The sequence below is a fragment of the Streptomyces piniterrae genome, assembly GCF_005048155.1.
GTDB classification, from domain to species: Bacteria; Actinomycetota; Actinomycetes; order Streptomycetales; family Streptomycetaceae; genus Streptomyces; species Streptomyces piniterrae.
Genome location: NZ_SUMB01000012.1, coordinates 226,575 through 281,491, shown reverse-complemented (window position 1 = coordinate 281,491; position 54,917 = coordinate 226,575). Strand labels below are relative to the sequence as shown.

54 protein-coding genes and 11 pseudogenes are annotated in these 54,917 nt (G+C 67.1%); 33 read left to right on the top strand and 32 right to left on the bottom strand.

The window, feature by feature from the left end:
• Positions 1–44: 44 nt before the first annotated feature.
• Together FCH28_RS30440 and FCH28_RS30435 are read left to right on the top strand one after the other, a co-directional pair.
• The gene (locus FCH28_RS30440; RefSeq protein WP_136743385.1) at positions 45–545 is read left to right on the top strand and encodes a DUF1203 domain-containing protein; all 501 of its coding nucleotides are present in this window, start codon (positions 45–47) and stop codon (positions 543–545) included.
• A gap of 103 nt (positions 546–648) precedes the next feature.
• Complete coding sequence (locus tag FCH28_RS30435; protein WP_246103377.1) at positions 649–1,089, top strand: hypothetical protein; 441 nt, start codon at positions 649–651, stop codon at positions 1,087–1,089.
• Between the two features lie 14 nt (positions 1,090–1,103).
• Here FCH28_RS30435 and FCH28_RS30430 read toward each other — a convergent pair.
• Positions 1,104–1,504, bottom strand: a pseudogene (locus tag FCH28_RS30430) (transposase); the annotation flags it as partial.
• 373 nt (positions 1,505–1,877) lie between these two features.
• Here FCH28_RS30430 and FCH28_RS30420 point away from each other — a divergent pair.
• The 3 genes from FCH28_RS30420 (at position 1,878) to FCH28_RS30410 (ending at position 3,326) form a co-directional block, all read left to right on the top strand.
• Entirely contained in the window at positions 1,878–2,360 is a 483-nt protein-coding gene (locus FCH28_RS30420; protein ID WP_136743383.1) for a hypothetical protein, read from the top strand.
• A gap of 186 nt (positions 2,361–2,546) precedes the next feature.
• Complete coding sequence (locus tag FCH28_RS30415; RefSeq protein WP_136743382.1) at positions 2,547–2,930, top strand: hypothetical protein; 384 nt, start codon at positions 2,547–2,549, stop codon at positions 2,928–2,930.
• 132 nt (positions 2,931–3,062) lie between these two features.
• Positions 3,063–3,326, top strand: a complete 264-nt coding sequence (locus FCH28_RS30410; protein ID WP_136743381.1) for a hypothetical protein — start codon at positions 3,063–3,065, stop codon at positions 3,324–3,326.
• 306 nt (positions 3,327–3,632) lie between these two features.
• On the opposite strand, the pseudogene FCH28_RS39500 reads toward FCH28_RS30410, so the two are convergent.
• Together FCH28_RS39500 and FCH28_RS30405 are read right to left on the bottom strand one after the other, a co-directional pair.
• A pseudogene (locus FCH28_RS39500) lies at positions 3,633–3,827 on the bottom strand (IS5/IS1182 family transposase); the annotation flags it as partial.
• A gap of 88 nt (positions 3,828–3,915) precedes the next feature.
• Complete coding sequence (locus FCH28_RS30405; protein ID WP_187363959.1) at positions 3,916–4,056, bottom strand: hypothetical protein; 141 nt, start codon at positions 4,054–4,056, stop codon at positions 3,916–3,918.
• A 387-nt stretch (positions 4,057–4,443) separates the two neighbouring features.
• Between FCH28_RS30405 and FCH28_RS30400 the strand changes: the two genes are divergently transcribed.
• The 6 genes and pseudogenes from FCH28_RS30400 (at position 4,444) to FCH28_RS30375 (ending at position 8,405) form a co-directional block, all read left to right on the top strand.
• The gene (locus FCH28_RS30400; protein ID WP_187363958.1) at positions 4,444–4,965 is read left to right on the top strand and encodes a helix-turn-helix domain-containing protein; all 522 of its coding nucleotides are present in this window, start codon (positions 4,444–4,446) and stop codon (positions 4,963–4,965) included.
• 148 nt (positions 4,966–5,113) lie between these two features.
• Positions 5,114–5,614 carry an ImmA/IrrE family metallo-endopeptidase gene (locus tag FCH28_RS30395; RefSeq protein ID WP_246103373.1) on the top strand — a complete coding sequence of 167 codons (501 nt, stop codon included), beginning with the start codon at positions 5,114–5,116 and terminating at the stop codon, positions 5,612–5,614.
• Positions 5,615–5,664: 50 nt separating this feature from the next.
• Positions 5,665–6,816, top strand: a complete 1,152-nt coding sequence (locus FCH28_RS30390) for an MAB_1171c family putative transporter (protein ID WP_246103371.1) — start codon at positions 5,665–5,667, stop codon at positions 6,814–6,816.
• On the top strand, positions 6,813–7,625 hold the full coding sequence (locus FCH28_RS30385) for a class I SAM-dependent methyltransferase (protein WP_246103369.1): 813 nt from the start codon (positions 6,813–6,815) through the stop codon (positions 7,623–7,625). Before FCH28_RS30390 ends, FCH28_RS30385 begins: the two co-directional genes overlap by 4 nt.
• 329 nt (positions 7,626–7,954) lie before the next feature.
• A pseudogene (locus tag FCH28_RS30380) lies at positions 7,955–8,155 on the top strand (ISL3 family transposase); the annotation flags it as partial.
• Positions 8,156–8,174: 19 nt separating this feature from the next.
• Entirely contained in the window at positions 8,175–8,405 is a 231-nt protein-coding gene (locus FCH28_RS30375) for a cytochrome P450 (protein ID WP_246103368.1), read from the top strand.
• Positions 8,406–8,991: 586 nt separating this feature from the next.
• Here FCH28_RS30375 and FCH28_RS30370 read toward each other — a convergent pair.
• Both FCH28_RS30370 and FCH28_RS30365 read right to left on the bottom strand, forming a co-directional pair.
• Positions 8,992–9,486: a DUF3237 domain-containing protein gene (locus FCH28_RS30370; protein WP_136743378.1), complete on the bottom strand. Its 495-nt coding sequence runs from the start codon at positions 9,484–9,486 to the stop codon at positions 8,992–8,994.
• Between the two features lie 6 nt (positions 9,487–9,492).
• On the bottom strand, positions 9,493–9,981 hold the full coding sequence (locus FCH28_RS30365; RefSeq protein WP_222852464.1) for an ester cyclase: 489 nt from the start codon (positions 9,979–9,981) through the stop codon (positions 9,493–9,495).
• Between the two features lie 90 nt (positions 9,982–10,071).
• On the opposite strand from FCH28_RS30365, the gene FCH28_RS30360 reads away from it, so the two are divergent.
• Positions 10,072–10,743: a TetR family transcriptional regulator C-terminal domain-containing protein gene (locus FCH28_RS30360; RefSeq protein WP_246103366.1), complete on the top strand. Its 672-nt coding sequence runs from the start codon at positions 10,072–10,074 to the stop codon at positions 10,741–10,743.
• Positions 10,744–10,842: 99 nt separating this feature from the next.
• On the opposite strand, the pseudogene FCH28_RS39495 reads toward FCH28_RS30360, so the two are convergent.
• The 6 genes and pseudogenes from FCH28_RS39495 to FCH28_RS38735 all read right to left on the bottom strand — a co-directional run.
• Positions 10,843–11,023 (bottom strand): annotated as a pseudogene (locus tag FCH28_RS39495) (DNA helicase); the annotation flags it as partial.
• A 22-nt stretch (positions 11,024–11,045) separates the two neighbouring features.
• Positions 11,046–11,234, bottom strand: a complete 189-nt coding sequence (locus FCH28_RS30350; RefSeq protein WP_136743377.1) for a hypothetical protein — start codon at positions 11,232–11,234, stop codon at positions 11,046–11,048.
• A gap of 265 nt (positions 11,235–11,499) precedes the next feature.
• Positions 11,500–11,691 carry a sigma factor-like helix-turn-helix DNA-binding protein gene (locus FCH28_RS40150; RefSeq protein WP_425472031.1) on the bottom strand — a complete coding sequence of 64 codons (192 nt, stop codon included), beginning with the start codon at positions 11,689–11,691 and terminating at the stop codon, positions 11,500–11,502.
• Positions 11,692–11,782: 91 nt separating this feature from the next.
• Positions 11,783–12,007, bottom strand: a complete 225-nt coding sequence (locus FCH28_RS30340; protein ID WP_136743375.1) for an RNA polymerase sigma factor — start codon at positions 12,005–12,007, stop codon at positions 11,783–11,785.
• A gap of 124 nt (positions 12,008–12,131) precedes the next feature.
• Positions 12,132–12,728 (bottom strand): chloramphenicol phosphotransferase CPT family protein, encoded by a 597-nt coding sequence (locus FCH28_RS30335; RefSeq protein WP_136743374.1) that lies wholly within the window; start codon positions 12,726–12,728, stop codon positions 12,132–12,134.
• A 63-nt stretch (positions 12,729–12,791) separates the two neighbouring features.
• Positions 12,792–12,917 (bottom strand): annotated as a pseudogene (locus tag FCH28_RS38735) (IS21-like element helper ATPase IstB); the annotation flags it as partial.
• A gap of 68 nt (positions 12,918–12,985) precedes the next feature.
• On the opposite strand from FCH28_RS38735, the gene FCH28_RS30325 reads away from it, so the two are divergent.
• Positions 12,986–13,372 carry a hypothetical protein gene (locus FCH28_RS30325; protein WP_136743373.1) on the top strand — a complete coding sequence of 129 codons (387 nt, stop codon included), beginning with the start codon at positions 12,986–12,988 and terminating at the stop codon, positions 13,370–13,372.
• On the opposite strand, the gene FCH28_RS39490 is transcribed toward FCH28_RS30325, so the two are convergent.
• Entirely contained in the window at positions 13,335–13,757 is a 423-nt protein-coding gene (locus FCH28_RS39490; protein WP_246103364.1) for a hypothetical protein, read from the bottom strand. The two genes, FCH28_RS30325 and FCH28_RS39490, sit on opposite strands and share 38 nt — an antisense overlap.
• A gap of 617 nt (positions 13,758–14,374) precedes the next feature.
• On the opposite strand from FCH28_RS39490, the gene FCH28_RS30315 reads away from it, so the two are divergent.
• A complete protein-coding gene (locus FCH28_RS30315; protein WP_136743372.1) occupies positions 14,375–14,569 on the top strand; it encodes a hypothetical protein in 195 nt (64 codons plus the stop codon).
• Between the two features lie 290 nt (positions 14,570–14,859).
• Here the strand turns inward: FCH28_RS30315 and FCH28_RS30310 are convergent, their stop codons facing one another.
• Positions 14,860–15,477 carry a maleylpyruvate isomerase N-terminal domain-containing protein gene (locus FCH28_RS30310; protein WP_222852463.1) on the bottom strand — a complete coding sequence of 206 codons (618 nt, stop codon included), beginning with the start codon at positions 15,475–15,477 and terminating at the stop codon, positions 14,860–14,862.
• Positions 15,478–15,515: 38 nt separating this feature from the next.
• Positions 15,516–16,400: an NAD(P)-dependent oxidoreductase gene (locus FCH28_RS30305; RefSeq protein WP_136743371.1), complete on the bottom strand. Its 885-nt coding sequence runs from the start codon at positions 16,398–16,400 to the stop codon at positions 15,516–15,518.
• 148 nt (positions 16,401–16,548) lie between these two features.
• Here FCH28_RS30305 and FCH28_RS30300 point away from each other — a divergent pair, with 148 nt between their 5' ends.
• Positions 16,549–17,550 carry a GlxA family transcriptional regulator gene (locus tag FCH28_RS30300; RefSeq protein ID WP_425472034.1) on the top strand — a complete coding sequence of 334 codons (1,002 nt, stop codon included), beginning with the start codon at positions 16,549–16,551 and terminating at the stop codon, positions 17,548–17,550.
• A 531-nt stretch (positions 17,551–18,081) separates the two neighbouring features.
• Here the strand turns inward: FCH28_RS30300 and FCH28_RS30295 are convergent.
• Positions 18,082–19,290: a PP2C family protein-serine/threonine phosphatase gene (locus FCH28_RS30295; protein ID WP_136743369.1), complete on the bottom strand. Its 1,209-nt coding sequence runs from the start codon at positions 19,288–19,290 to the stop codon at positions 18,082–18,084.
• Between the two features lie 461 nt (positions 19,291–19,751).
• On the opposite strand from FCH28_RS30295, the pseudogene FCH28_RS30290 reads away from it, so the two are divergent.
• Positions 19,752–20,209 (top strand): annotated as a pseudogene (locus tag FCH28_RS30290) (transposase family protein); the annotation flags it as partial.
• Positions 20,210–20,218: 9 nt separating this feature from the next.
• On the opposite strand, the gene FCH28_RS30285 reads toward FCH28_RS30290, so the two are convergent.
• Positions 20,219–21,727 (bottom strand): DUF4246 domain-containing protein, encoded by a 1,509-nt coding sequence (locus FCH28_RS30285; protein WP_136743368.1) that lies wholly within the window; start codon positions 21,725–21,727, stop codon positions 20,219–20,221.
• A 1,205-nt stretch (positions 21,728–22,932) separates the two neighbouring features.
• On the opposite strand from FCH28_RS30285, the gene FCH28_RS30280 reads away from it, so the two are divergent.
• The gene (locus tag FCH28_RS30280; RefSeq protein WP_136743367.1) at positions 22,933–24,162 is read left to right on the top strand and encodes a M6 family metalloprotease domain-containing protein; all 1,230 of its coding nucleotides are present in this window, start codon (positions 22,933–22,935) and stop codon (positions 24,160–24,162) included.
• Between the two features lie 657 nt (positions 24,163–24,819).
• Here FCH28_RS30280 and FCH28_RS30275 read toward each other — a convergent pair.
• Together FCH28_RS30275 and FCH28_RS39955 are read right to left on the bottom strand one after the other, a co-directional pair.
• Positions 24,820–25,071 (bottom strand): hypothetical protein, encoded by a 252-nt coding sequence (locus FCH28_RS30275; RefSeq protein ID WP_136743366.1) that lies wholly within the window; start codon positions 25,069–25,071, stop codon positions 24,820–24,822.
• Between the two features lie 190 nt (positions 25,072–25,261).
• Complete coding sequence (locus tag FCH28_RS39955; RefSeq protein ID WP_425472033.1) at positions 25,262–25,738, bottom strand: TetR family transcriptional regulator C-terminal domain-containing protein; 477 nt, start codon at positions 25,736–25,738, stop codon at positions 25,262–25,264.
• Between the two features lie 65 nt (positions 25,739–25,803).
• On the opposite strand from FCH28_RS39955, the pseudogene FCH28_RS30265 reads away from it, so the two are divergent.
• Positions 25,804–26,232, top strand: a pseudogene (locus FCH28_RS30265) (transposase); the annotation flags it as partial.
• 130 nt (positions 26,233–26,362) lie between these two features.
• On the opposite strand, the gene FCH28_RS30260 reads toward FCH28_RS30265, so the two are convergent.
• Positions 26,363–26,671 (bottom strand): hypothetical protein, encoded by a 309-nt coding sequence (locus FCH28_RS30260; RefSeq protein WP_136743364.1) that lies wholly within the window; start codon positions 26,669–26,671, stop codon positions 26,363–26,365.
• A 632-nt stretch (positions 26,672–27,303) separates the two neighbouring features.
• On the opposite strand from FCH28_RS30260, the gene FCH28_RS30255 reads away from it, so the two are divergent.
• Positions 27,304–27,684, top strand: coding sequence for a hypothetical protein (locus FCH28_RS30255; protein ID WP_136743363.1), 381 nt, complete (start codon positions 27,304–27,306; stop codon positions 27,682–27,684).
• A 67-nt stretch (positions 27,685–27,751) separates the two neighbouring features.
• Here FCH28_RS30255 and FCH28_RS30250 read toward each other — a convergent pair whose 3' ends face one another.
• The 3 genes and pseudogenes from FCH28_RS30250 to FCH28_RS30240 form a co-directional block, all read right to left on the bottom strand.
• Positions 27,752–28,177: a hypothetical protein gene (locus FCH28_RS30250; RefSeq protein WP_136743362.1), complete on the bottom strand. Its 426-nt coding sequence runs from the start codon at positions 28,175–28,177 to the stop codon at positions 27,752–27,754.
• Between the two features lie 335 nt (positions 28,178–28,512).
• Positions 28,513–29,672 (bottom strand): annotated as a pseudogene (locus FCH28_RS30245) (transposase).
• A gap of 379 nt (positions 29,673–30,051) precedes the next feature.
• A complete protein-coding gene (locus FCH28_RS30240; protein WP_136743361.1) occupies positions 30,052–30,810 on the bottom strand; it encodes a MerR family transcriptional regulator in 759 nt (252 codons plus the stop codon).
• A gap of 541 nt (positions 30,811–31,351) precedes the next feature.
• Here FCH28_RS30240 and FCH28_RS39475 point away from each other — a divergent pair.
• Positions 31,352–32,031, top strand: a pseudogene (locus FCH28_RS39475) (hypothetical protein); the annotation flags it as partial.
• Between the two features lie 80 nt (positions 32,032–32,111).
• Positions 32,112–32,345 carry a hypothetical protein gene (locus FCH28_RS30230; protein ID WP_136743360.1) on the top strand — a complete coding sequence of 78 codons (234 nt, stop codon included), beginning with the start codon at positions 32,112–32,114 and terminating at the stop codon, positions 32,343–32,345.
• 97 nt (positions 32,346–32,442) lie between these two features.
• Here the strand turns inward: FCH28_RS30230 and FCH28_RS30225 are convergent, their stop codons facing one another.
• The gene (locus FCH28_RS30225) at positions 32,443–32,976 is read right to left on the bottom strand and encodes a GNAT family N-acetyltransferase (RefSeq protein WP_136743359.1); all 534 of its coding nucleotides are present in this window, start codon (positions 32,974–32,976) and stop codon (positions 32,443–32,445) included.
• Positions 32,977–33,877: 901 nt separating this feature from the next.
• On the opposite strand from FCH28_RS30225, the gene FCH28_RS40145 reads away from it, so the two are divergent.
• Genes FCH28_RS40145 through FCH28_RS38720 form a run of 3 tightly spaced genes read left to right on the top strand, consistent with a single transcriptional unit; the run spans position 33,878 to position 35,094 of the window.
• Positions 33,878–34,408 carry an MFS transporter gene (locus FCH28_RS40145; RefSeq protein WP_222852462.1) on the top strand — a complete coding sequence of 177 codons (531 nt, stop codon included), beginning with the start codon at positions 33,878–33,880 and terminating at the stop codon, positions 34,406–34,408.
• Positions 34,312–34,785, top strand: a complete 474-nt coding sequence (locus tag FCH28_RS38725; RefSeq protein WP_222852467.1) for an MFS transporter — start codon at positions 34,312–34,314, stop codon at positions 34,783–34,785. Before FCH28_RS40145 ends, FCH28_RS38725 begins: the two co-directional genes overlap by 97 nt.
• A gap of 6 nt (positions 34,786–34,791) precedes the next feature.
• Positions 34,792–35,094 (top strand): hypothetical protein, encoded by a 303-nt coding sequence (locus FCH28_RS38720; protein WP_222852461.1) that lies wholly within the window; start codon positions 34,792–34,794, stop codon positions 35,092–35,094.
• Positions 35,095–35,101: 7 nt separating this feature from the next.
• Here the strand turns inward: FCH28_RS38720 and FCH28_RS39465 are convergent.
• Positions 35,102–35,311 (bottom strand): annotated as a pseudogene (locus FCH28_RS39465) (AraC family transcriptional regulator); the annotation flags it as partial.
• Between the two features lie 286 nt (positions 35,312–35,597).
• Entirely contained in the window at positions 35,598–35,867 is a 270-nt protein-coding gene (locus tag FCH28_RS30210; protein ID WP_136743358.1) for a hypothetical protein, read from the bottom strand.
• Positions 35,868–36,467: 600 nt separating this feature from the next.
• Here FCH28_RS30210 and FCH28_RS30205 point away from each other — a divergent pair.
• From FCH28_RS30205 to FCH28_RS30195, 3 genes are all read left to right on the top strand, one after another.
• Complete coding sequence (locus tag FCH28_RS30205) at positions 36,468–38,795, top strand: Orn/Lys/Arg family decarboxylase (RefSeq protein WP_136743357.1); 2,328 nt, start codon at positions 36,468–36,470, stop codon at positions 38,793–38,795.
• Between the two features lie 591 nt (positions 38,796–39,386).
• The gene (locus FCH28_RS30200) at positions 39,387–40,469 is read left to right on the top strand and encodes a Rieske 2Fe-2S domain-containing protein (protein ID WP_169314291.1); all 1,083 of its coding nucleotides are present in this window, start codon (positions 39,387–39,389) and stop codon (positions 40,467–40,469) included.
• A complete protein-coding gene (locus FCH28_RS30195) occupies positions 40,450–41,397 on the top strand; it encodes an SDR family NAD(P)-dependent oxidoreductase (RefSeq protein ID WP_136743355.1) in 948 nt (315 codons plus the stop codon). The genes FCH28_RS30200 and FCH28_RS30195 overlap by 20 nt, the downstream gene beginning before the upstream one ends.
• Here the strand turns inward: FCH28_RS30195 and FCH28_RS30190 are convergent.
• Entirely contained in the window at positions 41,299–42,333 is a 1,035-nt protein-coding gene (locus tag FCH28_RS30190; protein WP_136743354.1) for a class I SAM-dependent methyltransferase, read from the bottom strand. The genes FCH28_RS30195 and FCH28_RS30190 overlap by 99 nt on opposite strands.
• Positions 42,334–42,721: 388 nt before the next feature.
• Between FCH28_RS30190 and FCH28_RS30180 the strand changes: the two genes are divergently transcribed.
• Positions 42,722–43,180 carry a hypothetical protein gene (locus FCH28_RS30180; RefSeq protein ID WP_136743353.1) on the top strand — a complete coding sequence of 153 codons (459 nt, stop codon included), beginning with the start codon at positions 42,722–42,724 and terminating at the stop codon, positions 43,178–43,180.
• Between the two features lie 125 nt (positions 43,181–43,305).
• Here the strand turns inward: FCH28_RS30180 and FCH28_RS30175 are convergent, their stop codons facing one another.
• Positions 43,306–43,761: a type II toxin-antitoxin system Phd/YefM family antitoxin gene (locus FCH28_RS30175; protein ID WP_246103359.1), complete on the bottom strand. Its 456-nt coding sequence runs from the start codon at positions 43,759–43,761 to the stop codon at positions 43,306–43,308.
• 212 nt (positions 43,762–43,973) lie between these two features.
• Between FCH28_RS30175 and FCH28_RS39460 the strand changes: the two are divergent.
• A pseudogene (locus FCH28_RS39460) lies at positions 43,974–44,261 on the top strand (aminoglycoside phosphotransferase family protein); the annotation flags it as partial.
• Positions 44,262–44,357: 96 nt separating this feature from the next.
• On the opposite strand, the gene FCH28_RS30165 reads toward FCH28_RS39460, so the two are convergent.
• Positions 44,358–48,137, bottom strand: coding sequence for an nSTAND1 domain-containing NTPase (locus FCH28_RS30165; protein WP_136743352.1), 3,780 nt, complete (start codon positions 48,135–48,137; stop codon positions 44,358–44,360).
• A gap of 136 nt (positions 48,138–48,273) precedes the next feature.
• Between FCH28_RS30165 and FCH28_RS30160 the strand changes: the two genes are divergently transcribed.
• From FCH28_RS30160 to FCH28_RS30150, 3 genes are all read left to right on the top strand, one after another.
• Entirely contained in the window at positions 48,274–48,741 is a 468-nt protein-coding gene (locus tag FCH28_RS30160) for an RICIN domain-containing protein (RefSeq protein WP_169314290.1), read from the top strand.
• 222 nt (positions 48,742–48,963) lie between these two features.
• The gene (locus tag FCH28_RS30155) at positions 48,964–49,152 is read left to right on the top strand and encodes a hypothetical protein (protein ID WP_136743350.1); all 189 of its coding nucleotides are present in this window, start codon (positions 48,964–48,966) and stop codon (positions 49,150–49,152) included.
• Between the two features lie 201 nt (positions 49,153–49,353).
• Positions 49,354–51,117 (top strand): purine-cytosine permease family protein, encoded by a 1,764-nt coding sequence (locus tag FCH28_RS30150; protein WP_246103357.1) that lies wholly within the window; start codon positions 49,354–49,356, stop codon positions 51,115–51,117.
• 189 nt (positions 51,118–51,306) lie between these two features.
• Here FCH28_RS30150 and FCH28_RS30145 read toward each other — a convergent pair whose 3' ends face one another.
• The 3 genes from FCH28_RS30145 to FCH28_RS30135 all read right to left on the bottom strand — a co-directional run bounded on the left by FCH28_RS30145 (position 51,307) and on the right by FCH28_RS30135 (position 53,770).
• The gene (locus FCH28_RS30145; RefSeq protein WP_136743349.1) at positions 51,307–51,753 is read right to left on the bottom strand and encodes an RICIN domain-containing protein; all 447 of its coding nucleotides are present in this window, start codon (positions 51,751–51,753) and stop codon (positions 51,307–51,309) included.
• 871 nt (positions 51,754–52,624) lie between these two features.
• Positions 52,625–53,191, bottom strand: a complete 567-nt coding sequence (locus tag FCH28_RS30140; RefSeq protein ID WP_136743348.1) for a hypothetical protein — start codon at positions 53,189–53,191, stop codon at positions 52,625–52,627.
• 87 nt (positions 53,192–53,278) lie between these two features.
• On the bottom strand, positions 53,279–53,770 hold the full coding sequence (locus FCH28_RS30135) for a hypothetical protein (protein ID WP_136743347.1): 492 nt from the start codon (positions 53,768–53,770) through the stop codon (positions 53,279–53,281).
• Positions 53,771–53,993: 223 nt separating this feature from the next.
• Between FCH28_RS30135 and FCH28_RS30130 the strand changes: the two genes are divergently transcribed.
• On the top strand, positions 53,994–54,551 hold the full coding sequence (locus FCH28_RS30130; RefSeq protein WP_136743346.1) for a Uma2 family endonuclease: 558 nt from the start codon (positions 53,994–53,996) through the stop codon (positions 54,549–54,551).
• A 14-nt stretch (positions 54,552–54,565) separates the two neighbouring features.
• On the opposite strand, the gene FCH28_RS38345 is transcribed toward FCH28_RS30130, so the two are convergent.
• On the bottom strand, positions 54,566–54,727 hold the full coding sequence (locus tag FCH28_RS38345; RefSeq protein ID WP_169314289.1) for a hypothetical protein: 162 nt from the start codon (positions 54,725–54,727) through the stop codon (positions 54,566–54,568).
• Between the last annotated feature and the right edge of the window lie 190 nt (positions 54,728–54,917).

Here is a 54,917-nt window from a genome sequence, read left to right as displayed (position 1 = left end):
GATTCCCGCCAGCGCAGGGGCAAGCAGCTGCGGATGCTGGATCCATGACCTTGAACTATGAGGCCCGGGCTATCGATTCAGCCGTCCTGGAACAGCTGCGCGAGCGGGACGACGCCGGCCTCGTCCGACAGCCCGTCGCCGATCCGGAGGGCGGTGCCCCACTGCGCTGCTGTCTGCGGCGCAGCACTGCCGGCGAGCGGATCATCCTCGTCTCGTATGCGCCACTGCGTCGCTGGGCGGCGGAGACAGGCGTTGAGCCCGGCCCGTACGACGAGTGCGGCCCTGTTTTCCTCCACGCCGAGGCGTGCAGCGGGCCTACTTCCGGTCCCGGCTATCCGGCCGGACTGCACGGCGCTCGCCGGGTGCTACGCGCCTACAGCACCCAGGGAAGCATCCTTGGTGGGTCGCTCATCGAAATCCCCAGGGAGCAGGTCACTGACGTGGACGATGCGCTGCGCGACATCTTCGCCGACCCGGCGGTGGCGCTGGTACACGTCCGCGCGGTGGAATTCGGCTGCTTCATGGTCGAGATCCGCCGACGCTAGACAGGACGGAGGATCCGAATCCGGTACAGGCAGGTCGAATCAGTGACACAAGAGCGCCGTCACGCCAACAACTGCGAACATCCTCGTTAGAGAGCGTTTTGTCGTGGCAAGGGTGTTTGGAAAACCGATCGAGGATGATGGCGGGGTGTTGGTCAAAGTAGAGGCAGTGCAGCCCGCCCCGTCGAAGCCCATCACTGTCCGGGTGCAATCAGCAGTGGGCTCCGCTGTGGTGCTCTGGCAGGGGGCCCTTGAGGCAGTGGGGCGAGAACACTACGTCGAGTGGACCGTAGATGAGGGCATAGCCTGGGAGGTGAACACCTGGCCAAGTGCCTCTGGCACCTCTGAGCTGCGGGAAGACGGCGACCACATCGTCTTTCGTGGACAACTGAGCCTCACCGAAGGCGGAGGGGCTGTCCTGGAACTGGGGGGCGCGCTGATCCTGTTGGGTCTTGCCGACCCACCGCTGCCGGAAGGTGTCGAGGGGGCATGGGTTGAGGTCTGTGTGGCACGGGACCACGTCACTGTCTGGCCCTACGAGGTCTGACTGGCGGCCGACGATCAGGTGTCGCGCCAGTGGGGGTGGATCCGTGGGTGAGTCTGCGGCTTATGAGGTCGATCATCGCAATGTGGATTACGGCTTCGGAGCGGCGGGGGTGAGTCGCGTAGTCGCGAGCGAGCCGGCGGTGGTGCGCGAGCCAGCCGAAGGTCCGCTCCACCACCCAGCGTCGGGGGATCACCTCGAAGCCTTTGATGCCGGGGTCTTTGCGGACGACTTCGACGTCGATGCCGAGGTGGACGCCGTGGTCGATGGCTTTCGTGCGGTAGCCGGCGTCGGCCCATGCTTTGGTCACGGAAGGGCTTGCGGTGGCGATCTGGGAGAGCAGGTGGATGCCGCCTGTGTTGTCGGAGACGCTGGCGGCCGTCACCCAGACGGCCAGCAGGAGACCGAGGGCGTCGACGCGTTTCAGGGGCTCTGGCGGGGTCAGCGCCGGGAGCCTGCGTCATCGAACCTTGATCTTTGCCAGCGAACCTTGATGATCCTTAGGTTGTGTCACCAAAGTTTGAGTGGCATGACGCGCTGGGTCGTCAGGGGTGGCAGTGGGGGAGCTCGCACATCGGGTACGAGTCGTGGCTGGAGCGGGACCGGCTGATTCTCCTCGACGCTGCCCCGCAGGCGACAGGGATCTCATCGCAGCCGTTCTGGCTGCCCTGGCGCGACAGCCGCCGCAGGCGCCGCCACACCCCCGCCCACTCCTACGCTCGCGGACGGTCGAGCTCGCGGCCGAAGCCACCCACCGGCCGCAAGCACAAGACCACCGAGAGGATTCGCTGATGAACCGTTCCAAGGCGAGCAGGAAGAAAATCGCCAAGCCGGCCGCCGCGCTCATAGCCCTCGGCGGATTCTTTGCACTGACGCTGTGGCTCGGTGACGAGTTGTGGGATCTGGCCGCGTACTGGCCGGCGACCGGCATCGGATTCGGCGCCACCGTCGGCGTGCTCCTCCCCATCACGTTCACGGCCGCCAAACACTCCTTCCGCCAGGTCAACTCGCCCAGGAGCAAGCACTCGACCAAATGGACCGCGGCCGGCATCGTATACGCGGCCGTGACCGTGGTGAACGCGATGGCCGTCTCCCGCGCGATCCCCGGAAGAAGCTCCTCAAACCCCTGCCACAACGAGTGGCAACCATGCTGGGTGAACCACCTCTATCCGGGAGCCTTCCTGGTGACAATCGGCAGCCTGGCCGCGACAGCGACCATCATGACCTGGCTGCCGAGCCGGACGTCCAAGCTGCGTACCCGGTTCCGCCGGTAGCCGCCGAGGTCGGCGGAGTGGGAACGGGATATGTCCGGAACCACCAGGCGATCGCACAGTCGCCCCTGCGAATCTCAAGATCCCCGACTATCGCCAATTCGCTCGAAGAAAGGGCTGAATGTGATCTTCGGTACGGTGGGTAACTTTGAGACGGAGGACCTCCGGTACCACGCCTCCGATCCCACCGTGAAGGATCGAATGGTGCGCAACCAGCTGAATAATGTTGGGGCGATGGCGAACATGAGGGGATGGAAGACGACTGCTGGACTCGTCCAGCACTTCCTGGACGGCAATGGTGAGCCAGTCGAGGTCGAGCCTCAGCAGATGATGAAGGATATCCAGCAGTTCCAAAGAGACCTAGACAAGACGATGTCTCATGGCGTCAGAAGGCGACCAAACGGCCCCTTCACCACCGAATGGCAGTCGACCGCACTGAACCCTGAAGATGGGGACAAGAGCATGGACTTGCATTACGGGCTGAGTCACTTCCAATGTCGAACAGTCGGCGAGAAGCGCGTACCACGTGGAAGTTCAGAAGCGGTACGACTGGAGAATCCCCAACGCACATAGACGAACTCAGGAGGTATTTGGCGGGCCGTTCAAGATGTCATTGGGCCAGGCAGATCTCGCCCACCTCAACACCACTGGCTTGGGTCGGGACTTCGATGCGAAGGGGAGTTCAGGGCAGATGAGGACAACGGTATGAAGCCTCTGTACACTGGCCGTCACACTGGCAAGCCACGGGATCTTAGCCGCTCGAAAGAGTCTGCATCTCATCCGCGGAAAGAACGCCTCGCAGCCATCAACGGTCGCACGGCAAAGAAAATAGCCTTCTGGGTGGGAATTTTCGCCTGCCTTGCAGTTTCGCTCGCCGTTATCGTCGGCCTCGTCCAAGGCTATTACGAGATGGGCCATCCGCCCGACGGCTGGTGTCAGGACAATTCCGCCAAATGCGTGAAGCCCTGACCAGGGTCAGCCTGGTCGGTCCGGTAGGTGTGGGTCGCGTGTTTGCGCCCAAGCTGTGTGAGTCGGCCAGGACGAGCTGACCTTCCTTCCCGTCCTGAGACAGCGGCGCGTACGGCTGCATGTTGACGCAGTCGTTGATGCGAGCGTGTCTGGCCAGCCTCTGGTAGAAGATCGGAGATGCCTCGACAGCAACCACCCCGGCAGCCGGGCCGACAAGCTCTGACGCCAGCAGGCTGTAGTACCCGATGTCGGACCCCGACAACGATGAAGACATCGCCCAATTGAGCCATTACTTAAGACCATGTCCTATGTGGTGAGCCAGGTCAGGCGCTTACAGCTGCGCAAGGCTACGGCAAGTCCCGAAAAAGGCTTGGCAGTTGGGGGAAGAGTTCGTATCGGGCTGAGTCTGCGGTAGCCGGACGGCCAGGACAGCGTGCGCTCGATCACCCAACGGTGGCCTCCCAGACGCTGGCCGGACTCGATGCCACTGCGGGCGACCCGGCGTGTGTTCCGTGAGAGGTAGAACAGGGCTACCTTCGGGCTGTCAAGGAACAGCGCCGGTCGATGTCCGCACCGGAGTGTTGGAGGGTCAGCCAGCTTTCCGGTGCCAGGCGGCCAGAACGGGCTTCACCGAACTACTTGCCTGCTCCTGCCCGGCGCGATCGGCCCACAGGTGTGCGTCGTGCTCGGTGAGCTTGACCGTGCCTCCTTCGGCGGTGGCGGACGACATCGTGCTCCAGGGAGATTTCGATGGGTCTGCCCCAGCGCACCAGTCCGGGCACCAACGGCACAACGGGCTGCGGTGCGGTGCGGTAGCGGCCCACCGGTGACGAACAGGCGCATGCAGCCCGCGGGCGAGTGGCATTCCGACGACAAGCGGCAGGAGCGGGCCAGGTTCTTCCGGCAGTTGTCGAGTCGAAGCGAGCGGACGGAGAGCCCGGTCAGGGCCTTTATTGCTGCCCCCTTCCGATGCCGCGCCAGCCGCGCCAGCATGGGTCACCGCTCTCCTCGTGAGCCCCGCGGGCCCCGCAGGTCCCACACAGCAACACAGGTATCTTCAGAGCCAGTTGCAACGAGTTGCACCTTGGAGCAACATGGCGCACCAAGGAGGTGGGCTATGGAGAAACAGCATGCAAGCGACATGTCCGCGCGGTCCCTGGACGACCACGTCCACGCAACGAAAGCGGACATCGCGGCGCGGCTACGCCACATCCGCCGGCACCACCCCGAGGGGCCTCTCAGTCTGGCCAAACTCGCCGACCTCGCCGGGGTCTCCAAACGCACCCTTGGGTCGGTCGAGTCTGCCGAGGGCGCCAACGTCACCATCGAGACCCGGGTGAAGGTTGCGCACAGCCTAGGCATCCAGCGCTGCGCCTACTTTCTCGACGGGCAGGTTTTTGAGCAGGTCAACAAGGAGCTGGAACTCATCCAGGAGCTGCGGCGGGGCAGGGCTCATGGTCTGGCCATGCGGGCGTCGCATGCAGCCCCCGTTGCCACGACCACCGACCAGGTCTCACGGCTCCTCACCGGGATCATCGACGCTGCTGCCCAGGCTCGCGACTCGCTGCGTGGCACACCGCAGACCGCCGATGAGGAGAAGCACGTTTCCGGCCCCCAACCCCCTACCAGCACCGAGTGACCGACACCGCATCCTCCACCACGCTGCACCCGGACACGGGGACGGGCCGCTGCCCGGAGCAGACCAGCAAACGCCCAAGAGGGGGGCTATGCGCCGCGTACACAACGTCGGCTTCTTTCGGTGTCCGATCGAGGAGCAAGGTGACACCATGACCACACGGCAGGTTCGCAAACGGTGCCAGGCAGTCGTCAGCGAGCTCGAGCTTCCCAGCCCCTTCTCCGTCGACGCCCTCGTCCACGAGCTGTCGGTGCGGCGGGGCCGGCCAATCCAGATCCGCACTTTGCCGATCGGCTCCGCCATCAATGCCTGCGGGCTGTGGATCGCCACCGATGCCAGCGACAACATCTATATCGAGGAGAACGCCACCAAGTTCCATCAAGAACACATCATTCTCCATGAGATCGGTCATATCCTGTGCGATCACGGCATCACTGACCAGGAGACCCAAAGCGCGCTCACCACGCTGCTGCCCAGCATCAGCCCCCACATGATCAGTCGGCTCCTGGGCCGCACCAACTACACCACTGAGCAAGAGCAGGAAGCCGAACTCGTCGCCAGCCTGATCCACGCCGCCGCGCAGAGGCTCATCCCCTCGCCGTCGAAAGGTGTGCGTGGCGAACTCAAAGCCGCTCTCGGGATCCGCGAGTAGGAGCCATGGATACGCACTCCCTTTATGCACTGGGTTCTCGCGTTGAACTCATGGGCGCTCTAGCGCTGTGGCTGGTGATCGTCCTCCGCTTACCCACGGCCCGCCGCTCTCACCAGCAGAAGATGCTGCTGATCGCCGTAATCGGGATTGCCGGGTCGATCACGGTCTATCTCGACCCTGTCACCGCAGCCCTGAATCGGTCCTTCACGTTCGCCCAGAGCTGTGGCCTGTTCATGAACGCGTGGGGCGTCCTCAGTTCTGCCCTCATCCTCGACTTCGTCCTGGCGGCCATGTCCCGGCGCCGCCCTTGGCTCATTTACGGCCCGATGATCGTCACGATCGCCGCCCTCATCGCGCTGAACTACACCGTCGCACCGCACGCCGGCTGCGTCACCTCTGAGGTTGTCCCCTGGTACAGCCCCTTCTGGTGGCTGCTCGTCGCAGCCCACCTCGTCGGCACGATTCCCTGCGCTGTGTTGTGTCTGCGCTACGGTCGCCAGGCCCGCGACGACCGCCCCCTGCGCACCGGCCTCCTGCTGCTCGCCGCCGGCTTTACGTCCTCCTCCGTGTTCTGGGTCGTCGTCCTGGTCTTTCTCCTCGCCCGCCCCGCCTGGCTGGGCGCACTGTTCCCACTCAACATCGGCCTCACGGGCTGGCTGATGACCGCCGGCCTCTGCCTGCCCCTGGCCCTCACCGCCCGCCGGGCGGCCCGCGAAGCAAACGCCCTGTGGCACTTGCACCCTCTATGGCGCGACCTCACCAAGGCCGTCCCGCACGTCACCCTGGACAAAGAGCGCAGCCGGATCCGCGCAGTACTCGGCACCCCGCACTCGATCCACCTCCGGCTCTACCGCCAGGTCATCGAGATCCGCGACGTCCTGCTCATCCTGCAGGACTACGTGACGTCCGAGGCGATAGAACACGCCCGACACCACGTCACCGCCCACTCCCTACCCGAGGAACAGATCGAGCCGACAATCACCGCGTGCTGGCTGAACGCAGCCCTCAGGGCCAAGACGTCTGCATGTGTACCCCAACCGAATCCGCTCGCCCCGGCAAACCCCAGGGACAACGGCCTCCACAGCGAGACCGACTTCCTGCTCGCCGTCCTCCGGGCCCGCGCACTCCCCGTCGTACGCTCCTTCGACCTGCCGCCAAAACCATCCGCTCCGCTGGTCCCACGAGATAGGCGCACCCCGTGACACAACAGCCTGCCACCACCCCGTACAACACCGGCCTGTTAAGCAATGACGCCCATCACGAACGTGACCGCTTGGCGTCCATCCAACGCAACGTCGACGCCTTCACCACCGGCATCCTCGATGGCCTTCCCATCCAAGGCTCCTGGAACTGCCTGGAACTGGGCGCGGGCGCCGGCTCCATCGCCCACTGGCTCGCCGAACGCTGCCCCGCCGGTCGGGTGGTGGCCGTCGACCTCGACACCCGCCACCTCGATGCGGGCCGAACCACGAATCTGGAGATCCAGGAAGCCGACATCACGCGCGAGGACTACGCGCCCGGCAACTTCGACCTCATCCACGCCCGCTACCTGTTCTGCCACCTGGCAGAGCGCGACGAGGTGATCGCCCAGGCCACCCGTTGGCTCTCCCCCGGTGGGTGGCTGGTCATCGAAGAGCCCTACCACCTGCCGGCCGACACCTCACCCTTCCCCCTGGTCCGGCGCATCCTCGACGCCTATCAGCGCACGTACCACAAGCACGGCGCCGACATGACCTGGGCTCGCGGCCTGCCCGCTCTCCTCGCCCGCAACGCGCTGACCGAGGTCACCTTCGCCGCAAACCCCGGCTGCATGGGCGGACTCGGAAAGGACCGCTGGCTTCCGCTCATCACCCAGGCGGCTCCCGCCCTCCTCGCCGACGGTCTCATTACTGAAGGTGACCTGACCGAGTTCGCCACCCTTCTGAAGGACCCTGCATTCATCGACATCCCACAATTCACCATCTCCGCATGGGGCCGCCGCTCCGGGAAGATCCCGAACGTGCCGGCCTGAGCAAAAAACCGATGACCGATGGGCCCTGGCCTTCTGCTTGCGGCACAAGCAGGCTGTGGCACGTCGCAGCCAGGCCAGCTGCTTGCCGCCAACGTGTTGAGCTTGGGGTGCTGTCGCCGCGATGCCGTCGCACACTGCCGCAGTTGGGAATGTCCTGGTGGCAGCGTCCGATCCCAGTGTCCACCTCAGCGGGGAATCACGATCACATCTTTGAGCCGCTCCTCAAAGGGGCTCTTCGCAGTTGAGGGTGTAGTCCGGGGTGTTGGCGGGGAGGCGTCGAGGTCTTCCAGAATGGAAGTTCCTACACTGCCCATCCGAAAGACCTCGACATGCTCCACGCTGTCTTCGCCGCACCCTGTCTGACCGCGTTCTGCCGTCTCGATGCACTCGGTCTGGAAGCCGTCGGGCAACGCCTTGAGCCGGATCAGGCGGTGATCGAGTGCCGAGTCGCCGAGCCGGATCCGTGGTGCCGGAAGTGCGGGTCGGAGGACGTGGTGCGCGACACAGTCGCGCATCGCCGGTACCAGCATCCCGGCCGGTGACACCCTGATGTTGTGCCTGGCCTCGGCCCATCGCGACCCGCAACGCTACCCCGAGCCGGACCGCTTCAACATCCACCGCACGGACAAGGCCCACCTGACGCTGGGATTCGGAGTCCATTACTGCCCTCCGCTGGCGGCCGAGCTTCCGCAGTCACGCGCTCAAGGAACTGCCGATCACAGCTGGCTAGCTCCCTCAAGCGCCCATCTCGTGCGACCGTCCCCCGCAACGACCACATGAACCTGGCGCCCGAGTCATTAGCTCTCCAGTTGTAGTTCGCTATTTTGCTGGTCAGAAGCCTGATTCCGAGGGTAGTGAACCGACGAGGCATCACATGATTGGAGTTCGTGACCGGCACCTCTGGTCGCCGATCGGCAGGGCCAGGACATCCTTGCGGTTTGTGTTGTGGGGTGGCGTATCGCGCCACCCCACAACATGGACTTGATCCGCTGTGGAGCGGCTGCACCGAACTGATGAGGCTGGGACCGGCCGGCCCGAGGAAAGCGGGCTGCTGCGGTGGGCGGCAGCGGTGACCAGATCCCCATCGGCGGCGTGCGGTGAGGGACGTACTAGTGCTCTGACCGGGATGTTCACCGGCTCGGAAGGGCAAAAGGCGATCGGGAAGATTGAAGCCACCGCTGCATGCGGTTTCCTGGAGCTGGGCGCTGGGGTCACGATCGCGCGGGAGCGTGTGCATTCATCGAAAATGGGCGACCCTACGTCGAGACGGGTGCATTTGCGTTGCGCCAGGTCAGGTAGGCGTGTTGGGCCGGGGCCTGCGTGGGATGGCCGGCCGATGTCGCACTCCTGCTGTCACAGAGGCCGTTCACACAACTTGTGAGACCTTGTACGCGATTCCGCCTTCGATCAGATATCCCGAGCCCACGCAGACGACGTCGTTCAGCCATGCGTATCGCTTTGCCCCCGTTTCGAAGAGGGGATTCGTCCGGAAGTAATAGCGGGCGGGGTCGACTTGGTGTCTCGTGGCGGGATCGGCCATGTCGGCCCGCAGTTCGGGCGGGGTGACCCAGCGGCCGCCATAGGTCATGTGCAGCAGGTCGCCGTCGTGCGTCCGCAATGTCAGCCGGACGTCAAGCGTCATCACACCGTCGGGTCGGAACAACGTCCAGTCCCCACCCCCGGGCAGCACCTCTCCTCGTAGCCTTGCTCCCTCGAACGTCCCTCCTGCGGAGCCGAAGAGGACCCGTCGGCCCAATGGGCCGGCGCCGATGTCCAATCGCGCGTTCAAGTCGACGGCCATGTCGAAGAGATGCACCGTCTTGATCTCGTCGATCTCTTTCAACCGAGCGTCTGCTGCCATGTCCCCTCACCTGTGAATTGGTTCGATCTCAGCAGTGGAGGCCGCGACCGCGGCTGCTCCGAACAGCTTTCTCCTGACCGCGTCCGTCGAGACACCTGACTGAGCACAGAGCTCCGACAGATCGAAGAAGAATCGCTCGCCGGCGATCAGGCCGTCCTTGAAGGCGAACTGAATGAACACCGGCAACTCGGCTCGCCTGCCGTTGGGGTGCACGCCGAAGCGGTCGCCCGTCATCGTCATTTTCACCGTCCCCCAGCAGACCAGTGCGTCGCCGTCGGCAGCGTGGCCTTCGAGAGCGACCTGGTAGTCAGGGAAGGAGGCGAAGAACCCGGTCAGCGCCCCTTCGTTCGCGGCCCGGCCTTGAGCCCTCGTCCCGAAAGCCGGAGCGTCCAGGACCATGTCCCGGTGGAAGAGCTCCATAGCCGCGGGCACGTCCTGCCGGCTCTTCGCGCTGGCCAACGCCTGCGCCAGCTCAAACATTCGACGGCTGTCCAAGTCGCACACACCTCCTGGTTGTTCGCCTCAGGAAGTAAACGTACGATCGGTCGTACGTTATGTGCAAGGGGAATCCGGCAGGATGGGGCAATGAGCAAAAGGGAGCAGCGGGACGTTGTCCGTTCCACCGACGAGGCCGACGAGTCCGACGAGGCCGATGCGCTGACGTCGGACCGGCGCGTGCTGCGTGGTGCGCGGTCCAGGCGGACGATCGTCCGCCATGCCGTGGACGTGGCATCTCTGGAAGGACTGGACGGGCTCAGCATCGGCCGGCTGGCCACCGACCTCGGGATCAGCAAGAGCGGCGTGCAGACTCTCTTCGGGGTGAAGGAGAACCTGCAGGTCGCGGCGGTCAACTGCGCACGTGACGTGTTCGAGGACGCGGTTGTTCGCCCCGCACGGACCGCGCCCCGCGGCGCGGCGCGGGTACGCGCGCTGATCGAACGGTGGATCGAGTACGCGTCGGTGCCGCTGTTCCCAGGTGGTTGCTTCTGGGCGGCGAACCTGGCCGGCTTCGACAGTCGCCCCGGGCCCGTACGTGACGTGCTGTTCCGTTGCCAACACAGCTGGCGTGACCTCATCGCCGTCGAGCTGCGCCATGCCGTCGGCACCGGAGAGATCGCTCAACTCGACGCCGACCTCGCTGCCTTCCAGCTCGATGCGGTACTCATCGCCGCCAACACCGCGTTGCGGCTCGGCGACGAAGGGGTGGTGGACAAGGTGCGGCTCGTGACCGAGGGGTTCCTCGTCCCTCCGGACTGATCCGCCGCGGGCACGTCCCGGGGCCCCACGTCGCCGCCACGCCCGGATCGCTCGGGCGCAGTCTGCCAGTGCTGTGACAGCAAATCCGTCAGGCCGTCTTGCGGCGAGGATGGCGTCGGTGCCGTGAGTGTCGACGAGGTCGACCAGGAGCTGCAGGTCGCGTCCTGCCGGGTCGTGGGAGGCGTAGTCCTGGAGGTCACCCCAGGTGGTGAACAGGACGAGTTTCGGGGCGGCTGGTGCGGCGGCCTTCCTCGAGGTCGCGGGCCGCCAAGACCAGGCTCGCAGGCTTCCCGGATGAGGGGTCAACGCAGGGCGGCGCGGCGCTCCACCTCGCGGAAGAAGGCATGAGTGCGGCGCTCCCCGAGCAGGCGGCGGTACAGGCGCTGCACGGGACCAAGGGCGGCGGGGCGCGCCGCGCCGCAGACTGCGATCCGCGTCCCGCTGCCGTCCGGCGTGGCGGCCATTCCCATCGTCACCAGCCGGGATTGCATCAGGCACCACCCAGGGCTCAGCCGTACATCGAACGGTCCCGCGCAGGCCGAGTACGTCCACGGCCTGCGCCGCTGTGCGCTCGCTGTCGCCGGGCGGGACTTTGAACTCCCGGACGAAGGAGATCAGATGGGGCAGCTCGCCTTCCAGGTCGGCGATGACCGCCCATACCTGGTCGAAGGGCAGAGCGACCCGTGCCTCGGCGTACAGGGGGGGCGCGCAGTCCAGCGGCCAACACGCGCAGTCACGCGACCGTATCGGGTGCGTTCACCGTGTCCACGCCTTCCGGAAGGAGGAACGGGCCCTGTTCAAACGTGACTTCACGACACCCTCGGGCACGCCGAGCAGCTCGGCCGTCGACCGCTCGTCCATGCCTTCCAGTTCTCGCAGTACCAGTACGTGCGGTGCTGGACGGGCAGTCGGGCAGTCGGGCAGTCGGGCAGTCGGGCAGTCGGGCAAGCAAATCCCGAACTTCTGTCGTCAATTCATTGCCGACGCCAGGCAGCAGGTCCCGCAGCCGGTCGATCTCCTCGGGGTCGGCGGGCGTCTCTCATGCGGTACGCCGCGCCACCCGGACAGCCTCCCGCACGCTGACCGCACGCACCCACCCATAGAACGCCTGCGGATCCCGCAGTCCGCGCAGCCCCCGGAACACCGCGAGAAGGGATTCCTGCGCCGCGTCCGCGGTATCGGCCGGAGCAATCGGGCTGCACAGCCGCGTGACGTACGGCGCCACCAGCCTCAGCAGATTGACTGCGTAAGTGAGAGCGAGCATCGCTTATCGGCAAGTTTGGGCAGCACTTGTTGCTCACTGGGCAGGAAAATATTGCTGAGAACTGACACCGCTGGGTGGGGCCGTCTCCGCATCTTCATCTGGTCCGCCCGCCAATCTGAGGCACCTATCCGAAGAGCCTGTTCCCTGCTGTCGGCTGTTCCTGGCCGCCCTTCAGGTAACGTCCGCGGAGGCGGGCGAAGGCGGTAGGGCGCGGACGGTTTGGGAGGAACTCCTTGATCCGCTGGGCGCATTCGCGTGGGCTCGCCGCACTGGTGTCGCACTCCAGGTCGTAGTCGCCGTGACTGTGAACCAGGTCGTACTGGTGCGCAGCGAGACCAGGCGGACGGTCGCCCCGGGCCGCCTCGCGGCGAGCCAGTTCGTCCAACGGGCAGTGGACGCCGACGAACAGTACGTCCTCGGGCCGTAGCACCGTCAGGCAGTCGAGTAGCCGCCACGGTTCGCTGAGAACATGGTCGACAACAATGTCGTTGCCCACCTCGGCCATGGCCGCAATCGAGCGGTGGAAGCCCATCCTGGTCCGCCGCAGCGCGGCGTCGAGCTCCTCCGCCCCGAGCTCCCGCTTGCTGCGCATCGCGTTGAAGCCATCCACCGCCAGGTGGAAGAAGACGCCGTCGTCCAGGATGTCCACGAGCTCCCGCGCGATGCTCGACTTCCCTGAACTGGAGGTGCCATTGAGGAAGATGATCCGACCGGATGTCATATCGGCATAGTTACACGGCACCACCCTGGCGGTGCGTTCAGAGGGGCAGGGCGGGTGGTGGTGTCAGCCGGCGGTGTCCTGTTCAGCGGCTCGTGCCCGGGTGGTGGCGAGTCGGTAGGATTCGGTGCCGGTTTGGATGATGTTGCCGCCGAAGGTGCGCCGATCGACGATGGCCGCGCAAAGACGGGGGCCCTGCCCCCTGGGCGCCGAGCGCCTCTCAGCCTGATGCCGGCGAACTGCGCAGTGAGGGGCGCGAGATGGGCAAGCTGGTGAAGCCGATATACGACCACCAGATTGACTTCGACGACGAGACCGGCCGTGTCGGCGAGGAGCGGCTCGCGACGGCTTGCGGCAGCTCGGGACGGCTTGCGGCGGCCTTCTACATCGGTGAATGCGACGACACGTGCGACTGCGGGGACTGCGAGAACACCGAGGTGGGCTGGCACATCACCCTTGGGCCCTTCATGGCGAACGTCGGCCCCCGCACCATCGGCCCCTACACGACACTCCCCGAAGCGATAGCCGAAGCCGACGAGCTGTACGAGGAGTTAGTCCCTGACCGATCGGCGCTACGGACGCCACGTCGACCACAACCTCCCCGGACCGTCAGCATCCCCCGAGGCGGGCAACCCCGACGCCCGTAGGCAGGCGCTTCGGCGGCGTCAGGTCGACGACAGCCCACACACTCGGCCCGTCACCGACCTGGTCGCTGGTATCCGTGCCGCAGCTGACGACACTCCGGTGAGCCGCGATGGCACGCACCGCAGACTCCTCGGCCGGCGGACGGCCGGACTGGTGGCTCAGGAGCACCACGAGAGCATGCTGGTCACGGGGAGACATATGCAGGCTGATCCGGTGGCCGGTGTCGTCCACAACCTGGTCGACGAGCAGCGTGACGACCTCGGTCACCGCAGCCTCATCGACGGCGTACCCCCAGTCCCGCAGCTGCGCGAGAACGCGACGGCCAGCCTTCCCGGCGGTCCACCGCCCGTTCTCCAACAGCCAGTTGACGCCCCTTCTGTTGGCCATCGTCAGACGGCCTCGATGGAGCGGAGGAACGGCCGGCTCAGGCGGGAATGGAGACGGCGGAGACTTCGGTGGTGGCGGGGTTCTCGGCGGGTAGCTCGGGGGGACCTTCGGGCCGCCGGCTTCCGTAGCAGGTTGCTGCTTCGACGTCACGGATCCTCCCCGGGCTTGGACTTTGCTCCAGAACCGTACCGCCGTCGACAGGGGATCATCCAGAACGCAACATCTCAGGGAACCGCACCCACCGAGCTCGATTCCCGAAGGAACGTTCCTGCAAATCGAGCTGAACACCAAACGGGATCAAGGCCCCGCGCAAGTAATGACGTCACATTTTTTGCTCAACCCCCATGAACCACCGCATAACTGACGGCGTGCTTGTTCGACCCCAACAGTTTTTTCGCCTCAGCCTGTACTCAAACTCTGAGGGGTTTCACAGCCACCCCTTGGCAACATTGAGGTCACGAGATGCAGACGCAGAGCCGCGCATCCAGCCGGCGCCAGCACCGACTGCCCACCTCGTAAAGAGGGGAGCCCGGTCAGGTCCGACGCCGGTTCGCAGGCCACGTCGGAAGGGCTCCCCTCGCTGACCCCGCGTCATCAGCAGATGCCAGGAGCCATTCATGCAGGATAAAGGCAACGTCAGCGAGACCGAAACCACCGAGTCAGAACTGGTCGAGACCAGCAAGCGGCGACGCATAGGCCGCTGGCTCAAGCGCCGCCGCAGCGTCGTCGCCAACGGCATCCTCCGAGGAGCGGCATACGGCATCGGAGCCGGCGGAATCGGCCTCATCGTCTGGTGGATCGAAAACCACTAGACCCCTCAACTGTGCCCGGCACCCTCCCCTCCGGTGCCGGGCACAGTCGTGTCAGTCGCGACGCCGACCCCGGCCGCCCCGACGCGGTCTCCGCCGGCCTGGACGCCACCCGTCACCCGTCACCCGGGCTCCGCCTCCTATGAGGACTCCCAGCGCACTCGCGGGCAGCACCTGACGCCCGCCGGGACCAGTTGGCGCTCGACATTCGCCGCAACCACGAGGCGTACAAGGGAAGATCGCAGAAGGGCGGAGCCGGGGCTTCGCCATGTCAGCAGCCTGAGCGGGTCCGCTCATGACCCGCCGGACGGTCCCTGGCTCACGGTGCCGTCCCACTGCCAGTCCACACGCCTGGGCAGCCCGGGGAGCGTGCTGCGGCCCGTACACCACAACAGGGTGTCGGACGGTCTGTGCTCGGGCGGAGCATCGGGGAAGAGGCGGGTGAGGACGGCCGCGCTGGCGCCATCAGGTGGGGTCCAGGAGCAGCCGAGGGCGCGGGTGATGTCGTAGGTGTGGACGAGCAGTTCGGTGATTCCCATGGCTGCGAAGCCGTTGGCGTCGGAGTGACCCCAGGGGTGCCACGCCCTGACTTCCGCAGGCGTGTCGCGGACGGTGGAGGTCAGGAGGGTAGCGGCGATGCGGAGGCCCTCCAGGCACCCTTGAACGGGGGCTTGCGGGTCGAGGGAGGCGAAGAGGGTGATGTAGCGGTCGTCGGGCCGGGCGATGAGCAGGCCGGTGTAGCCGATCAGGCCGAGGGCGAGATGGTCGAGGGTTTGGCGGCAGGTCCATTCCAGGTCGTGGGCCAGGCGTGACCAGTCCTGGTCGGATGCCTCGAGGAGGGCGGCGAGGCAGTCTTCGGTGGCGGCCGGGATCAGATCGGTCCAGAGCGCGGTGGGAGAAGAAGGCACCACGGTCGGCGCGGGATGAGTAGGGGCTGTGGGCGCTGTGGTCACCTGTGGTCCGCCGGGTTCTTCAGGACCTCGATGACACTCGCGTAGCTGTCGGAGCCGTGGCCCGCTGCCTTGGCCCGTTCCATTGCGGACTTCAGGAGTTCGGGCAGGGCGTTGTCGATGCCTCGGCGCTCCGCTGCGTGAATGAGATGGCCGATGGCCGCGATCTGTACGTCGACGGTGGCGTCGTCGCCTGGGTAGCGGCCGGCGTCCACCTGGGGTGCATACGTCGTCAGGAAACCGGCCACGGCAGTCAGCCAGCGGATCGCGATGGGGGTGAAGGCCGTAGCCTCTGTCTTCTCCGCACCGACCAGTGCGGTGCCGTGCAGCCAGCCGGTCATGGTGGACCACATCAGGCCGAGCAGAGCGGCATCGTAAAGAGAGGCCAGCCCAGGGGCGGTGCCCAGGTACAGAGGGTCGCCCAAGGCTGCCAGGGCCGGTCGGTACGCTTCGAAGACGGCGTGCGAGCCGCTGTACAGGAACATCATTTCGCGGCTGCCGACGCCCGGCGGGGTGGTCATGATGGCGCCGTCAAGGTAGTCGGCGCCGTGCGATCGGGCCCACTCGACGGCCTCGTGCGCCTGCTCCGGGGAGCCGGAAGTAAGATTCACCAGGACCTTGCCCGCGAGGCAGTCGGCGATGGGGTCAAGCACCGTGTGCAGCACCTCGTAGTCCCATACGCAGGCAATGGTGAGCCGGCTCGCCGCGATGGCCTCCTCGGGTGTTGCGGCCAGGCGGGCGCCGCGGTCGACCAGCGACCGAGCTTTGCCCGCCGAGCGGTTCCACACCGTGATCGGGTGGCCGGCCTCCAGTAACGCGGCGGCCAACGCCGAGCCCATTGAGCCCAGTCCGATAACAGTTACCGCTGTGCGATCAGAATTCATGCCACAACTCTCTGTACGTCCGCCCGTCGCGGTTGATCACGTCAGGACCACGCTCGCAGCACACGGCGGACGGAAACAGTGACGGGAATGACGGCTACCACCAAATTCCTGCCATACCCTTTGCGGTATGAGCGCTGGTTCTGTCGCCGTGGTCGTGGACGAGGAGTTCGAGGTCCCCTCATGGGAGCTCTACGAGTTGAGCATCCCCTGCACCGTCTTCGGGAAGCCGCAGCCTGATCTGGCCGACCCCTGGTACGACCTGCGGCTGTGCGCTGTGGGGAAGCCGCAGCACGCCGGCCAGGGTGACGTTCCGGCCGAGAACGGGCTGTCGCTGCGGACCCGTTACGGACTCGACGACCTCGTGGGCGCCGACACAGTCATCGTCCCCTCGGTGCCCGACCCTTGCGTGGACGAGGGCAGACCGCTGCCGAAGGAGTTGGTCACGGCTCTGCGCCGTGCCTACGACGGCGGCGCCCGCATGGTCTCCCTGTGCACCGGTGCCTTCGCACTCGCCGAGGCGGGGCTGCTCGACGGACGTCGCGCCACAGCGCATTGGATGCACACCGCTCAACTGGCCGCACGCTACCCGAAGGTGCAAGTCGACGACTCCGTGCTGTACGTGGACGACGGCGATGTCTTCACCAGCGCCGGGCTGACCGCCGGACTCGACCTCTGCCTCCATCTCGTACGCCGCGACCTCGGCGCACACGTTGCCAACCAGCTGGCCCGCCGGATGGTGGTGCCCGCCCATCGCCCGGGTGGACAGGCGCAGTTCATCGACCTGTCCGTACCCACCACCGATGACAGCAGCCTGGGGCCCGTACTGGACTGGGCCAGGGCCCACCTGGACCAACCGCTTTCGGTGGAGGTCCTGGCACGGCGGGCGGCGATGAGCCCACGAACGTTCTACCGACGGCTCCAGGAAGCGACCGGGACGACTCCACTGCAGTGGCTCCTCAACCAGCGTTTGGGACGGGCGCAAAGCCTGCTCGAATCGACGACCCTGCCGATCGACAAGATCGGAGAGATGAGCGGCCTGGGCACGGCCAACAACCTCCGCCACCACTTCCTCAAGCAGATCGGGGTCTCCCCGAGCGACTACCGACGGGCCTTCCCCGCGAAAGGGGCTGCCGTCAACCGCGGGGCGTAACCGCCCAGTCCGACCCGCCTGACAACCCGCAGCTCACTTCTCGGCGCACCCCGTCGGAGAGGCTCTGGACGGTTTCCGGGCCCGATTTGGGACCATGCTCATGTGAACGGGAATCCGGTCTTCGACGGGGCCGAGCCGGTGGTCATCACGCTCTTCGGCAACAGAAGCGCGTCCTCCGCCCTGACCCCACGATGTGACACAACGACCCGCCGTACAGCCGGTCCTGACCTCGCCGTACAGCCTGTTCTGCGCTCACTGACCGCCCATGGCCACTGATCCGCCGAGGGCCAGCCTGGTCTTCCCGCCCTTCCGGCGTCGTGCCCGGCGCGGTCCCTTGCCACGGCGGCGGGTCGCCGACTTCCGACGGGAGGCGTACCCGTCGGTGCCGTCGCCGTCACCGGCACTGTCACCGGCACCCGCACCCGCACCCGCGTCAAAGCCGGTGGCTACGCCGGGGCCGAGGTCCGGGTCGGCCGGGCCGGGCCCGGGCCCGCCGCCCTGCTCGGTAAGCGGACCTGCCGCAATAGCCCTTCACCGGTGCTGCGGGTGCCATTCGAAGAGCAGGATGGTGGCGTCGTCCCGCAGGTTGTTGTGCTGGTAGTCGAGGATGGCGTGGCTGAGCAGCCGCAGCACCTCGGCCGGGCCCTGGCCGGCGGCGGAGGCGCGGATGATGAAGTCCGTGAACCGGTCGAGGCCGAACTCGACGCCGTTCTCGTCGCGCGCGTCGACCACACCGTCGGTGTAGAGCAGGACGCGGTCGCCCGGTTCGAGTGTGGCCTCGTGGACCTGCCGGGCGGGCGTGGCGAGTTCGAGGTGCAGGCCGATCGGCGGCTGCGGAGGGCTGTCCAGCGCCCCGTCGAGCACCCGCTCGGCACGGATCAGCAGCGGTGGCGGGTGACCGCAGTTGATCCAGCGCAACTCCCCGGTGTTGGCGTCGAGCCGACACACCACGCCGGTGGCGAAGTGGTCGGGCAGCCACTGGGCGAGCGCGCGGTCGACGTTGCCGACGAGGTCGGGCAGGTCGGCGCCGCTGCGGCGGGCGTTCCGCGCGCCGGCCATGGCCACTGAGGTGGTCAGCCCGGAGGCCAGATCGTGGCCCATGGCGTCGAGGATCATGGTGTGCAGCACGTGCTTGACCACCGCGTGGTCGAAGGCGTCGCCGCCGACGTCGTACGCCGGCTCCAGCACCGCGGTCGAGACGCACTGCTTGCTGCCGATGGTGCGGGGCGGCAGGAAAGCCCGCAGCATCTCGGCGGGCAGCTGCATGGTCGCGGTGCGGGTGCGAGCGGCGATCCAGTCGCTGTAGGCGCGCTTGGAGGTGACGACCATCGCGAGCAGATCGGCCAGCATCCGGCTGCGGCGCATCCGCGGCCCGTCCAGCGTGGCGGTCCGCACCTTCAGGACCCCCAGCCGCTCCGCACCGTCGATCAGCGGCACCCAGACGACCAAGCCGTCGCCGTCGTCCGTCACCCGCGGGGAGACCGTGCGGTACGCCCAGCCGGCCTGCGAGGCGTCCACCGGCAGCGGTTCCAGGGACTCATCGAGCGGGACGAGCAGCCATTGCTGCAGGTCGACGAGGTAGATCAGCGCCGTTTTCAGGCCGAGGGCCGAGGCACACCGGTTCGCCAGTGTGGACAATTCCACCGGGAGGACGATCTGTGCCTCGGTGATCAGCTCTTCCAGCAGACTCTCGTCGACGGCGGCGTCGGGATCGGCGGGCGCCTGCGATGGGTCCGGCACGGGATCACCCCTTCCGCACCCAGTCTCACACCGATCCCGGCGCCTCTCACCTCAGCTGCGCGCGCCGAGCCAGGCCACGACCGCGTGACGACCAGGGTGCCTCGTTCGGCGCTGCGGCGGACCGCCTCGCGGTCCCCGTGACGAGCTGCACACCGGCGGTGATCAGCACCGCCTGCGACACCGGTGGTGATCAGCGCCGCCTGCACTGCCAGCCGGTTCCGGTCGGGCGCCGGAACGGTGAACAGCAACCGGTCCCGCCCGCGGCGGCGCCAGCCACGTCCGGCCTTCCGGCTCCTCGGCGCGGACCCACGAAGGAAGCAGGACGGCGCAGACTCCGCCGGCCTCGCCGCCTGCCTCGGACGTCGCGCACCGGCGCGGACCACAGGGCCGGCCTTCGACGGCTACCGCCGCGACCACTCGCTGCGTCGCCCCGAGATCGCCGAGGCCTGCAAGCTCCGTGAGTCGATGGCACCCTCATCCCCGCCGACTTCATCAGGGCGGACAAGCCGGACTCCCAGAAACACAAGAAGCACGGCATGAGCGTCCAGGTCATCGCACGGCCGAACGAACCCCCCACTCTCGTTCTCGCGTGCGGCACCGGGGCACACCCACGACCTGACCGCAGCACGAGCCCACGGCGTCGTCCAGGCGCGCCTGACCCGGCGGATCCCCGTCCTCGCGGACCGGGCCTGTCGGGGAGCCGACGCCACCGTTCGCACCCCCTACTACCACCAGCGCGAACAGCCCGAGCACTACCAGGAGTTCAACCGTGATCACGCCCGGCTGCGGGCTCCTGGAAACGTGCCTTCGCCGCAACTCAAAGGCCAGGCGACCGCTCCGGCGGGCCAGATGCTCCACCCGCCGAATCGGCACCACCGTCCAGGCCGCCCACACCCTCCTGCACTGCACGTATTCAGGTAGAAGGGGTTCAGTGCTCGCAGAGGGAGAATTCTCGTTCGTAGAGCTGCTCGTTGTGTTCATCGACGAAGAACTTGCGTTCCTGCATGAGTTGGTCGCGGTAGTCCTTGGCCTGTTCAAGCGTCATGGTCGAGGTGTCCGACCATGGTTGTTGCGGTGGCACATCGGATGTCGAGACGATCTTTTCCGACGGGTCGACCAGGAAGAACGCGAGAATTTTGCGATATCCCGGGCGGGTGGGGTCCGTGAGGCGGAATGAGCCGACCCGATGTTGCAGGACGTTCGGCAACGCCAGGCAGCGGCCCGCTGGGGTCGATGCCGATCCCAGCATCTGGTTCAGTGCGTCTTCGTCCTCCAGGCCGTAGACCTCACGCAGACCGTTGTCGTCGTTCTGTTCGTAGTCCGGGTCGTCGAGTGCAGCCCGGAAACTCAGCCGGCTTTCGGTGATGTTCTCGCTGTCCCAGTAGTAAATGCCGGTCGAAACAATCCGCTCGTTCATCATCCCCTCGACATGCCAGGAACCGCCGGGGTACTCGGGCTTGTCCGGGGTGAGATGAATAGTGGCGAGCTTGACGATGACCTGGAGACGGCGGCCGCGCAGGTCGACTCGGGCGGATTCATCGGGCAACTCGGGCGGGGTGAAGGCCGGGGCGTCCGGGATGACCGGACGGCGGTTTTCCCACCAGTCGTCCTGGGCCTCTGCCCAAGCACGGCGGGCCTCTGCGTAGGCTTCATCATCGCTGTAGGAGGACTTGTCCGGATACTCCGGCTCCGAGTCATACCATCCGTAAGGATCGGCCTCGATCCGCAGCGGCCGCGGATGGCGCAGATCGGTGAGCACGTTCTCCAGCAGCGGGCGGAAACGCGCGAACAAGTCCGGCAGTACGGAGGCCAGTTCGCGATGAGCCTCGGGGTGGACGTTGTTGACGTACGAACGGAAGGCGACATCGCCGTCGTCACTGACGTCGACGTCCGTGGGTAGCCACTGGAATTTCTCCGAGAATTCGTACTTCGAGTAACGGTCCGTCGGGTTCTGCCAAGCCCGCTCGGGCGCACCGCTCACCTCCCTCACCAGGCAGAACAGTGAGGGATGAACCAGATCCAGTACCTGGCCGTCGGATCCGGGATGCCAGTCCTGTTCTGCTTCGGGGACCTGTTCCAGAACCCGAACCGCCTCGCGCAGCCGGGACCTGAGCTTGTCGTCGACCAGTGTGTCCGACTGCCACACCCCGTCGACGGCGGACACCTCGACGCCGGTTCGCCCGTCCCGCAGCGCGGCGTAATGCAGGAGTTCGGCAAGCACGTAACGAACCTGCGCTTCGGTGAGGCCCTGGGCAATCGCTTCCTGCGTCCACCTGGCGACGATGTCGGCATCGTTCATCTTGTCGAACCACCCCGGCTTCGCCCGAATGTGCGAGCTGCACTGCATCATCTGAAGTTCTCGCAGTGTTCGGGGTGTCGCGAAGGATATGGAACGGGAAGCATGAAAGGGCAGTGGGAAAGCAGACAGGCCAGTCAATTCTCTTGGTCCCCCCAGTCGGTGTGCGGTGGCGGGAAGGATACTTCAGCAGACTGACACCGCAGCCGTGGCCCCTGCCGTCCGTTGCTGGTCCGGGAGCCAGGGCTTCGACGTAGTCGGGTGATGTCCGGTTCGCGCTCATGGCCGGCCGGGATGTTTTCACTCCGGCCGTACGGAGAGCCCCGATGGCGAGTCTTGGAGCGTGCGTGGGTCTGGCTGTAGTCGGCCTGTCACTCCGTCACAGATATGGAAAGCAGGGCGAGTCGGGTCCTGGAACACAGGAAGCCCGCAGCCGTGGGCGACCACGACTGTTCCCTACGCAGCTTGATCACCTGGACACATCCGCTTGGGCGGCAGTGAGCAGGGACCTGCCTCAAGGGGGCCCGCACCGCATGTGCGCAGCTGACCAGCTCAACTTCCGCCAAGGTGGTCGGAGTTCACGCCTTCGAGCGTGGATGAGCCAGGAGACACGAGCCAGGAGACATGCTCGACGAGCTCGTACGGGACGTCGAGCATGTTCCTGGTTGCTGCACGAGCACCGTCTGACACGTAGCACCCGCCGGCGCAAGCTCGGGTTGCTTCAAGCAAGCACCGCTCGCGAGGCGCGCTCGCCCTCGGCGTTGTCTCCTACAACGCGGCCCTGAGCATTGCCGTGGTCGGCGCCGCCCAGGCCGCGGGCGGAAACGGCCGCCCGGCCTTCACCGACGTCAGACTCGACGGACCTCGCCCCAACATGCGGTCGCACCTCGGCGTGCACGCCGATGGCGTCCAGAAGTGGTCACACATCGATGTGGCAGCGGCACCACCTCGACCGCCTGATGGCCCGACAGGTCCAGCAGGAACTGCGGACGCTTCAAATGGCGCCCGGCGACTTGAAGTTGAGGCGGCCGCCTACGTGGGCCGCCCTTTCCGATGAATTCGACGAGGTTCCGCGCGGGCCGAGCACGCCGGACGGCGTTTCGCTCCACATCCGGATTCCCCATTACCGCTCGTAATCGAGAAGGCACAAATGCGGGATAGTGCGCCGTTATGGAGATCCGGTAGCTTTCGGTGTCAACGCCGCATCCGCATCCTGTCCCTCAACGCAATTCATCGGCAGAGACAACAGATTGTCATGCCTGCATCACGCGGAGCGGGCACTCTCCCCCTCACGGAGGCACACCTCTCCCCACAGAGGAACGCCTCTCCCCCACGGAGGCAACACCATGAAATCCTCGCACCCATGGCGGCGCCCGCGCGTCGCGGTGCCCGTACTCGCCATGTCCGCCGCCCTGCTCGCCTTGCTCGCCCTGGCCATCGTCCCCGCCAGCACCGCCCACGGGTCCAACGCAAGCACCTCGGCGTGTGCGCTCCAGGGCACGACCGGCTATACCGACGAGGGCCAGAACACCGACTACAACCGGTTCCAGAAACCGGAGGGCACCAAGCACGTGGGCGTGATCTACGTGGACTTCCCCGACGCCGTTGGGACCACCACGCCTCTCGACCGCTACTACGACCAGATATCCGGCGCCGACGACTGGATGCAGAAGGCATCCAACGGCAAGGTCTCGTTGGATATGAAGGCCCCGAACGGCAACTGGGTGCGTATGCCAAAGAATTCCACCGACTACCACTGGGAGCGAGGATTCTCATGGGACACGCACCGGGTATACGTGAAGGACGCGCTCGCCGGTGCCGCCGACGCAGGCGTCAACCTCGCCGACTATGACATGTTCTACATCGTGCCGACCAGCACCGCGGCCGCGATCACCCACACTCCCACCTGGGTCCAGAACCCCGCCACCCCGACACAGATCTGGAACAAGGCGACGAACGCCTGGGTGACGATCAAGTGGGCGGTGACGTTCGGACAGGACATGTGGAACTGGGGCTACAAGGTCGCCGACCACGAGACCGGCCACACCTTCGGCCTGCCCGACCTCTACGCCTTCAACGGCGAACAGCACCAGTACGTCGGCGGCTGGGACGTCATGGGCAAGGTCAGCGGCCATGCCCCGCAGTTCCTCGGCTGGCACGCGTGGAAGTTCGGCTGGATCAACGACAACCAGGTCTCCTGCCTGGACACGAACGACAAGTACTCCACCACCCTGAACGGGGTGGAGCACGGGGGCGACGGCTACAAACTGGCGGTGATCAAGACCAGCGACACCACGGCCTACGTCGCCGAGTCCCGCAAGGCCGCCAACAACGACTCCGACGCCTGCGCCACCGGCGTACTGATCTACAAGGTCGACACCTCGGTCGAAAGCGGCAGCGGACCGGTCCGCGTGGTGAGCAACCCCAAGGCCGCCGCACCCACCGGGAACTGCACCGCGTTGGACATGCAGACCTGGCAGCCCGGCCAGACGTTCCAGGACGACAACGCCCGCATCCGGATCCACGTGAACACCTCCGACTCGGACAACGACACGGTGTGGACCTACAAGTGGTGACCGTGACCGCACAGTGAAACCCCGTCGGCCGCCGACCGCCTTCCAGGACTTCCCCGATCAGCACAGACCCCTCGGCTGAAGTCTTGGCGGGCCGTCGGCGGCTGATATGGCACAGATGGGCGCACACTCACCGGCGCCGCAGTCTCACAGCTACGGCCCGCAGCACCGACACCAACCAGCGAGCTGATCGGGTTGATCCACCGCCCGCTTACTCGCCCAGCCAGTAGCCGAGTTGAACGTTCGGCTGCCGATCGGCGACGAGGCCGCCCTCGCGGCCCGACCACCACACCAATGGTGTCCGTCACAACTGAACAAGCTCACGCCGGTCCTGCCTCGGCTCGTCGGACAGGCTGTAGCCGCGGCCGTGCCCCTGCCCCTGACCTTGGCCCTGACCCTGAAAGGCAGACGCGGCTGGCCAGCTGATCCCCAGGCGAGTCCGCCGGTCGGGGGCAGGCGTCGATCGGCAGGCTGTAGGCGGAAGGCTGCCGGCAGCAGCACCACCGCGATCGGGGAGAAGCTCAGTACCCAGTACCCAGTACCCAGGACCCAGTACCCAGGACCCAGGACCCGTCCGATGACTTACGGCCCGGATGACGGCCGCACGACAACGCCCGCCCCGATGGTGTCGAGGCGGGCGTCAACTGTCTGTCGGAGCGATCAGACGTTGTTCTCGCTGTCGAGGTAGGCCTGGATCTGGTTGTCGATGTCCTGCGCCTCAGCGCGGGCGCGGTCCGCCGCCTCGTGCTCGCCATCCTGGTCCAGTCGGTTGGCCTTGGCCTTCAGGTCGGCGGACTGCTGGCGCAGCTCGTCGATGTTGACCTGGATGCTGCCCCCGGCCACCGCGGCGTGCGAGCCGGTGGTCGTGGCGGCGTGTGCGGGCAGGGCCGCGAACAGTACACCTCCAGCCATTGCGGCTGTGACGGCGAAAGCGGAAATGCGTCGACGCATAGGGTCCCCCTGGGTGAAAACGGTGGTTACTTGTGGATAAGTGTACGCGAAATGATCTTGTGCTCTTGCACTCGATGCAAAGTCAGGGGGAATTGACCTGGGATGACGCAACCGATTGACTCAATCCCCTTGGATTGATGGGGTGTTGCCGTCAGTCTCCCTCTGCGGGGTCGGTACGCGGGACCGTCGGTTCAGGGCCTGACGGGAGAGGACGGTGCGGACGAAGTCCTCGATCGCTGCTGCGATACCGGGACGGGCGGGCGCTCGAGCCCGCCCCCGTCAGCAGGCGGTACAGGTGCCTGGTAGACGACGTGGTGACGAGGCGAGCCAGGGCCCGGCGAGTGCGCTCGGCAGCGGCCGGATTGGCGAAGAGCTGGATCTCCTGGTTGAACGCCATGTAGAGCCCCACCCGTTCGTAGGCGACCTGTTCGGGATCCGTGTCGGAGGGCAGGTCACCGCAGTCGGCGGCGATGCGTACCTCACCGGCCAGCCGTCGGCGCCATACCCTGTACAGGCGCTTCACCGCATCACGCACGGGGCCGCTGCGCGGATCGAACTCGACGGCTGCGGTGGTGAAGAGGCAGCCGCCGGGAAGACCTCGCGCTCCGTATCGACGTAGGCGATCCAGGCGTCGCAGACGGCCTGCAGCCGGGGAAGACCGGGCTCTTCATGCTGCGCCCGTTCCCATACTGTGCCGCCAACACCGGCACCCATCGCAAGCAAGCCCTCGCCGACGCCGGCTACTGCTCCGCGACCAACCTCAAAGCCGCACAGGACCGCCAACTGTCGTGCGGCGCCGACGCGTTCATGGCTACCGGCCGACTCGCCCACGACGAGCAAGTCCCACCCGCACCCCGCGGACGCATCCCCAAGGACGCGACACGGAAAGAGTGCTTGGCCCGCAAACTGCGGACCAAGCCGGGCAAGGCCGCCTACAGCCGCCGCAAGGCCATCGTCGAACCCATCATCGAACGGACCATGACCTGCCAGAACGGCCGTCAACTCTTCCTACGCGGCGAGAACGGCACTCGTGGAGAGTGGCGCTTGCTCGCCACCTGCCACACCCTCCGCAAGATCTTCCGACATGCCGGAACCGCGGGACTCGCCGCCCTGACCGGCTGACCGGCCGGGGCCTCCCCCGCCACATCACAGGCCCCACCTGCCGGACACCCGCCGGTCACTGCCGGAGGCCTGACGGGCAGGACCCGCCAGAGCCTCACAGATGCCGACCCGACGACCGTGGCCGCCCCTCCTACCGGAACGCCACAAGGGCCACGGCGCTGAGCACCAGCGTGACCATGGGCGCGATCTGGCTGGCGCGAGCCAGCCGTCGGTGGCCCAAGCGACGGGCGTTGAGCAGGACGAACAGCCCCCCGTGGGTGGTGACCAGGTTGAGCGCCGTGAGCCACTGTTGCCGGTCCTGCATGAGCGATACGACCAGGAGGGTCCAGGCGGCGAGGAATCCGACTGCCCAGGGGATCCCTCCGAGCGGGCCGGCGGGACCCGGTCGCCCCCTCTCGGCGGACGTCGGCGAATCCAGCGGGCGGGGCTCGGGGCGCAAAGCGGCTCCTGTGGTCGGCGCAGGTGGTGGGCCCGTACGACCCTAAGTGACCGTCGTACGGGCTCTGCGACCGACCCCTCTCCCGCTCAGGGGCCAACTCGCTCGGGCAGGGGCGTCCCGGGCGGCGCCGAGCGCACCGGCGCTGGCCATGAAGCCCGCGGATGTCCTTGGGGAGGCAGCCGCCGAAGCCGAAACCGGGCCCCCTTCGGCCGCTCCCCGAGGGGGAGGGTCTGGACGGCTGGCCGGCGCCAAGCCCGGTGTGTGTACGGCTGGATGATCTGATTCGTGGCGGCAGGCAGGACGGTTCGGCGGTACTGCTCAGGAGTGCGGCGATCCGCTGCCGGTGTCGACAGCGGCGGAGGCGGTGTTCTGCTCAGGCTTGAGTGCGAGCCTGCCGTGAGCGGCAGGCGTCGCGGAAGGGCTTTAGGGGAGCGCCGTAGGAAAACTCCCCGTTGCCATCATCAACACCTCTTGTTTTTCAGGGGAGTTAACGACTAATAGCAGCTGCTTTGAGCGCCCCTGTTTCGCGCCCTGCCTCCGCATGTCGCGCCCGCGCCACAGTGGCAGTAGCCAGGGCCAGAGCCCGAGTCAGGGCCAGAGCCAGCTGACCTTCTCGGTGAAGGAGATCCGTTGTGACTACCGCGAACCCTCTGTCCAAGCTGCCGGACATCGACGAAGTCGAACCCGCGTCAGACGCCGACCAGCAGTGCATCGATGAGGTACGGGCGGTACTCAGTCGGCATGGTGCGCTGCAACGCTTCGGCCTCACGCTGCTTCATGAGCACTTCGACGTCGCCGATGACGAGATCCTCGTCGAGGAGATCGACGTTGAGAACCGAACGCTCACCTCGCGCCCGCAGAAGGTCACCGACGTGGGAAACTCCCTGGCAACCGCATGGAGGCTGGACGAACCGACGGCCATCGGAAGGTGCATCACCAGGTGTGCCAGGAAGCGCGCCGATTTCCGTGGACGAGGTGGTGTGCACGTGAGGTCCCATAACAGGGAGAAGTAGGCACGGCATCGTTGAGAGCGTCTCTGCTTGTTCTTCAACCTCTTCGACGTTCAGGGATTGAACTGGATCAGAGTTTCAGCGGCCCGAAGGCGTCCTCTCGGAAGGTGAGGCTGGTCGGCTCGGCGTCGAACTCCTCGCGGAAGTGCCCGCAGTAGCCAGGTTCTGCGATGTGAGGTGAGAGCAGGTCCATGACGGTGTAGAGGTCACCCATCATGTCGTCGAGCCAGAGGTTGCGGCTGAACAGTCCCCATGCGTGGCGCTCATCGCCGGCCGCCGTGAATCCACGGGACTGGCGTCGCAGGGATGCAAAGTCTCCTCCTGGCAGGCGGCTGTCCGGGTCCGGGGAGAGCATCGGATATGAATGCTCCTCCGCGTCGAGCTCGGCCGGGCGCTCGGGGGCCAAGCCGAGGTGCCATCGCAGGGCTGCCAGGACCGCGTCGGGCGTGTCGTCCTGGAGGACGCAGGTGAGGACGACTTCGTAGTGGAGGCTCACGGGAACGTATTCTGCCCGGCGCGACCGACCACCCCGATCACGGCCTCATGATCGGGATTGATCACGTGCGATCAGGGTCTCCGGGTGTCTGACGGTTTTGCCCACGTCGTAGCGGATGGCGGGCTGTTTGTTCTTCGAGCAGAGAGGCCGCCCGGGGCCTGGCCGGTTCGGTTTCGGTGCACGTGCCGGGCAAGGCAGGTGAGCGCGGAGGTTCCGAAACCCGCGCCGGACTCGGGCGGGGGTGAGTCGGCTGGGCTCGGCGGGCTTCTCCCAGGGGCGGCGGAGGTCCTGGGCCAGCGGACGGGCCAGGCGGAGCTGGGTGTGGGCGGTGATGATCAGCCAGGTCCAGCGGTCCGCAGCATCGGGGGTCCGGATCTTCGGCCGGGTCCAGCCGAGGTCTGCTTGATCATCCGGAAGGTGTGTTCCAGGTCGAACCGGCGGAGGAACGCCTGCCAGCGCAGGTCGACGTCGGCTCCGGTCTCGCCGGTCTGGGAGGACCACAGCCACAGGGGCTGCGGGTCTCCGCCGCCTGGCAGGTGGTCGACTTGCAGGCGGATCAACGTGCCTTCGATGAGGGGTAGTTCGCCGTCGTGGTCGATCCAGGCCGAGCGGGTGGTGAGGCGGGGGTGGATGCGGTCCCAGGCCATGGCCTGTGCGGTGCCGTATCGGTCGGTGACCTGCGTGGTGGCCGCGTCCGGCTCTCCCCAGGTCTCCTGCTTGGCGAAGCGGAACTCCTTGCCGTGCTTCGGAGGCCGTCCGCCCTGGGGATAAGCTTCAGCGTACTCCTTGAGCGAGGGTGTCGGCCGTCGCATGACGCGGTCCGACCGGATACGCCCCAGGACCTCGACGGGCAGCCCGTCGAGAAGGTAGGCCATGCGCGGGGCGTCGTAGCCCGCGTCGAAGACGATGAGGATGTCGGCGTCGCCCTGGCGCCACTGACCTCCCGCGATGAGGTCCTCGACCACGCGGCGGACCTGGGCGGCGGTGACCTCCGCAGCATCGTCCTCGGGCCCAGCCGGACGGCGTCCAGCAGTTGGCACCACGATGTCCGCCCCGCTTCGAGGGCGGCGACGAACGAGTACTGTCATCCGGGGATCATCAGATGCTGGTCCCGGCCGCGGCCGAAGGTGTGGCAGAACAGCCTGTCCGCACTGCACTCGGCGTCCGGACGCAGCCAGTTGCTCACGTCCACCGCCAGGACCAGCCGCTCGTCGGCGGCCTGCGGCTGGGGCAGCGCGGCCAGTGTCCGCCGCAGCCGGCCCGCGTCGATGCGGCCCTCGTTCAAAGCCGCGTACAGGGCGCCGTGCCCACGACGGTGCTCAGCCAGCAGCGTCAGATCCACCGGCGTGGTCACCGGCCCATCCGCGCACAGCAGCGCGTCCGCGACCTCGAACAGGCCATCGCGCCGCCTGGTCAGGCAATCGTAGAAGTCCTCCCGGAAGTGTGACGCCACAGCGAACGCATCCCGCTGGCCATCGTGATGCAGCAGACTCATTCCCCCGCGGCCTTCGTACTGGTCAGGTGCCTCCTTGGTCGGAGCACAGGATCAAGCGAAGGCCGTGTTCACGTCCCAGGAACCCACGTACGAGCGATCACGTTCGGGGCATCGTTCGAGGCCAGACCATAAAGAACAAGCTCTGAGCTTGTTCTTTATCTGCCGGGTGTTCCCTCGCAGCGAAGGCCGGTCGCTGGTCTTCTTTTCATCGAAGGTGAAGTGCGCAGGTCGGAGGATCTACCGGACAGGGTGAGCCCACTCTCGTCAGCATGGACAGCACCTCGCCCAACTCCCAACTGGTGGGAGGCGAGGTGCTGTCGGCGGCGCGTGGCACCGAAGTAGGCTGGATCCGGGCTCGGTGCCCGCCGTGCCGCCTTCGTCAGCCGAGCCGTGTGTCGGCGTAGGCATCGATGGCGTCGCGCTGGTACGCGGCGAGGCCCGGTGCGATGGCCTCGTACGCGGCGCGCCAAGCCTCGTTGTCCACGCAGGAGCGCCCCAGGGCCCGGTATTCGTCGGTGGAGACGGCTCGCAGCGCGGTCAGGGCCTTGTACTGGGCGTCGACCTCGGCCTGCACGGGCTCGGCATCGGCCGGATGGCCGGCGGCCATCAGCTCGGCCAGCCGGATCATCTGCGCGGTGCGCTCGCGCTGCCCGGCCTCGACATCGCGCGGGGTCATCCCTGCAACCCGACGAGCGACCTCTTCGGCGTGCTCGGGAAAGTCGCGCAGGCTCTCCTGGTACTGGGAGGGCGCCACGCCCTCGAACAGGTTCTCCGGTCGGTTGATGGTCATAGGTGTACCGTCCTTCCTGGACTGCTCCAGTTCGGCGATCGTGCGCGAGACGGTGTCGGCCAGGGCGTCGAGCCGGTCGCGTTCGGCGAGCAGCCGCCGGTGGTGGCCGCGCAGGGCCTCCACCTCGTCGACCTGATCGGCCAGGATCCGGCCGATCTCCGGCAACCCCAGGCCCAGCGCCCGCAGGACCAAGATCTGCTGCAACACCAGCAGTTGGCGCTCTGCGTAGTAGCGGTGGCCATTGGCCCCGATCCGAGCGGGCGGGAGCAGGCCGATCTCGTCGTAGTGCCGCAAAGTCCGGGCGGTCACGCCGGACATCCGGGCGACCTCCGCGATCGGCCAGTCCATTCCCGTCTCCTCGCACATGTGTCGCTGGTCCGGTCTCTCCGGGCCTGATCAGAACGGTAGAAGCTGCCGTAACGACAACTTCAACCCCCAGATCAGGCATAGCGGCCTCGCACTCCGAAGGAGATACGACCATGCCCGGGCCCGCCTCTGTCGACCTGCGGGCTGCTGTGCCGTGGTGCTCAGCCTTCAGCGAGTACGCTCAAGCTTCGCAGCAACAGAACACCGGGCTCGAAAGGCAACTCGAACTACGTCGATCACCTGGGCATTCGCCGGACGTAAGGGCAGCTCTCGCTTGATCCTTTGCTCCGTCACAGAGATGCGGGATCAACCGAAGGCCGTTGTCATGAGTGTGGTGTGCCGTGATGCCCGGCGGGAAGCGTTCGCTGAAGCAGCATGCTTCCTGGGCGAGTTCTACGCGTGCTTGTCCGCCCGACGGGATGAGCTGATCTAGCTCACCGACGCGGTTCTCTGCACGGCCGGCCTGGTGGTCTCGCCAGGCGACCTGACGATTGGTGCCCGAACACCGCCGTGGGCATGGAGCGCCGAAGCCCAGGCATGGGACCGGATCCACCCGAGGCTGACCCACCTCGCTCGGCCTGGCCGGAGCACGACGGCGAACTCCCCATCGTCGAGGGCGCCCTGGTCCGCCTCGCGGTCGACCACCTGCCGAAAGACCGGGAGGCCCCGCCAGTGTGGATGTGGTCCTCGAAAACCGGCGCCGCCCCAGCCGACGTAGACCTGTGGTGTCAGGTGTTCCTCAGGAGATTCGACCCGGAGCACACCTTCCGGTTCGGAAAGCAGACGCTCGGCTGGACCACATCGAAGATCCGTACTCCCGAGGCGGCAGACTGCTGGACCTGGCTCCTTGTCGTCCCCCACACTCAGCTCCGCCTCGCCCGGCCGCCGGCCACCGATCTCCGCCGGCTCCGGGAGAAGCCGACCAAGCCCGAACACCTCACCCCGGCCCGGGTCCGTCGGGGGTTCAGGAACATCCGCGCCCACCTGCTCTGCCCGACCCGTGTTCCTCAACCGACCGGAACCGGACCCGGACGCCTCCTCGGCTCACAGAACCGGCGCCCCACCACCCGTTACGACGTCGGCGAAACCGTCAAACGTCCCGACAGGATCTGCCGGGTGGTGCCCTTGGGTTTTCCCTCAACATCGGCCCTTCGGGGGACACCTGGGGGAATCTCGGCTGGCTACAAGGGTCCGCTGGGGTGATCTTTGGGTGCGCGTCATGCCTTGAGGACGGTAAGGGGAAGGAGAGAGGCTGATCACCGACTCAGCTTTCAGGAGAATTCATGCGCATCCGCACCACGCTCATCGCAGTTGCCCTGGCCACCACTGCCCTGCTCGGCGGCTCCGGTGCTGCCGCCGCCGAAGACCTACCGCTCTTCTCCCAAGCTGCGGATTCCGGGCCGGGCGCTGCCGGTCCCGCCGTGGACGATGACTCAAAGGGGGATCGCGCAGCCGTGGCTGCGTCCGACCTGGATCCCACCCCTGGCGGGGTGCTCAGCCGCCTCATGGGCGCGTGATTCGGGCTGTCGGGCCACGAGCCAGGGGGCTGCTACGTTGCGGCAGCGGCTCTGAGCCACCGGACGAGCCCAGTACGAGGTGCGGGGCGTGATGCGATCACGAGTCGCTGCGTCCGCTGCTGTTGGTCGCGCCGGCTCTCCTCTGGTACAGAGCACCCGACCGGCGATGCGGTAGGTCTACGGTCCGGACTCGTGTGAACCCCTGCGCCTCGTAGTAGCGGCCGAGGTCAGAGTTCGTCTTCCACGCATCCACACGGAGCCAGCGCTTTCCTGCCTCTTCGGCCTTTTGGGAAGCCCAGTCGAGCATCAGCGCACCCAATGACAGACCTCTGCATGCGGGGCGAGTGATGACCCTGTGCGCATAGAGCGCATCGTTTGGTTCATCATCCGGCACCCAGAATTCAGGGTCGGCGTTTTCGTCCAGCGTGATTGTCCCTAGGTAGTCCGCAGCGTCGAGCAGTACGTAGGCGGTTCCACAGTTGATGTCGCGGAAGATCTTTTCGAGATTCGCCGGATATTGCCATTGGTCAATTCCCTTGGAGTGTAGCCACCGCGCAGCCTCGCTCCGCATCGAGGCGATGACATTCGCTTCTCCGGCCGCGGCAGATCGAATGATAGGGGCATCACGCATGGCCTTTACCTGTTCCGAGCTCGTACCGGATGATGTGACGGCCCGTCGGCATGGCGGTGACCGGCACACGGACTGGGCCTTCCTCGGTGTACCCCAGGCGCGTCCTCATCAGTAGCGGGACTCCCCCTCGATCACCAGTCCATCGGCTTGCCTAGCGGGGTTCGGCATCGTCGCGGTTACGTCGTCGACGTAACGAACTTGCACGTGTCCGATGGAATCCATGTACGCGATCACGCCCTCCGCGATGTCCGTAGGCTCGGCGACAGGCGTGTTCTTGACGAGATCATGGGAACAGTAGGTCCTCGTGGATGTCCTCAACCCACGCATCCACGCCAGCCGTCTTTGCGGTGAACCCTGTATGCCCTCCCCTGGCTGAGGAAGATGAGGCCTCTTCAGCGACAGGCCAATTGGGCTGTCTCTCTTCGATCAGGTAGTTCATTGTTCTGGTCATGCTCGGCAGGGGGGATCCGGGGGATCTGACCGACATCGAGTGGGCCATGCCGGCACCACTGCTGCCACAAGTGAGGGTATGCCTACCTCGGCACCGTCACCGCCGCCGCCTCTCCTCATCTGGCTGCGCCCGTAACAGGCGTCATGAGAAGGAAGCACCACTACTCATAACCCGGCATGCGGGGCGCAGATTCCCGATTTCACTGTGACATTCCGCCAACATCGGGTGGCTTCTCATCATGGCTCCCACCTGGGCATACTCCACGCCTGCGGCGTCTCAACCCACCACAGTGCGGGGGCCGTTGGGCGTGCCGCAGACGTCGGCGAGGCGCGCTCGGTCTCTCAACGAGCAGCTCGCCCTCGTGATCCTCCCACCGGAGAGTGTGGCACGCCGCATTCACATACACGCCCCTGATCACGGCACGGCACCGCACGGCACGATCGACGGACAATGGAGTACAGGGTGAGTCAAGCCCCCGCCACGTCAACCGACAGCGCTCCCGGGCACATCGACGGCGCACGCCGATCCTGGCTGATACGGCGAGGGCTACTGCTGGAGTCCGGCCCCCAGCGGAAGCTGGCTCTCGCCGGCTTCGTCAACCAGCTCGGCACCGCGGCCTTCCTGACAACGGTGCCGCTGTACGCCCATCAGGTGATCCATCTGTCCATCGGACAGGTCGGCCTCGGCCTCAGTGTCGCGGGAGTGGTCGGTCTGATCGCCGGCATCCCGGTGGGGCATCTCGCCGACCGACGTGGCCCGCGGGACATCTTTGTGATCACTTTGCTGATCCAGGCCCTGTCCATGCTGTCGCTGCTGTTCGCCCACTCCGCCGCTTCGGCGGTGACGAGGTACCGACGTTCCGCTCCTACCTGCGATCGGTGGCCATGCTTGCCAGCACGTTCGGCGCGATGGCGGCCGGTGCGGTGGTGCAGATCGACAGCGACTTCGCCTACCGAGCCCTCATCCTCGGCAACTCGCTGACGTTCATCGGCAGTGCCGCCGTCCTGGTCAAGCTGCCCAAGCTCGAACCCCTGCCGTCCCCGCGCGAGGAAGGCCGGTGGATCGCGCTCAAGGACAAGCCGTACATGGCGTTCGTCGTGCTCGACGGCATCATGTGGATCCAGAGCGAAGTGCTGTCGTACGCCCTGCCGCTGTGGGTGGTCCTGCCTACGGACGCACCACGGTGGTTCGTCGGTCTGGCGATCGCCGTCAACACCGTGATGGTGGTGTTCCTGCAGATCCGCACCAGTCGAGGGATCAAGGGCGGCACGGTCGCCGGCCGGGCCACCCGCCGAGCCGGGCTGGCGTTCCTCATCGGCATGGCGGTCATCGCAGCAGCCTCCGGAGTGCCCGGGTGAGCTGCCGTGGCCATCATGATGGCCGGCGTCGCCATTCACACGGTGGACTCGCTGTGGCATGCGGCCGGATCGCTGGAACTGCGGTTCCGGCTGGCTCCCGGACACGCCCAGGGCCAGTACTCCGGAGTGTTCGGCATGGGCATGGGCCTGTGCTACACCGTCGCACCGAGCCTGCTGGGCCTGCTCTGCGTGACCTGGGGGACGCCCGGCTGGCTCGTGATGGGCGGGGTGTTCGTCGCAGCCGGCCTCGCCATGCCATGTGTGCCCCAGTGGGCAGGCAGCAGCCGGGAGATTGCGGACACCGACTGAGCTGCCACCCGGAGTTCTCGAAGACCGCCCACATCCCCGCCGGGACGATCAGCGCGTCCAGGCCTTGCGGCACAGCGGCCCCCGTCACCACGCCGTAGTAGTAGTAGTAGTAGTAGTAGTAGTCGAGTTCCGTACCCTCCGCCCGGCTCGGGTCGAGGTCGTCGCTCTCCCCCACCATCCCCTCCGGCTGCTGATCCGACTGGGCGGTGATGCGCCGCCGCATCTTCTTCTGCGCGAGCAGCCATAAGTGCTGGAACTCGTCCACCAAGTCCAAGTGCACATCCCTCAATACGAGGTACGGCCCGCAGCCAGACCGGGGGCCGGCTGCGGGTGGTACGCGCGAGCGTACTTGGACGTCGTCATCTCATTCGGTGTGCAGAAGCCTGGCTCGCACCGTTTCAGTCCGACTGCGGACAGGGCGGACGCACGCGCCCGGGCACTGCCGCAGGTCGACACCGGGCCCCGGTGCCCGGACGTGGCTTGGATACCGGGGCCCCTCTCGGCTACTCGCCGGCGCCGCCGACGCTGTTGTTGCAGCCCACCGACGAGCCGAGCTTGGTGACCTGGGCACCTGCGGAACCCTCGCCGTTGAGCAGGTTGGATGCCAGACCGTTCGCGATGCCGACCTCGCCCAGGACGTTGACGTTCAGGTCGTGCGACCGGCACGAACCCTGCAACTGGCCGACGGTGTCGGCATGGGCGATGCCGGCGCCGCCGACGCCGACGGTGCCGAGGGCAGCGATTACAACGGCAGCCTTGCGAAGCTTGCGCATTTCATCTCCGAGGGTCACATGGGTGCGGCCTGTAATTGACCGACTTCATATAGTCACAGAAGGGTAACGGGGAACATCTGGCAGTCACTCTGCGACGCGCCGTGTTCCATAACCGTCGTCAAACCGCCCTGAAGCTGGCGTCGGCCCAAGAACACCCCCGCCCTCGGAGAGGCACCGACACGCTCGGCCTGCTACTGGCGGTGCCGGTCACGGCCGCGAGCGCGCAGACTCCGTCGTCGGCACCCACCTGGGCAACACGGTGGCCACCGGCCATCCCATCGGCAGGGAAATCGTCCAAGGCACCCCCGGGACCAGGGGGTTCACTCCGTTACCGAAACACTGGACGAGGAAGTCCAGCGGTATCGACCACGACTGGATCGTGGATGGCCTCATCGCCGCAACGGACGCGGCAGCCTCCTTTGTCGGCATCCGAATGATGCTCACCCGGACATCGGCGTGTGAATGGACAGCCCCGCATCGCCCTGCTGATCTTGATGGCGCATAGCCGACCCGCGGTCACATGGAATAAGGCCCGGGTCGGCTCCGCTGTGCCCGGGCCGCCGAAGGAGCTGGGCAGTTCATCGCGCAGGAGGAAGTGCCATGAAGCGCCCCAGCATTCTCGTCGCCCTGGGCAGAACGGAGACCAACGGTGTCCCTTACAGCCGAGTGGAAGAAGTCTGCTCCCAGCTCACCAATCTCGGTTACGACGTGGAAAGGGTCGACAATGCGGCCGATGCCGTAGCGATCGCGTCCTCCCAGGCAGATCTTGCCGCCGCCCTGGTGAGCTGGGAACTTCCGGGCACGACGAGCGATATGCGCGAGGCGAAGGAGACAGGCGCCGAGGGAGTGCTGAGGGTCCTGATGGACCATTTCTCCTCCCAGCTTCCCGTGTATCTCCTGACGACCGGCGACTACATGGATGACACCCCCCTGTGGGTGTCGGAAGTGATCAACGGCTGGGTGTATCTCCTGGAGGACACCCCCAGCTTCATCGCCGGCCGGGTCGACAACGCGTCGAGTACATACCGGCAACGGATCCTGCCGCCCTTCTTCCGTCGATTGCGGCGCTTCGACGACACCCACGAATACTCATGGCATACCCCTTCGCACCACGGCGGGGTGGCCTTCCTGAAATCTCCCGTGGGCCGGGCGTTCCACGACTACTACGGCGAACAGCTGCTGCGCAGCGACATCTCCATCTCGGTGGGCGAGCTGGGTTCCCTGTTCGAGCACACCGGCCCGATCGGTGAGGCGGAGAAGAACGCCGCGCGGATCTTCGGGGCGGACGAGACGTACTTCGTGCTGCACGGCTCGTCGACCTCGGTGCGGATGCTGCTGCACGGCACGGTGGCACACGACGAGATCGTGTTGCTGGACCGCAACTGTCACAAGGCGATCAACCACGGAATCATCCTGTCCCTGGGGCGCCCCGTCTACCTCGTGCCCACACGGAACGGTTACGGCCTCACCGGCCCTATTCCCCCCAAGCGGATGGTCGAGGAAGCCGTCCGCGAGCAGATCGAGAAGAGCCCGCTCGCCAAGGGGGCCGTGAGCCAGAACCCGGCCTCGACGGTCATCACCAACTCGACGTACGACGGGCTGTGCTACGACGCGGTCCGGGTGGCCGAAATGCTGGCCCCCTGCACCCGTTCCCTCCAGTTCGACGAGGCATGGTTCGGCTACGCCCACTTCAACCCGCTCTACCAGCGCCGCTACGGCATGGCCATCGACACCCGCGCGGTCGACGGCGGCAAACACCCGACGGTCTTCGCCAGTCAGTCCACGCACAAGCTGCTGGCGGCCCTCTCCCAGTCGGCGATGGTCCACGTCAAGCAGGGGACGAAGCAACTGCCGGCTCGCGAGATCTTCGACGAGACCTACATGATGCACGCCACGACGTCGCCGCTGTATCCGATGATCGCCTCACTGGACATCGCCGCGGGCATGATGGAGGGCCCGTCCGGCAGGTGGCTGACCACAGAGGCGATCACCGAGGCCATCCGGTTCCGGCAGGCGGTGGTACGTCTCGGCAAGCGCCTCGCCGAGGCCGGCGACCGCCCGAAGTGGTTCTTCGGAGTATGGCAGCCCGAGGAGGTCACCGACCCCGAGACGAAGCGGGCCTACGAGTTCCACCGCGCGCCGCTCGACCTCCTTCAGAAGGAGAGCAGCTGCTGGGTGCTCGACCCGGATGACACCTGGCACGGTTTCAGCGACCTCGAGGACGACTTCTGCCTACTGGACCCGATCAAGGTCACGATCACCTGCCCGGGAGTCAATGCCCAGGGCAAGCTCGACAGCCGCATCGGCATCCCGGCCCGGATCGTCACCGCCTATCTGGAGACCCGGCAGATCGTCGTGGAGAAGACCGACCTCTACACCTTCCTGCTGCTGTTCTCCATGGGCATCACCAAGGGCAAGTGGGGCACCCTCCTCGACGCCCTCACCGACTTCAAGAAGCTCTACGACGACGGCGCTCCGCTCGGCGAGGTACTCCCCGGCCTCGTCCAGGAACACCCCGAGCGGTACGGGAAGCTCACCCTGCCCGCCCTGTGCCAGGAGATGCACACCTATCTGTCGGACAACAAGCTCATGCAGCTGCTCAACGACGCGTTCACCGGTGACACACCGCCCACCCCCGTCCTCACCCCTGCGGAGGCGTACCAGAAGTTCATCCAGGGGGACACCGAACTCCGCTCGCTGGACGAGCTGCCCGGCCACGTCGTCGCCACACAGATCGCCATCACCCCGCCCGGCATCCCGGTTCTGATGCCCGGTGAACGCGTAGGTGACAAGGAATCCGACCTCATGAAGTACCTGACGCTGCTGGAGGCGTTCGACCAGAGGTTCCCCGGCTTCGCCAGCGAGACGCACGGCGTGCACCACGAGGACGGAAAGTACTTCATCCGCTGCGTCGAGGAAGAGAAGTAGGACACCGCCGACCCCGACCCCGACCCCGACCACCCGTCTGCCGCCGGCCACCTCGTGGACGGTGACGGGGACATCGGGGTCGGGGTCTGCGGCGGTCGGCGCCCGGGTACGACACGGCGCGGGCCCGACCCGGCCGCCTGGCAGCAACTGACCGGAGGGGAGGGCTACTTGGGCTTCGGCTCCGCGAGGTCGCCGCAGGCTCCACCCCCAACTACCGGCCCGCGCTGGAACACCACGGCTGGGGAGAACTGGCAGCCGAGCTGTACCGCCGGTCCCTGCGCGGCAGGTGGCAGGCCATGCGACCGTCGACGTAACCGCTCGCTGCTCCTGCAGGACTCAGGGATCAGCCAGTGTTGTCGAATTCTCACCGTTCGCGTGCCGAGTGGCGGCCTCTCCTTCGTTCGGGGGGTTTGGCTCCGCTTCGTAGGTCGCGTTCTCGTCGCTCCTGTCACGGTTGGCCTGCGGCGTGAGCCCGGTGGGGCGCTTCAGGGCCCGGCGACTCTCGGCATGGGCAGCACTGGGTAGTTGAACGGGTATGCAAAGTCGGCGAGCGAGTGGTGGCGCCAACAGCGCCACGGGAGGTGGGAGCGGGTGAGGCTGCGCGTGCGGTCGCGGTTGCGGTCCTATGATCGGGCCCTGCAGAGCGAGCAGGGCCCTGTCGCAACGGAGGACGGGCCGTACCCCTCGGGGTGGTATTTCGCCCGGTTCGGCGAGCATCTGAGGCGCGGGCAGGTCGTACCGGTCACTTTCATGTCTCAGTCGTACGCTCTGTTCCGGACCCGGGAGGGGCACGTCGGCATGGTGGACAGCCAGTGCTGCCATCTGGGCGCCGACCTGAGCCGGTGCGGAAGCGTGAGCGGTGAGCGGCTCGTCTGCGGTTATCACGCCTGGGAGTTCGACCGCACGGGCCACTGCACGAAGATCCCTGGCATGGACCGAATCCCGCCACGCGCCCGGCAGCGGAGCGTCCCGGTACTCGAAAGAGGCGGCAACATCTGGTTCTGGTACGGAGACGGGCCGCCGCTGCCTTTCGTCGACGTGGACTTCACGGACGACCGCCGCCGGTATGTCACGCTTCCTGGAGAGGTCAGCATCTGCCACGGCGGGCTGCTACCCCTGGCCGAGCACGTGACCGACGTCTCGCACTGGCCCTTCATCCACGGGGCCAGTGAACCCATGCAGTACGTCTCCCTGCGCAATGAGGGCCGCCACTTCGAGTACCGAGTCCAACCGTCGTCCCCAGTCCGGAGGATGCAGGGCTTCTTCCGGCCGTACATCCTCGTGACATTGACCGGCCCCGCATCCTCGGTCGTCCGGTCCCAGCACGGTCCCGAGCCGAATCGTGACCGCCCCTTCCTCGCCGCGGTGCTCGGGTCCAGCCCCGTCCGGGACGGCGCCACGATCACAGCCTGGCGGATCGCCGTGCGCAAGCTCGGTCCCGACTGGCTTCTCTGGCCGGTCAACAGGCTGCTGGCCGTGCTGCTGTGGTGGGTTGTGCGGCGCAACTTCCACGCCGATCTGGAGATTCTGCGCTGGACCCGGCCGCCGGCCAAGCCGCTGTGGGTCAAGGCGGACGGTCCCTCCGTGCGAGAGTTCCAGCACTTCTACCGCCGCCAGATCGTCGGCCGGCCCCAGAACCCCCAGCCGCGCCACGATGCAGTCGAGGAGCACTGAGATCGCCCGGGGAAGCGAGAAGAGCGACGACGGCCTCGCGGTGGTTTCCGGCAGTTCCAGCGGCATCGGCCGGGAGATCGCCGGAGCGCTGGCGAGAAGGGGCTACCGAACCGTCCTGATCGCCCGCCGCGGGGAGGTTCTCCGGGAGCTGGCCCGGGACCTCAGCCGTCATGCGCCCAGCACCCCGGTAGCGCTGGACCTGTCGGACGGCGGCGCGCTGGACAGCATGCTCCCCCGCGTCCTGGATGGTGTGGGACCGGTCGATGTCCTCGTCAACGCCGCGGGCCAGGGCAGCTACAAGCCCTTCCTGGAGTGCACCCCCGACGAACACCAACGCATGATGCAGGTGCATTACGGGGCCGCAGCCGCCATGATCCGGGCGGTGCTCCCGTCGATGCTCGCCCGCGGTAGCGGCCACGTCATCAACATCGGTTCCATATCGGCCAAGATGGGCCCCTGGGGGCACAGCGGGTATGCGGCGGCCAAGGCGGCACTGACCTCGCTGACCGAGACCCTTGCCGCCGAACACCTCGGCAGCGGCGTGCACTTCAGCATCGTTCAGCCGGGATTCGTCGACACGCCGTTCTTCAACGGACCGTCGCTACGGCTGCTGCGCGCGCAAAACGAACGACGGATGATCGCGCCGGCGCGGGTCGCCTGCCGGGCGCTCCGGGTACTCGACCACCCCAGGCTCCAGCTGTGCGTGCCCCGCAGCTACCGCGTCGTCGACCTGATCGCAGCACTCAGCCCGGCCCTGCTGCACCGGCTGGTCGCGGTGCGAAGCCGACCCGCGAGTGGCAGTCTCACCGATACGCAGGACGGTGCCGCCTCAGTCGGCCTTCCGAGCCAGCAACCGGAACGCATTGCCTCGATCGGAGCGCCTCGCCACGGCGACCAGAAGCCTGTCGAACAGCATGGCCGCAGGTAGCGCCAGCGCAGCCGGAACCAGCAGGAACGGCCACAGTGCCCGCCGCAACCACCGGGCGCGGCGGGGCTTCCAAGGAGCGCCGGGAACGGCGCGCAGGCAGCCGAAGTACAGCACAGAGCACAACTCGCCGCCCCAGGCGTGGGCGGCACCGCGCTCCACCTCCACGGTCACCAGGCCGCGTGCGGCAAGTGCCTGGACGAGATTGCCGACCGGGATGAGGTGTTGGTGCTGCGGCTGGCTCCACGACAGCCAGTACCGGCCCATCAGCCGGGCCGCGCTCCACTGCGGATCCGGCACTTCGATCAGGAGGTGCCCTCCGGGGGCCAGGACCCGTACCGCGGCGTCGAGTTCGGCAAACGGGTCCCGGGTGTGCTCCAGGTAGTGATGCATGCTCACCACGTCGTACCGCCCCGGGAGCCCTTCGGACAGATCGACGAAACTGCCGCGATAGGCGCGGTCGATCCAGCCCTGCCGCAGCGCCTTGTCGATGCCGGCTCCCTGATCGAGACCGTGGAAGACGGTCTGCGGCCAATGACGGCGGGCGAAGCCGCAGAAATGGCCATGGCCGGCACCGACGTCCAGCCATACCCCAGGGGTGCCGCCGTGTCGCTCGAACAGCCGGGCCCGGCCCCGGTAGGACGATGACATCTGCCGGAAGTTGAAGTCCCAGAGAGCTTCCCCGTGCCCGTCGTAGAAGTCGCGGTAGTAGAAGGACAGGCCCTCCGGGGTCAGGCGGGGATTCTGGAAGACATGTCCGCAGCCGCGGCACTCCGCCAGCGTGAATCGCCCCGGCTTGCCCTGGAAGCGGTCACCGGTGCGCAGCAGCACCGCCAGTGTGGATGACCCGCACCACGGGCAGTCCGCTCTCGACGGTTCCAGGAACCTGTCCACGCCGGCGGCAACTTCCCGTGCGTACCACGCATGAGAAGCGGCCATCCGTTCGTTCCGCAAAGTCCCCCCGATCCGCAGCCGCCTCGATCCCGAGCCAGCAGTAGGGTGTTGCCCGCCGCCCGACAAGGCCACGCTCACCCGATGCGGTGAATCGGCCCGCCAGACCAGGGCGTACCCGAGGGAACCGAGGCGCTGACGGCGCTGGGCCGCGAGCCGCGCGAGGGGTTCAGTGGTGGGGCAACAGCGGTGACGACGTCCGGTGGGACGGCGCGGGCACCGACACGCTCTCCAGCTGCCCCGGCCGCAGCGAACTGCACCAGGAATGAGCTCGTTTCTGAGTCCTGAGGAGGCTGCGCTCAATCGCCCGCTCAAGGGCCGGCCGTGACCCCTACGCTCTTGAGCGCTGCTGCCCGTGCTGACGAGGAGGACCCGCATGACCGAGCCCGACCCGGTGATGGCCGAGATCGGCCGTGGTATCGAGCTGAGCCACAGCGGCGAACGGGAGGCGGCCCACCGCTTGTTCGCCGACCTCTGGGACTCCATCGGCGCCACCGGCGACGCGTTCCATCGCTGCGTGCTCGCTCACTCGATGGCCGATGTCCAGGACGATCCGCGCGAGGAACTGGTCTGGGACCTGCGGGCGTTGGAGGCGGCCGACCTGATATCGGACGAGCGGGCGCGGCAGGGGGGTGTCGCCGGCTCGGTCGCGGTTTTCTATCCGTCTCTGCACCTCAACCTCGGGGACGTCTACCGGAGGCTCGGCGACCTCGGCCATGCCCGCGATCACCTCGCGCGCGGACGTGCCGCGGTCGGTGAACTCGTTGACGACGAGTACGGGCAGCTGATCAGACGAGGACTGGACCGGCTCGCGCACCAGCTGTCGACGGCCTGAGGGGCGGGACGCTCGCAGGAACACCTTGGCCGGTGCGTGGTGCTGCGCATCAACCACAGGTCATGCCCGGCTGCGCCGGGTGGGGCGCTTGGGCGTGTCCCAGGGGACGCCGGTTCCTGCAGCCCCTACTGTTCGCCCACCGGGGGCTGACGGGCAAGGAACTCGGCAAACGCTGCTGACTGCTCAGGGCTCATGTACCCCTGCCGCCCGTACACCGCCTGCTGCTCCAGCCAGTCGAACCAGTCGGCGGGGCGCAGCTCGGCCACCACCATCCGGCCCCTGGTGAACGTCATACACCCGCCGTCCATGTGCACGTACTGCATGTACGGACCGTGCTCTGCCGGGCCGGGCGGCCGTTCCTCCGCCGCGTTCGGTAGGGGTATCGGCCTGCCGTGGTGCCGCTGCGCCCAGTACTCCAGGGCAGCCAGCTCCGCCGCCGGTATCAGCACGCCCACCACCTGATCGTCTTCGGTCAGGGTGACGCGCTCGCCGGTCTCTTCCACAAGGGCGACCAGGCGGCTGAAGTCGTCTGCGGCTTCCGTCCGCTCGACGCTGACCATGGAGTGGGACTCATCGGACACTGGGTTTCCTCTTCTCGATATGAACCATGGGCTTGATGATGTTCCCGGCTCGTGCGCCGGCGGGCGAGCCTGTGTCTGGAGTCCTCCATCCAGGGAGTCGACGTCCGTTCCGCCGTCCCCGCGCGCGGGTCACGTGAACGGCCTTGTCGGGCGGGGCGTTCCTCGGGGTAGGCGGCAGGGCACGCGAGGCTGCACCCCAGCAGGTACGGCCGATGGGTACCACCCCAGCGCTGGAGCTCGGCGAACGGATCGTCAGAACCGAGGCGCTGCAGGGTGGTATCACTGCGGAAATGCGGAGGCTGACCACCGGCACGCGGGACGGAGGCACCCGTGACCTGGTGCTGCGGACCTGCGTCGACCCGTTCTACGTGGCGCACGCCGAGGACTGGCTGAACAGGGAGGCCGGCGCCCTGACGCTGCCGGCGGGGACCGACGTGCCGGCTCCTGGACTGGTCGCGGTTTATCCGACCGGCGCGCATTGCGAGTATCCGATGAGGCTGGGCTTCGCGTTTGCGCCTGGGCCTGTCCCCCGGCGACGTGAACTCGGGGCACATTCGAAGGCCGCTCCGCTGGCCGGGGACGTCCGCGGCAGGCCGTCACGTAGCCGGGCACGGTGGGTTGAAGTCGGCTGTCGGCAAGTACCGTGCCCATTCGGTTCTGGTGATCCGGGGGTGCGCGCTGTCGCAGATGCGGGTGGCGACCGTGTCCGGATCGGTGTCCCACAGCCGGATCGTGAAGTCGTTGCCGCCGGTGGCCAGGGTGTGGCCGTCCGGGCTGAACGCCGCGGCCGGTACCGGGTTGGAGTGGCCGGTGAGGACGGCAGGAGCGGCCGGACCGCGCACATCCCACAGCAGGGCCTTGCCGTCCGCCGCGCCGGCGGTCAGCCGACGGCCGTCCGCGGAGAAGGCCAGTGTGTACAGCCAGGAGCCGGACGCCGGTAGCTGCGTCACCTTCGCCGGGCGGCCGATGTCGCTGACGTCGATCAGCCAGACCGTCTTGTCCGTTCGATGGACGGCGGCAAGGCTCCGGTTGTCGGGGCTGAACACACCGTTGGTCAGCGGGTCGGACCGGAACGGGGACGGCACCTCCCGGGGGCTGCGCGGATCGCTGATGTCCCAGAGCCGCAGCGAGCCGGACTCACCGCTGCTCGTCACCAGCGTGCGGCCGTCCGGCCGGAACGAAGCCATCGTGATGTTCGGCCCGCCCTCGGCGATCCGGCTCAGCGGCCGGGGTTTGCCGGGATCGGTCAGGTCCCACAGTCCGGCCACGTGTTGCGCCCACACGGCCAGGATGTGGCCGTCCGGGCCGAAGCCGGCCCCGGCGACTTCGCCGGCGTCGGGGGTGAGGGTCGATGCCAACCGCGGCCTCCGTGGATCGGTCACGTCCCAGACCCGGACAGTGGCGTCCTCGCTGGCGGTGACGAGGGTGCGCCCGTCCGGGCTGAACGCCACGGACCGGACGAACTTGGTGTGCCCGTGCAGGACCGCCAGCGGCCACAGGGCCCGGCCGCCGGCGACCTGCCACAGCCGTGCGGTGCCGTCCCAGCTACCGCTGGCGAGCACATGGCCGCCGGGGCCGAACGCCAGGGACGTGACCACGTCGTCGTGGGTCCCGAGCGACAGATCCCGCAGGTTCAGCAGCCGGTCGGAGTTGGCGAACACGCGGCCGTCAGGGCTGAATGCGGCTTGGTAGGCCCCACCGGCAAGCATGCTGACGCGCTGGGGGTTCGCCGGGTCGGCGACATCCCAGAACAGGGTGGACCCGCCGACCGAGACGAGCGTCCGGCCGTCCGGGCCGAACGCCACCGACCAGACGATCGCGGGATGGCTGCGCAGGACGGCCGGTGGCCGCGCCCGCGGGCTGCCGGTGACGTCCCAGACCCGTGCGGTGTGATCCCAGCTACCGGTCGCCATGGTTCGGCCGTCAGGGCTGAAGGCCACCGAGGTCACCGTGTCGGTGTGCCCGCGCAGCACGTCGCGCCGGAGCGGATGCGCGGGGTCGGTGACGTCCCACAGCCTGGCGGTGGTGTCGCCGGTGGTCGCCAGCGTGCGGCCGTCCGGGCCGAACGCCACCGAGGTGACCAGGTGGGTGTGGCCCGGCAGGGTGGCCAGCAGCCGCGGACGCCGGGGATCGTGCACGTTCCACAGCCGCGCCGCGCCGTCGGAGTGGCCGGTGGCGATGACGTCGCCGCCGGGCCGGAACGCCACCCACGTCGGCGCGGCCCGCTGATCCGGCAGGGTGCTCAGCTCGACAGGCGCGCGCCGGTTCGCCACGTCCCACAGCCGCACCGATCGTTCGCTCGCCGTTGCCAGGACGCGGCCGCCCTGCCCGAACGCCACCGACATCAGCCGCTCCGGCTGGTGCAGGACGGCCAACTGGACGGGGTGGTGGGCGTCCCCGACGTCCCACAGCCGGACCGTGTGGTCCCAGCTCGCGGTGGCCAGGACCGTGCTCTTCGGGGCGAAGGAGATCGAGACCACGTCCGAGGTGTGGCCGGTGATCCGGCTCGTGTACGGCGTCGCGAACGCGCTCATCAGCTGATCGCGGACGTCGTCGGTGGCTGCCAGCCGGTAGGCGGCCAGGCTCAGCTGGGCGGCGAGCGAGGGGTTGCGCTGCCGTAACTCAGTCGCCTCCGTGGCGGCCTTCCGCGCGATGGCCACATTGCGCTGCTGGATGGCGGAGTTGCGCGAGCCGACGGCCAGTACGCCCGCGGTGGCCGCGATGACGACGAGCACTGCGAGAAGTGTGACCAGCTGCCGCAGGCGGACCGTCCGCTTCCTGACGGCAGCCATCTCGCCGGCCTGGGCGTCCCGGCTCGCATCGAGGAAACGCCGTTCCCTGGACGTCAGCCGACTGCCGTCCGAGGCGGCCAGGTCCAGCGCCGCGGCCAGGCGGGCGCCCCGGTACAGGACGTGCGGGTCGCGGTCCTGCGCCTCCCAGCCGGCGGCCGTGCCGGTGAGCTGCCGGTGCAGGACCAGTCGCTCCCGGTCCTCGGTCAGCCAGCCACGCAGCCTCGGCCAGCACCGGATGATCGCCTCGTGAGTGATCTCGACGCAGTCCTCGTCCAGCGTCACCAGCCGTTGCCGGGCGAGGGATTCGAGCACGAAGGCGGTGTCGGGGCACGGGTCCAACTCGTCCCTGGTGATCCGCCGCCTGGTGTCCTCGGTGCCGTCGCCCAGCGCGGTCAGCCGGAGGAACAGCGATCTGGCGAGGTCCTGCTGCGCCGGCGACAACGCCCGGTGGGCGACCTCCGCGGTCTGCGCGAGCGCGTGCTGGATTCCGCCGGCCCTCAGGTACCCGTCCAGGGTCAGGCTGCTGCCGCTGCGTCGGCGCCAGGTCTCGACCATCGCGTGCGAGACCAGCGGCAACGCACCTGGCTGACCGGTCGCGTCCGCGACCACGGCCGCCAGCAGCGGGCCGGTCACCGTGCAGCCGGTGAGCGTGGCCGGCCGGGTGATGGCGTCGCGCAGCTCCTGGCTGCTCATCGGACCGACCGGGATCTGCGCGTCGCGCATCGCCTCGGCCAGCCGGGGGTCCTGGACGCAGTGACCGTAGAAATCGGCACGCACGCCGAGTACGACCCGCGTCCGGCTGGTCGCCGCCGTGGTGGCCGCGAGCAACAGGGCGATGAACGCGGCCTGTTCGTCCCGATCCCGGCAGAGGGTGAACACCTCCTCGAACTGGTCGACCACGATCAGCGTGTCGATGTCCGGCGTGCGGTCGACCATGGCCTGGCGGATCCGCAGGTGCAGCGCCAAGGGATCGTCCAGCAACTCGGTTACCAGCGCGCCGGGGGACTCTCCCGTCACCGCGGCCAGGCGGATCGCGCACTCCTCCACAGGATGCGGCCCCGGCGTGAACAGCATCACCGGCCACGCCGATGCCCGCGCACGGGCGACGAGCCCCGCCCGCAGCACCGAGGACTTCCCCGATCCGGACGGCCCGAAGACCGCCACGAACCGGCGGTCGTGCACCTTCGCCAGCAGCTCGCCGGTCAGCCGCTCGCGCCCGAAGAAGCGGTCGGCGTCCTCCGGCTGGAACGCCGACAGCCCGGCATACGGTGCGCTCTGCGGACCGCCGTCCCCGGGCCCGTCGCAAGGTGCGCTCGCGGCAATCTCGGCGGCGACCGCATGCCATCGCTTTTCCCATTCACGGCAGTCGCCCTGGCACGCCTCGACGTACGCCAGCGTGACACCCAGGCTCGGAAACGTGCACCCGCCCGCTGCCTCCGACAGCGTCGTGGACGAATAGTGCGCCCTTTTGGCCAGTGCCCGATAGGGCGGCCGTCCCGCCGCTTCGCGCAACTTCCGCAAGTCGGCCGCGAACCGCGTCAGCGGACCGGTGTCCGGGTCAAGCGGGCGTTCGGCACGTGGCATGAACTTCCTTTCCGCAGCTGCGATACGTGGCAATTGTCCAGGTGTTGATGTCCGGCGTCCACGTCCCGGCGCCGGACAACCCTCGAGGGCTAGACATGGGCCAGCGCAACCGCGCAATGGCTACAGGGAGGGAAGCATGAAAGCTGCGAAACAACTGCTGCTGCTGCTGGCGATCACCGCGCTCGCGGTCGGCAGTACCTTGACGGGTTCGCCGGCGTTCGCCGCGGCACCGCTGCTCAAGTCCAACCTGAACGGAAGGTGCGCCGACATCTTCATGTTCCATCAGGAGAACGGCGCCTCAACCGTCACGTGGGACTGCACTGGCAACACCAACCAGCAGTGGCGTTGGGACGGTGAGCAGATCCGCTCCGGCATGAACGGAAAGTGCCTGGAGATCTACGCGGCCCATCCGGGTGACCAGGGCTCGGTGAGCATGTGGGACTGCAACGGAGGCGCCCACCAGAAGTGGTTCCGCAACGGCAGCGAGATCCGCAGCCGGGTGAACGGAAAGTGCCTCGACATCCTGGGCGGCCGGCCTGAGAACGGTCAGCTCCTGGTGAGCTGGAGCTGCAACGGCGCGCGGAGCCAGAGCTGGGACTTCTGAATGGTGGCCCGGCCCGGCCCGGCACGCGATGTGCCGGGCCGGGCCACGGTCAGCTGGTGTGCCCGAGGCGGGAACTCCCCGGGTCGACCTGGAGATCCAGCGCCCTGCAGCCACTCCCCCACCAGATCTCCGACGGGAAGAGCGTTGAACCCCGCAGACGGCGTTCGACCCAGCAGGCAATCCGCTTGACTCCCCAAGTGAGACGGCAGGTTCAATGCGCGTATGAAGCAATCCCTGTGGGACAGACTCGCGGACGACGCACGTGCCGAGGTCGATGACCTGATCAACAGTGATCGCACCATCCAGGCGATCGTGTCCATGCGGGAGCACGCCGGCGCGCCGGTGCCCGAGATCCGTGAGTGCGTCGACCTTCTGGTCGAACGTCGCAGTGCACTGCCTGGAACAGACTGATCAGGCTTCGACGGGGTGTCAGTGGCGAGGGGAAGTGAGGGGGGTGAGGCGTGCCGACCCCCGAAATGGATGACGGCGAGTACCGGCTGGCCCGGGGGCCTCGTCGTCCGAAACAGCTGCGTCATCAGGGAAGCAGTCGCCGGTAACACCGTCTTCCTAACCTCCGGGGCGCAGCCCCACCCGCACCCCAGGAGGCCTGACATGAGCGTCGAGCCACAACTGACCACACCCGGCACCGGCCGAGCCACGTCGCAGACCGCGCCGGAGACCGCGCCGCAAACCGGTCCGGACGCCCAGCAGGCCGCCGCCGGAGAGGCCCCCACCGGAGAGGCCGCCACCGGACAGGCCGTGTCGGAGACGCTGGAGGACTACACCCTCCGGTTCGCGCCGCGCAGTTACCGCCGCTGGACGCCGATGGTGGTGGCGACCACGGCTCTGGGCGGGATCGCCTACATGGCCGACTTCTCCATCGGCGCCGGTATCGGCCTGACCCACGGCACCGGAAACGCGCTGGTCGCGATCCTCGTCGCGGCCGTGGTCATCTTCGTCACCGGCTTTCCGCTCGCCTATTACGGGGCGCGGTACAACATCGACCTGGACCTCATCACCCGCGGCTCCGGCTTCGGGTACTACGGCTCGGTCCTCACCAGCGTCATCTTCGCCAGCTTCACCTTCATCTTCTTCGCGCTGGAAGGGTCGATCATGGCCCAGGGGCTGAAGCTCGGCCTGGGGCTGCCACTGTGGCTGGGCTATCTGGTCTCCACCCTCCTGGTGATCCCACTCGTCATCTACGGAATGAAGGCACTCACCAAACTCCAGGTCTGGACGACGCCCCTGTGGCTGCTGCTGATGGTGGGGCCGCTGGTCTACCTCGTGGCCACCGACCCGGGGACGCTGGACCGTTTCGTCTCGTATGCGGGATCCGACGGCCACGGCGGCGTCAACACCGCCTCGGTGCTGCTGGGTGCGGGCGTCTGTCTGTCACTGATCGCACAGATCGGTGAGCAGATCGACTATCTGCGCTTCATGCCGCCCAAGACCGAGGCCAACAAGCGCAGTTGGTGGACGGCAGTGGTGATGGCCGGCCCCGGCTGGGTGGTGCTGGGTGCGCTGAAGCAGGCCATCGGCCTCTTCCTGGCCATCCATATCCTTGTGAAGGCCGGGCCGGCCGCGGCCACCGAACCCATCCAGCAGTTCACCGGCGCCTTCTCCGCAATGCTGCCCTCATGGCTGGTGATCCCGCTGGCCGTGGTCCTCGTCGTCATCAGCCAGATCAAGATCAATGTGACGAACGCCTACTCCGGTTCGCTGGCGTGGACCAACTCCATCACCCGGGTCACCAAGCGCTACCCGGGCCGGATGGTGTTCGTCCTGGCCAACCTGACGTTCGCGCTGATCCTGATGGAAACCGACATGTTCAGCTTCCTGAACACCATCCTGGGCTTCTACTCCAACTGCGCGATCGCCTGGGTCGTCACCATCGCCACCGACATCACGGTCAACAAGTACGTGCTGAAACTGTCCCCGCACGCACCCGAGTTCCGCCGAGGCATGCTGTACGCGGTCAACCCCGTGGGAGTGGTGGCCTTCACTGCCGCCTCCGGGCTGTCGATCGCGATGTACTTCCACGCCCTGGGCGACACACTCCAGCCGTACTCGCCGGTCGCGGCGGCCCTGATCGCCTTCGTCCTGACGCCGCTGATGGCCGTGGCCACCAAGGGCCGGTACTACCTGCGGCGCACCGGTGACGGGATCGCGGAGCCGCTGCTGGACGCGGACGGCAATCCCAGCGCGACCATCTACACCTGCCATGTCTGCCGGCAGGACTTCGAGCGCCCGGATGTGGCGGCCTGTCCTACGCACGACGCGGTGGTCTGCTCGCTGTGCCTGAGCACGGACCGGAACGGCGACCACGTGCTACCCGCGGCGAAGCGGCCCGTCACTTCTTCCCATGGGAACGCATAGGGCGCATAGGGACGCCTAGAAACGCTTAGGAACACCTACGAGTAGGGACACCTACGAGCGCAAAGGCCGGTCCGCATCCGCCTTCTGACGGCGAGCGGACCGGCCCCGGGATTCGGCCCAGGAATCAGGCCGAGAATCAGTCCAGGAATCGGACCGGAATCAGGGCAGGGATCGCGGCTCGGGCCGGAATCAGCTCCAGCGCTGGCGCTTGAGGCCGCCGTCGAACGACGCGTAAGCCTGTCCGTTGTCGTAGCCGCCGAGAGTCAGCCCAGTGGCCTTGTTCTGCAGGCGCCAGCCGAAGGAGTCCTTGCTCTCGACCCACTTCTGGTTCTTACCGCCGTTGCAGGAGCGGGCGTACACGGTGCCGTCCTGCTTGCTGTCGAGGCACCATCCGTGGTCAGCGCTCTTGAGGACGTAGGTTCCGTCGGACTGCTTCGTCTCCTGCCACTTCCTCGTCGGAGCGTTGCAGCTGCCGACGCCCACCCAGTAGCCGTTGGACACCAGGCACTTGCCGTTGCCCGTGTTCTTCCACTGCACGGTCTTGCTGGCGGCGAACGCCTGCCCCGAGCCGGCGATCATCAGCGCCGGAGCAAGGACCGCCCCGGCCGCGAACGTACCTATCAGGCGCTTCCTCATCGTGTTCCCCCTTCTAGGGTCCAATACCGGACCGCGGCGACGCGGCTAGCTCCCCTGCCGGCTCCGGCAGGTACTCGGCGGTGGTCAGCCGCCCCGCCGTGCCGAGGGGCGTACGGGCCGGGACGCTGAAGTCCCTGGCACCGCAACGCCCGCTGCTACGGGGGTAGTTACGCCTCGCATGCGTGTCCGTTACCTTTTGTGGACGTGTCCACGTAGTCATGATATCGGCCTTCAATACGCTGAAAAACGTACGAAAGACCGGCGTTACGTTACCCCGACATGATCACGCCCGGCAACGCGCTATGCCCTGGGACTGCGGTGGGTGCCATCCCCTGCGGATCGGCGCCGCTGCTGGGGCCTGGTCGACGCAGGTGCCGTACCACGCCCGCAGCCGCACTGCTGCGCCATCGAGACCGGAGATCCGCACGACGGAACACGCAGGTCTCTACCGTGATGAGCGCGTTGGCTCGGCTTGTGTCCGTGGGGGCGGTGACCTCACATCCGGGCACGTACAGGCCGCACGTGATGCTCTGGGCACCCTCGTCCGATACCGCGACCAGGCAAGTGATCCTGTTGCGGCGCGCTCCGCCTAATTCACCCTGCTCTGGAGCTTTGAACGTGTCCGGGCCGGCCGACAGGTCATCGTTCGTGATGAAGGGGCCCTGGGACCGTCATGCCGCTTCCTCGACGAGATGATCCACTGGCACGTACGAGACTGGGCACGCGACCTACCGAAAATAAAGGAGGCTCTGCACGAGGCCCTCGGTACCGTCCATGACGAGGATGCGTTGGACGGCTTCCACAGGTTGCGAGACCAGGTGCTGACCGAGCGAGAACTCGCCGAGATACGCCTGGGCCCGGGCCCGGGCTCTCAGTTGCTGGAGGGCCGGGGCTGAGGACCGCCCAGCGGCTCACTCGTACCTGCCTCGTCCTCCTGGCCGTGGAAATGCTCGATCCCGTACCAGGGCGACGGCCCGCCGAGCTGCCAGTCGAAATCACCGTGGGACGGGTCGAGCGACCGGCGTGCGGCGTTGACGAAGTTCATCTGTGCCTGAACGAGGCCGCTGTGTATGTTCCTGAGCTCCTCCAGCGCCCTGGCCCGCCCGTCGAAGACGAGGGTGAACCGTTCGATGAGATCGGCGAGGCGGGCGGCAGCCGGCCCGACGTCACGATCCGCGAGGAGACTGACGGACACCAGGGCCGCGTTGAATCGCTCCCAGCGGACCTCGGGCAGGCGATCGTCCAGGTACGCCTGTCGTAGTTCGATCTCGACTGCTGTGAACTCCTGCAGGAAGGTCTCGTACGCGGCTGTCTTCTTGTCACGTATCCACTGGCGGTCCTGGTTGCGCCGACCGACGACGGCGCCCATGTAGACACCCAAGACGGTGGCGGCGGCACCGACGGCAGTTGGTGTGAGTGCTTCCCAGAAGGCTGCCACGTTTCTCCTGTACGCGTGGGTCGCGTCGCGTGTGTCGACTTGAATTTATGGAGGTGTTGGAGCCGTTGAACCGCCCGCAAGTGCTGTCTACTTCTTGAAGCTCCTCGCCCATTTTCTGAGCTGGGCGACTCCCATCGCCAGGCTGATGAGGGCGAAGCACAGCCACATCACGGAGCCCAGGGTCGCCCCGACGCCGGTCTCCCGGAAGTTCTTGCTGCTGCCCACCCAGCCCTCGACGACGTCGAGGTTCTCGCCGGTCGGGTAGTCTTCCGCGTTCTCGAGCGTGCCCCGCCATCGGTCGCCGCCGTCCTCAGCGGGAGCAGCGAAGGTGCCACGGCACTCGTAGTCGGAGTTCTTGCCGCTGGGGTTGGTGTCGGAGCAATAGTCCACTGTGAACGTGCCGCGGGTGCCGACGAGGCCGGTAGCCTGCACACCCTGGATACCGTTGACGATGACCCCGCCGACACCGATGAGGGCGAGCGCGAATCCGATCAGGAGCCCCACGACCCGCCAACCCCATGCCGGCTTCGGTTCTCCCTGGCGGCCGTTGCCCTGCTTACGCGATATCCCACTGCTCACCCGAGCACTCTAAAGCCTCGCGGCACGGCTCTGATCACGGCGTGGTGAGGACGGCGGGGAGACCACCACCGCGTAGCCCCACACGAGCGACCCGCGGCCCATATCGGTCCGCCCACCATCGGCGCGACGCTAAGTTGGAACCACCGAACCAGACCCACCAGAGAACCACCGACAGAGAACCACCGACCAGCCCCGATCAGAGCTGCCTCGAAGGACGCCCCCGATGACCGAAGCGCCGTCCGACTACAACGCCGGTGTCGACCCCGAGCGCGCCCTCAAATTCGCCATCCAGCACATCAAGGGCGACCGGGCCCAGATCGTCGAAGGGGTCATCGAACCCGTGTCACCAACCTGGGACCACGAAGCGACCGCGGAAACCATCCGCGACCAGATCCGCGCACGTGCACGCGAGCTCGACTGCGTCACCGGCAGCGGCAACCTTGACCTCCCCGGCTCCTCCAACTGGTATATCCCCGACATCGCCGTAGTGCCGGCCGCGGCGGCGAAAGGGGCCGGTGCCCTTCTTCCGGCCGACACTCTGCTCGTCGTCGAGGTCACCAGCGAGTCCAACGCCGACACCGACCGTGTGGTGAAGCGCAAGCGGTACGCCGAGTACGGTGCGCCCCTCTACCTCCTGGTCGATCGCCAGGAACGGTCGGTCACCCTCTACTCCGAGCCCGGCGAGCTCGGCTACACCCGCGCCGAGGGCCCCCACCCCTACGGCACCACGCTCCACATCCCGGAGCCATTCGGCTTGGACCTCGACACCAGCGGACTCTGACAACCCCGGCGTGATCAGGGGGTGCTGATCCGGTTCTGCAACGCGCCCCGCCGTGGCGCCCTGATCTCGCCGTGATCGAGCGTGGTCTCCAGACGGTCAGCGGCCTCCCGGACCGCGTTCTCCGTTCGGCCGTAGATCTCCAGGTCGCCGCATTCCCACGAGTCGTGCTCGGACATCCAGACCATGGCGAGAGTCCCAGCTCCTGAAGGGCCGAACGTACTGCGCGGCCCTGCACTTCCTCGTCGGTACCGAAGGTCCGCACGCACCCGTTGAACGCGTACTCCGGCACCACACGCAGCAGCGTCATCTGCACCAGCCACTCGGTGACGGAGTGGCCGAGCAGTTCCCAGGGCCCGTCCTCCTCGT

What these genes read in the sequence shown, in the direction of transcription:
- FCH28_RS30305 (WP_136743371.1), bottom strand. Translation starts at nt 16,400, where the DNA reads ATGAATTCTGATCGCACAGCGGTAACTGTTATCGGACTGGGCTCAATG.
- FCH28_RS30145 (WP_136743349.1), bottom strand. Translation starts at nt 51,753, where the DNA reads ATGAGGAAGCGCCTGATAGGTACGTTCGCGGCCGGGGCGGTCCTTGCT.
- FCH28_RS40145 (WP_222852462.1), top strand. Translation starts at nt 33,878, where the DNA reads ATGGAGTACAGGGTGAGTCAAGCCCCCGCCACGTCAACCGACAGCGCT.
- FCH28_RS30325 (WP_136743373.1), top strand. Translation starts at nt 12,986, where the DNA reads ATGGGCAAGCTGGTGAAGCCGATATACGACCACCAGATTGACTTCGAC.
- FCH28_RS30410 (WP_136743381.1), top strand. Translation starts at nt 3,063, where the DNA reads ATGAAGCCTCTGTACACTGGCCGTCACACTGGCAAGCCACGGGATCTT.
- FCH28_RS30360 (WP_246103366.1), top strand. Translation starts at nt 10,072, where the DNA reads ATGAGCAAAAGGGAGCAGCGGGACGTTGTCCGTTCCACCGACGAGGCC.
- FCH28_RS30405 (WP_187363959.1), bottom strand. Translation starts at nt 4,056, where the DNA reads ATGTCGTCCGCCACCGCCGAAGGAGGCACGGTCAAGCTCACCGAGCAC.
- FCH28_RS30160 (WP_169314290.1), top strand. Translation starts at nt 48,274, where the DNA reads ATGAAAGCTGCGAAACAACTGCTGCTGCTGCTGGCGATCACCGCGCTC.
- FCH28_RS30335 (WP_136743374.1), bottom strand. Translation starts at nt 12,728, where the DNA reads ATGACATCCGGTCGGATCATCTTCCTCAATGGCACCTCCAGTTCAGGG.
- FCH28_RS30370 (WP_136743378.1), bottom strand. Translation starts at nt 9,486, where the DNA reads ATGGCAGCAGACGCTCGGTTGAAAGAGATCGACGAGATCAAGACGGTG.
- FCH28_RS30420 (WP_136743383.1), top strand. Translation starts at nt 1,878, where the DNA reads ATGAACCGTTCCAAGGCGAGCAGGAAGAAAATCGCCAAGCCGGCCGCC.
- FCH28_RS30350 (WP_136743377.1), bottom strand. Translation starts at nt 11,234, where the DNA reads ATGCAATCCCGGCTGGTGACGATGGGAATGGCCGCCACGCCGGACGGC.
- FCH28_RS30130 (WP_136743346.1), top strand. Translation starts at nt 53,994, where the DNA reads ATGACCGAAGCGCCGTCCGACTACAACGCCGGTGTCGACCCCGAGCGC.
- FCH28_RS30195 (WP_136743355.1), top strand. Translation starts at nt 40,450, where the DNA reads ATGCAGTCGAGGAGCACTGAGATCGCCCGGGGAAGCGAGAAGAGCGAC.
- FCH28_RS38345 (WP_169314289.1), bottom strand. Translation starts at nt 54,727, where the DNA reads ATGTCCGAGCACGACTCGTGGGAATGCGGCGACCTGGAGATCTACGGC.
- FCH28_RS30150 (WP_246103357.1), top strand. Translation starts at nt 49,354, where the DNA reads ATGAGCGTCGAGCCACAACTGACCACACCCGGCACCGGCCGAGCCACG.
- FCH28_RS30180 (WP_136743353.1), top strand. Translation starts at nt 42,722, where the DNA reads ATGACCGAGCCCGACCCGGTGATGGCCGAGATCGGCCGTGGTATCGAG.
- FCH28_RS30400 (WP_187363958.1), top strand. Translation starts at nt 4,444, where the DNA reads ATGGAGAAACAGCATGCAAGCGACATGTCCGCGCGGTCCCTGGACGAC.
- FCH28_RS30315 (WP_136743372.1), top strand. Translation starts at nt 14,375, where the DNA reads ATGCAGGATAAAGGCAACGTCAGCGAGACCGAAACCACCGAGTCAGAA.
- FCH28_RS30165 (WP_136743352.1), bottom strand. Translation starts at nt 48,137, where the DNA reads ATGCCACGTGCCGAACGCCCGCTTGACCCGGACACCGGTCCGCTGACG.
- FCH28_RS30230 (WP_136743360.1), top strand. Translation starts at nt 32,112, where the DNA reads ATGCGCATCCGCACCACGCTCATCGCAGTTGCCCTGGCCACCACTGCC.
- FCH28_RS30225 (WP_136743359.1), bottom strand. Translation starts at nt 32,976, where the DNA reads ATGCGTGATGCCCCTATCATTCGATCTGCCGCGGCCGGAGAAGCGAAT.
- FCH28_RS30340 (WP_136743375.1), bottom strand. Translation starts at nt 12,007, where the DNA reads ATGCTCGCTCTCACTTACGCAGTCAATCTGCTGAGGCTGGTGGCGCCG.
- FCH28_RS30390 (WP_246103371.1), top strand. Translation starts at nt 5,665, where the DNA reads ATGGGCGCTCTAGCGCTGTGGCTGGTGATCGTCCTCCGCTTACCCACG.
- FCH28_RS30155 (WP_136743350.1), top strand. Translation starts at nt 48,964, where the DNA reads ATGAAGCAATCCCTGTGGGACAGACTCGCGGACGACGCACGTGCCGAG.
- FCH28_RS39490 (WP_246103364.1), bottom strand. Translation starts at nt 13,757, where the DNA reads ATGGCCAACAGAAGGGGCGTCAACTGGCTGTTGGAGAACGGGCGGTGG.
- FCH28_RS30210 (WP_136743358.1), bottom strand. Translation starts at nt 35,867, where the DNA reads ATGCGCAAGCTTCGCAAGGCTGCCGTTGTAATCGCTGCCCTCGGCACC.
- FCH28_RS30440 (WP_136743385.1), top strand. Translation starts at nt 45, where the DNA reads ATGACCTTGAACTATGAGGCCCGGGCTATCGATTCAGCCGTCCTGGAA.
- FCH28_RS30205 (WP_136743357.1), top strand. Translation starts at nt 36,468, where the DNA reads ATGAAGCGCCCCAGCATTCTCGTCGCCCTGGGCAGAACGGAGACCAAC.
- FCH28_RS30190 (WP_136743354.1), bottom strand. Translation starts at nt 42,333, where the DNA reads ATGGCCGCTTCTCATGCGTGGTACGCACGGGAAGTTGCCGCCGGCGTG.
- FCH28_RS30275 (WP_136743366.1), bottom strand. Translation starts at nt 25,071, where the DNA reads ATGGCTGGAGGTGTACTGTTCGCGGCCCTGCCCGCACACGCCGCCACG.
- FCH28_RS30280 (WP_136743367.1), top strand. Translation starts at nt 22,933, where the DNA reads ATGAAATCCTCGCACCCATGGCGGCGCCCGCGCGTCGCGGTGCCCGTA.
- FCH28_RS38725 (WP_222852467.1), top strand. Translation starts at nt 34,312, where the DNA reads ATGCTTGCCAGCACGTTCGGCGCGATGGCGGCCGGTGCGGTGGTGCAG.
- FCH28_RS30240 (WP_136743361.1), bottom strand. Translation starts at nt 30,810, where the DNA reads ATGGACTGGCCGATCGCGGAGGTCGCCCGGATGTCCGGCGTGACCGCC.
- FCH28_RS30395 (WP_246103373.1), top strand. Translation starts at nt 5,114, where the DNA reads ATGACCACACGGCAGGTTCGCAAACGGTGCCAGGCAGTCGTCAGCGAG.
- FCH28_RS30375 (WP_246103368.1), top strand. Translation starts at nt 8,175, where the DNA reads ATGTTGTGCCTGGCCTCGGCCCATCGCGACCCGCAACGCTACCCCGAG.